Source organism: Tepidicella xavieri (assembly GCF_004363315.1).
GTDB classification, from domain to species: Bacteria; Pseudomonadota; Gammaproteobacteria; order Burkholderiales; family Burkholderiaceae_C; genus Tepidicella; species Tepidicella xavieri.
Genome location: NZ_SNYL01000018.1, coordinates 1 through 47,736, shown reverse-complemented (window position 1 = coordinate 47,736; position 47,736 = coordinate 1). Strand labels below are relative to the sequence as shown.

The 47,736-nt window shown below is 64.0% G+C and carries 50 protein-coding genes; 27 read left to right on the top strand and 23 right to left on the bottom strand.

Features of this window, described 5'->3' with window-relative positions; translation table 11 throughout:
- Positions 1 to 274 (bottom strand): hypothetical protein (locus tag DFR43_RS13735; protein WP_211338657.1); only part of this gene is annotated, 274 nt, incomplete at its 3' end.
- Between DFR43_RS13735 and rimP the strand changes: the two genes are divergently transcribed.
- The 7 genes from rimP (at position 273) to DFR43_RS12210 (ending at position 9,685) form a co-directional block, all read left to right on the top strand.
- Positions 273 to 896 carry a ribosome maturation factor RimP gene (gene rimP / locus DFR43_RS12240; RefSeq protein WP_133599112.1) on the top strand — a complete coding sequence of 208 codons (624 nt, stop codon included), beginning with the start codon at positions 273 to 275 and terminating at the stop codon, positions 894 to 896. The genes DFR43_RS13735 and rimP overlap by 2 nt on opposite strands.
- Before the next feature lies 1 nt (position 897).
- Positions 898 to 2,397 (top strand): transcription termination factor NusA, encoded by a 1,500-nt coding sequence (gene nusA / locus DFR43_RS12235; protein WP_133599110.1) that lies wholly within the window; start codon positions 898 to 900, stop codon positions 2,395 to 2,397.
- Positions 2,398 to 2,426: 29 nt separating this feature from the next.
- Positions 2,427 to 5,288 carry a translation initiation factor IF-2 gene (gene infB, locus DFR43_RS12230; RefSeq protein ID WP_133599108.1) on the top strand — a complete coding sequence of 954 codons (2,862 nt, stop codon included), beginning with the start codon at positions 2,427 to 2,429 and terminating at the stop codon, positions 5,286 to 5,288.
- A 3-nt stretch (positions 5,289 to 5,291) separates the two neighbouring features.
- Complete coding sequence (rbfA, locus tag DFR43_RS12225) at positions 5,292 to 5,660, top strand: 30S ribosome-binding factor RbfA (RefSeq protein WP_133599106.1); 369 nt, start codon at positions 5,292 to 5,294, stop codon at positions 5,658 to 5,660.
- A 5-nt stretch (positions 5,661 to 5,665) separates the two neighbouring features.
- Complete coding sequence (truB, locus tag DFR43_RS12220; RefSeq protein ID WP_133599104.1) at positions 5,666 to 6,619, top strand: tRNA pseudouridine(55) synthase TruB; 954 nt, start codon at positions 5,666 to 5,668, stop codon at positions 6,617 to 6,619.
- Positions 6,616 to 8,445 (top strand): translational GTPase TypA, encoded by a 1,830-nt coding sequence (gene typA, locus DFR43_RS12215; RefSeq protein ID WP_133599102.1) that lies wholly within the window; start codon positions 6,616 to 6,618, stop codon positions 8,443 to 8,445. The genes truB and typA overlap by 4 nt, the downstream gene beginning before the upstream one ends.
- A 94-nt stretch (positions 8,446 to 8,539) precedes the next feature.
- Complete coding sequence (locus DFR43_RS12210; protein ID WP_133599100.1) at positions 8,540 to 9,685, top strand: enoyl-CoA hydratase/isomerase family protein; 1,146 nt, start codon at positions 8,540 to 8,542, stop codon at positions 9,683 to 9,685.
- Between the two features lie 51 nt (positions 9,686 to 9,736).
- Here DFR43_RS12210 and smpB read toward each other — a convergent pair whose 3' ends face one another.
- Complete coding sequence (smpB, locus tag DFR43_RS12205) at positions 9,737 to 10,228, bottom strand: SsrA-binding protein SmpB (RefSeq protein ID WP_133599098.1); 492 nt, start codon at positions 10,226 to 10,228, stop codon at positions 9,737 to 9,739.
- Between the two features lie 77 nt (positions 10,229 to 10,305).
- Between smpB and DFR43_RS12200 the strand changes: the two genes are divergently transcribed.
- A complete protein-coding gene (locus DFR43_RS12200) occupies positions 10,306 to 10,749 on the top strand; it encodes a type II toxin-antitoxin system RatA family toxin (RefSeq protein ID WP_133599096.1) in 444 nt (147 codons plus the stop codon).
- Between the two features lie 2 nt (positions 10,750 to 10,751).
- Positions 10,752 to 11,069 (top strand): RnfH family protein, encoded by a 318-nt coding sequence (locus DFR43_RS12195; protein WP_245988921.1) that lies wholly within the window; start codon positions 10,752 to 10,754, stop codon positions 11,067 to 11,069.
- A 17-nt stretch (positions 11,070 to 11,086) separates the two neighbouring features.
- Here DFR43_RS12195 and DFR43_RS12190 read toward each other — a convergent pair whose 3' ends face one another.
- The gene (locus DFR43_RS12190; RefSeq protein ID WP_133599092.1) at positions 11,087 to 11,506 is read right to left on the bottom strand and encodes a DUF4124 domain-containing protein; all 420 of its coding nucleotides are present in this window, start codon (positions 11,504 to 11,506) and stop codon (positions 11,087 to 11,089) included.
- Positions 11,507 to 11,611: 105 nt separating this feature from the next.
- Between DFR43_RS12190 and guaB the strand changes: the two genes are divergently transcribed.
- The 4 genes from guaB to guaA are packed head-to-tail and all read left to right on the top strand — an operon-like array spanning position 11,612 to position 15,522.
- Positions 11,612 to 13,081 (top strand): IMP dehydrogenase, encoded by a 1,470-nt coding sequence (gene guaB, locus DFR43_RS12185; RefSeq protein WP_133599090.1) that lies wholly within the window; start codon positions 11,612 to 11,614, stop codon positions 13,079 to 13,081.
- A gap of 59 nt (positions 13,082 to 13,140) precedes the next feature.
- Positions 13,141 to 13,404, top strand: coding sequence for a type II toxin-antitoxin system Phd/YefM family antitoxin (locus DFR43_RS12180; RefSeq protein ID WP_133599088.1), 264 nt, complete (start codon positions 13,141 to 13,143; stop codon positions 13,402 to 13,404).
- A gap of 29 nt (positions 13,405 to 13,433) precedes the next feature.
- The gene (locus DFR43_RS12175) at positions 13,434 to 13,850 is read left to right on the top strand and encodes a type II toxin-antitoxin system VapC family toxin (protein WP_133599086.1); all 417 of its coding nucleotides are present in this window, start codon (positions 13,434 to 13,436) and stop codon (positions 13,848 to 13,850) included.
- 55 nt (positions 13,851 to 13,905) lie between these two features.
- The gene (gene guaA / locus DFR43_RS12170; RefSeq protein WP_133599084.1) at positions 13,906 to 15,522 is read left to right on the top strand and encodes a glutamine-hydrolyzing GMP synthase; all 1,617 of its coding nucleotides are present in this window, start codon (positions 13,906 to 13,908) and stop codon (positions 15,520 to 15,522) included.
- Positions 15,523 to 15,563: 41 nt separating this feature from the next.
- Here guaA and DFR43_RS13650 read toward each other — a convergent pair whose 3' ends face one another.
- Positions 15,564 to 15,722: a hypothetical protein gene (locus DFR43_RS13650; RefSeq protein WP_164499748.1), complete on the bottom strand. Its 159-nt coding sequence runs from the start codon at positions 15,720 to 15,722 to the stop codon at positions 15,564 to 15,566.
- A gap of 130 nt (positions 15,723 to 15,852) precedes the next feature.
- Here DFR43_RS13650 and DFR43_RS12165 point away from each other — a divergent pair, with 130 nt between their 5' ends.
- The 4 genes from DFR43_RS12165 to DFR43_RS12150 all read left to right on the top strand — a co-directional run bounded on the left by DFR43_RS12165 (position 15,853) and on the right by DFR43_RS12150 (position 20,008).
- A complete protein-coding gene (locus DFR43_RS12165) occupies positions 15,853 to 16,755 on the top strand; it encodes a LysR family transcriptional regulator (protein ID WP_133599082.1) in 903 nt (300 codons plus the stop codon).
- 95 nt (positions 16,756 to 16,850) lie between these two features.
- Positions 16,851 to 17,939, top strand: coding sequence for a calcium/sodium antiporter (locus DFR43_RS12160; RefSeq protein WP_133599080.1), 1,089 nt, complete (start codon positions 16,851 to 16,853; stop codon positions 17,937 to 17,939).
- 46 nt (positions 17,940 to 17,985) lie between these two features.
- Positions 17,986 to 19,053: a tRNA adenosine(34) deaminase TadA gene (tadA, locus tag DFR43_RS12155; protein WP_133599078.1), complete on the top strand. Its 1,068-nt coding sequence runs from the start codon at positions 17,986 to 17,988 to the stop codon at positions 19,051 to 19,053.
- A gap of 25 nt (positions 19,054 to 19,078) precedes the next feature.
- On the top strand, positions 19,079 to 20,008 hold the full coding sequence (locus DFR43_RS12150; protein WP_133599076.1) for an LD-carboxypeptidase: 930 nt from the start codon (positions 19,079 to 19,081) through the stop codon (positions 20,006 to 20,008).
- Positions 20,009 to 20,028: 20 nt separating this feature from the next.
- On the opposite strand, the gene DFR43_RS12145 is transcribed toward DFR43_RS12150, so the two are convergent.
- Genes DFR43_RS12145 through DFR43_RS12130 form a run of 4 tightly spaced genes read right to left on the bottom strand, consistent with a single transcriptional unit; the run spans position 20,029 to position 23,029 of the window.
- Positions 20,029 to 20,805 carry an ABC transporter ATP-binding protein gene (locus DFR43_RS12145; RefSeq protein WP_133599074.1) on the bottom strand — a complete coding sequence of 259 codons (777 nt, stop codon included), beginning with the start codon at positions 20,803 to 20,805 and terminating at the stop codon, positions 20,029 to 20,031.
- A 7-nt stretch (positions 20,806 to 20,812) separates the two neighbouring features.
- A complete protein-coding gene (locus DFR43_RS12140) occupies positions 20,813 to 21,526 on the bottom strand; it encodes an ABC transporter permease (RefSeq protein ID WP_133599072.1) in 714 nt (237 codons plus the stop codon).
- Entirely contained in the window at positions 21,523 to 22,209 is a 687-nt protein-coding gene (locus tag DFR43_RS12135; RefSeq protein WP_133599070.1) for an ABC transporter permease, read from the bottom strand. Before DFR43_RS12135 ends, DFR43_RS12140 begins: the two co-directional genes overlap by 4 nt.
- A gap of 13 nt (positions 22,210 to 22,222) precedes the next feature.
- The gene (locus DFR43_RS12130; protein ID WP_133599068.1) at positions 22,223 to 23,029 is read right to left on the bottom strand and encodes an ABC transporter substrate-binding protein; all 807 of its coding nucleotides are present in this window, start codon (positions 23,027 to 23,029) and stop codon (positions 22,223 to 22,225) included.
- Positions 23,030 to 23,081: 52 nt separating this feature from the next.
- On the opposite strand from DFR43_RS12130, the gene DFR43_RS13990 reads away from it, so the two are divergent.
- On the top strand, positions 23,082 to 23,480 hold the full coding sequence (locus tag DFR43_RS13990; protein ID WP_425471097.1) for a hypothetical protein: 399 nt from the start codon (positions 23,082 to 23,084) through the stop codon (positions 23,478 to 23,480).
- 111 nt (positions 23,481 to 23,591) lie between these two features.
- Here the strand turns inward: DFR43_RS13990 and DFR43_RS13730 are convergent, their stop codons facing one another.
- The 9 genes from DFR43_RS13730 to mltG all read right to left on the bottom strand — a co-directional run bounded on the left by DFR43_RS13730 (position 23,592) and on the right by mltG (position 30,910).
- Positions 23,592 to 23,870: a hypothetical protein gene (locus tag DFR43_RS13730; RefSeq protein ID WP_211338656.1), complete on the bottom strand. Its 279-nt coding sequence runs from the start codon at positions 23,868 to 23,870 to the stop codon at positions 23,592 to 23,594.
- Between the two features lie 328 nt (positions 23,871 to 24,198).
- Positions 24,199 to 25,710 carry a tripartite tricarboxylate transporter permease gene (locus DFR43_RS12115; protein ID WP_133599064.1) on the bottom strand — a complete coding sequence of 504 codons (1,512 nt, stop codon included), beginning with the start codon at positions 25,708 to 25,710 and terminating at the stop codon, positions 24,199 to 24,201.
- 63 nt (positions 25,711 to 25,773) lie between these two features.
- Entirely contained in the window at positions 25,774 to 26,223 is a 450-nt protein-coding gene (locus tag DFR43_RS12110; RefSeq protein WP_133599062.1) for a tripartite tricarboxylate transporter TctB family protein, read from the bottom strand.
- Positions 26,224 to 26,321: 98 nt separating this feature from the next.
- Positions 26,322 to 27,023, bottom strand: coding sequence for an ankyrin repeat domain-containing protein (locus tag DFR43_RS12105; protein WP_133599060.1), 702 nt, complete (start codon positions 27,021 to 27,023; stop codon positions 26,322 to 26,324).
- A gap of 41 nt (positions 27,024 to 27,064) precedes the next feature.
- The gene (locus tag DFR43_RS12100; RefSeq protein ID WP_133599058.1) at positions 27,065 to 27,874 is read right to left on the bottom strand and encodes a TatD family hydrolase; all 810 of its coding nucleotides are present in this window, start codon (positions 27,872 to 27,874) and stop codon (positions 27,065 to 27,067) included.
- A gap of 9 nt (positions 27,875 to 27,883) precedes the next feature.
- The gene (locus DFR43_RS12095) at positions 27,884 to 28,243 is read right to left on the bottom strand and encodes a PilZ domain-containing protein (protein WP_133599056.1); all 360 of its coding nucleotides are present in this window, start codon (positions 28,241 to 28,243) and stop codon (positions 27,884 to 27,886) included.
- Positions 28,244 to 28,245: 2 nt separating this feature from the next.
- Entirely contained in the window at positions 28,246 to 29,241 is a 996-nt protein-coding gene (locus DFR43_RS12090; RefSeq protein ID WP_133599054.1) for a DNA polymerase III subunit delta', read from the bottom strand.
- Positions 29,238 to 29,897 (bottom strand): dTMP kinase, encoded by a 660-nt coding sequence (gene tmk / locus DFR43_RS12085; RefSeq protein WP_133599052.1) that lies wholly within the window; start codon positions 29,895 to 29,897, stop codon positions 29,238 to 29,240. Before tmk ends, DFR43_RS12090 begins: the two co-directional genes overlap by 4 nt.
- 8 nt (positions 29,898 to 29,905) lie before the next feature.
- Positions 29,906 to 30,910 (bottom strand): endolytic transglycosylase MltG, encoded by a 1,005-nt coding sequence (gene mltG / locus DFR43_RS12080; RefSeq protein ID WP_425471096.1) that lies wholly within the window; start codon positions 30,908 to 30,910, stop codon positions 29,906 to 29,908.
- A 69-nt stretch (positions 30,911 to 30,979) separates the two neighbouring features.
- Between mltG and ygfZ the strand changes: the two genes are divergently transcribed.
- Positions 30,980 to 31,930, top strand: coding sequence for a CAF17-like 4Fe-4S cluster assembly/insertion protein YgfZ (gene ygfZ, locus DFR43_RS12075; RefSeq protein WP_245988920.1), 951 nt, complete (start codon positions 30,980 to 30,982; stop codon positions 31,928 to 31,930).
- 24 nt (positions 31,931 to 31,954) lie between these two features.
- On the top strand, positions 31,955 to 32,842 hold the full coding sequence (locus DFR43_RS12070) for an NRDE family protein (protein WP_164499747.1): 888 nt from the start codon (positions 31,955 to 31,957) through the stop codon (positions 32,840 to 32,842).
- On the opposite strand, the gene DFR43_RS12065 is transcribed toward DFR43_RS12070, so the two are convergent.
- A complete protein-coding gene (locus DFR43_RS12065) occupies positions 32,794 to 33,651 on the bottom strand; it encodes a YbgC/FadM family acyl-CoA thioesterase (protein WP_133599044.1) in 858 nt (285 codons plus the stop codon). The two genes, DFR43_RS12070 and DFR43_RS12065, sit on opposite strands and share 49 nt — an antisense overlap.
- A 27-nt stretch (positions 33,652 to 33,678) precedes the next feature.
- Between DFR43_RS12065 and DFR43_RS12060 the strand changes: the two genes are divergently transcribed.
- Positions 33,679 to 35,682, top strand: coding sequence for a peptidase U32 family protein (locus DFR43_RS12060; protein WP_133599042.1), 2,004 nt, complete (start codon positions 33,679 to 33,681; stop codon positions 35,680 to 35,682).
- A gap of 12 nt (positions 35,683 to 35,694) precedes the next feature.
- Here the strand turns inward: DFR43_RS12060 and DFR43_RS12055 are convergent, their stop codons facing one another.
- On the bottom strand, positions 35,695 to 36,234 hold the full coding sequence (locus DFR43_RS12055; protein ID WP_133599040.1) for a hemerythrin domain-containing protein: 540 nt from the start codon (positions 36,232 to 36,234) through the stop codon (positions 35,695 to 35,697).
- Positions 36,235 to 36,332: 98 nt separating this feature from the next.
- Entirely contained in the window at positions 36,333 to 40,349 is a 4,017-nt protein-coding gene (gene purL / locus DFR43_RS12050; protein WP_133599038.1) for a phosphoribosylformylglycinamidine synthase, read from the bottom strand.
- A gap of 181 nt (positions 40,350 to 40,530) precedes the next feature.
- On the opposite strand from purL, the gene DFR43_RS12045 reads away from it, so the two are divergent.
- From DFR43_RS12045 to DFR43_RS12020, 6 genes are all read left to right on the top strand, one after another.
- Positions 40,531 to 40,998 carry a flavodoxin domain-containing protein gene (locus DFR43_RS12045; RefSeq protein WP_133599036.1) on the top strand — a complete coding sequence of 156 codons (468 nt, stop codon included), beginning with the start codon at positions 40,531 to 40,533 and terminating at the stop codon, positions 40,996 to 40,998.
- Between the two features lie 100 nt (positions 40,999 to 41,098).
- The gene (locus DFR43_RS12040; RefSeq protein ID WP_133599033.1) at positions 41,099 to 42,286 is read left to right on the top strand and encodes an ABC transporter substrate-binding protein; all 1,188 of its coding nucleotides are present in this window, start codon (positions 41,099 to 41,101) and stop codon (positions 42,284 to 42,286) included.
- Positions 42,287 to 42,381: 95 nt separating this feature from the next.
- Positions 42,382 to 43,245, top strand: coding sequence for a branched-chain amino acid ABC transporter permease (locus DFR43_RS12035; protein ID WP_133599031.1), 864 nt, complete (start codon positions 42,382 to 42,384; stop codon positions 43,243 to 43,245).
- A gap of 26 nt (positions 43,246 to 43,271) precedes the next feature.
- Positions 43,272 to 44,348, top strand: a complete 1,077-nt coding sequence (locus DFR43_RS12030; protein WP_133599029.1) for a branched-chain amino acid ABC transporter permease — start codon at positions 43,272 to 43,274, stop codon at positions 44,346 to 44,348.
- The gene (locus DFR43_RS12025; RefSeq protein ID WP_133599027.1) at positions 44,341 to 45,090 is read left to right on the top strand and encodes an ABC transporter ATP-binding protein; all 750 of its coding nucleotides are present in this window, start codon (positions 44,341 to 44,343) and stop codon (positions 45,088 to 45,090) included. The genes DFR43_RS12030 and DFR43_RS12025 overlap by 8 nt, the downstream gene beginning before the upstream one ends.
- Positions 45,087 to 45,815, top strand: a complete 729-nt coding sequence (locus tag DFR43_RS12020; RefSeq protein ID WP_133599025.1) for an ABC transporter ATP-binding protein — start codon at positions 45,087 to 45,089, stop codon at positions 45,813 to 45,815. Before DFR43_RS12025 ends, DFR43_RS12020 begins: the two co-directional genes overlap by 4 nt.
- Before the next feature lie 94 nt (positions 45,816 to 45,909).
- Here the strand turns inward: DFR43_RS12020 and soxX are convergent, their stop codons facing one another.
- From soxX to soxZ, 3 genes are all read right to left on the bottom strand, one after another.
- Positions 45,910 to 46,566, bottom strand: a complete 657-nt coding sequence (soxX, locus tag DFR43_RS12015) for a sulfur oxidation c-type cytochrome SoxX (protein ID WP_133599023.1) — start codon at positions 46,564 to 46,566, stop codon at positions 45,910 to 45,912.
- 18 nt (positions 46,567 to 46,584) lie between these two features.
- Positions 46,585 to 47,391, bottom strand: coding sequence for a sulfur oxidation c-type cytochrome SoxA (gene soxA / locus DFR43_RS12010; RefSeq protein ID WP_133599021.1), 807 nt, complete (start codon positions 47,389 to 47,391; stop codon positions 46,585 to 46,587).
- A gap of 81 nt (positions 47,392 to 47,472) precedes the next feature.
- A partial coding sequence (gene soxZ / locus DFR43_RS12005; RefSeq protein WP_133598067.1) for a thiosulfate oxidation carrier complex protein SoxZ occupies positions 47,473 to 47,736 on the bottom strand: 264 nt, incomplete at its 5' end.

Genomic DNA, 47,736 nt, shown 5'->3' with positions numbered 1-47,736 from the left:
AAGGCCTCGAACTTGCCCCTCGAACGCTCCAAGATATCGCCATCTGAAACATCAGCCGACAACAGCCGCCCCAGCGGGGGTTGTGCAGACCTTTCCTAGCGTAAAGCCGCAGCGGGCGGCAGGCACGAAAAATGCTGTACTTTTTCTGCAAAGCTGTTACAATGCAAGCTTCACGACCAAATGGGCGGGTTTTCACCGGCCCATTTTTTTTGGTCGGGCAAAAAAACCACGCTCTCAGGCGGCCGCCTGTGGGGCGATTTTCCTGGGTGGACATGTCCTGGCAGCAAACACTTGAGCAGACGGTGACCGGCCTCGGTTACGAACTGGTGGACCTGGAGCGGTCTGCCGGCGGGATGCTGCGCGTCACCATTGATTTTCCCTGGAACCCGGCCGCGCCCGAGCAGCGGTTCATCACAGTGGACGACTGTGAGCGCGTGACGCGGCAGTTGCAATTCCTGCTCGAAGTCGAGCAGGTGGATTACAAGCGGCTGGAAGTGGGCTCGCCCGGCATCGACCGGCCGCTGCGCCGGGAGTCCGATTTCGAGCGGTTTGTGGGCGAGGTGGTCGATATCACGCTCAAGCAGCCCATCGGCGATGCAGCCACGGAAGGGATGGCTGCCAACCGCAGGAAATTCCGTGGCGTGCTGGAGCGCGCCGAGAGTGGCGGCTGGCAAATCGTCTGGAGCGATGCGCCCGAGTCCAAGCCTGGGCAGCGCCCGGGCAAGAAGGCCAAGCCCGTGCCCGTCAATGTGCTGGGTTTCAGGTTTGACGAAATCCGCGAAGCCCGGCTGGCACCCATTGTGAACTTCAAAGGCCGCAGCGCTGACGTGGCGCCGGCCGTCCAAGACGACAAGACCTCGACAAAAACGCAGCAGACTGGAAAGGCAGGCGAGTGAAATGAATCGCGAAATGTTGATGTTGATCGATGCGATTTCCCGCGAGAAAAACGTGGAGCGCGACGTGGTGCTCGGCGCCGTGGAATCGGCGCTGGCTTCTGCCACCAAGAAACTGCTCGGTGGCGAGGTGGATGTTCGCGTCTCGATCGACCCTGACACCGGCGCTTATCAGACTTTCCGGCGCTGGCTCGTGGTGCCCGATGAAGCCGGTCTGCAAAACCCCGACGCCGAAGAGTTGTACACCGACGCCGTGGAAGACCATCCCGGCATCGAGGTGGGGCAATACATCGAAAAGCCGATTGAATCCGTGCCCATCGGCCGCATCGGCGCCATGGCCGCCAAGCAGGTGATCTTGCAGCGCATCCGCGACGCCGAGCGCGAAATGCTGCTCAACGACTTCATGAGCCGTGGCGACAAGATTTTCGTGGGCACCGTCAAGCGGGTGGACAAGGGCGATGTCATCGTCGAGAGCGGCCGCGTCGAAGGCCGGCTCAAGCGCAGCGAGATGATCCCCAAAGAAAACTTCCGCACCGGTGACCGGGTACGCGCCATGATCATGACGGTGGATTTGAGCCTGCGTGGGGCGCCGATCCTGCTGTCGCGCGCCGCGCCGGAGTTCATGATCGAGTTGTTCCGCCAAGAGGTGCCCGAGATCGAGCAAGGCTTGCTCGAAATCAAATCGTGCGCGCGCGATCCGGGCAGCCGCGCCAAGATTGCCGTGCTCAGCCACGACAAACGCATCGACCCCATCGGCACCTGCGTGGGGGTGCGTGGGTCGCGCGTCAATGCCGTGACCAACGAACTGGCCGGCGAGCGGGTGGATATCGTGCTGTGGAGCGACGATCCGGCGCAATTCGTCATCGGCGCGCTGGCGCCGGCCAACGTGCAGTCCATCGTGGTGGACGAGGAACGCCACGCCATGGACGTGGTGGTGGACGAGGAAAACCTGGCCATCGCCATCGGCCGCGGCGGCCAGAACGTGCGCTTGGCCTCGGACCTGACGGGCTGGAAGATCAACATCATGACGGCCGACGAGTCGGCTCAGAAGCAGGCCGAAGAGGCCAATGCCATCCGCAGCCTGTTCATGGCCAAGCTGGATGTGGACGAGGAAATCGCCAACATCCTCATCGAAGAAGGCTTCACCAGCCTCGAAGAAGTGGCTTACGTGCCCTTGCAAGAGATGCTGGAGATCGAGGCTTTTGACGAAGACACCGTCAACGAGCTGCGCGCCCGCGCCAAGGACGCGCTGCTGACGATGGAAATCGCCAAGGAGGAGAGCGTCGAGGAGGTGTCGCAGGACCTGCGCGACCTCGAAGGGCTGAACGTGGATCTGATCGCCAAGCTGGCCGATGCCGGCGTCCACACCCTCGACGACCTGGCCGATCTGGCCGTTGACGAACTCACCGAAATCACGGGGCAGACGGCCGAAGAAGCGACGGCCCTGATCATGAAGGCGCGCGAGCACTGGTTCACCGGTGACGATGCGAAGTCGCAGTCCTGATCACGGAGGCCCCACGGAGTCAATCATCTATGTCCAGCAATACCGTCGCAGAATTCGCCGCCGAACTCAACAAACCCACGTCCCTGCTGCTGGAGCAACTGGCCAGTGCGGGTGTGCACAAACGCGCCGGCACCGACCCGATCTCCGAGTCTGACAAGCAGCAGTTGCTCAGCTATCTGAAGGCCAGCCACGGCACGGCCAGCGGCGAGCGCAAGAAAATCACGCTGACCAAGAAATCGACCACCGAGATCAAGCAGGCCGATGCCTCGGGCCGCGCCCGTACCATCCAGGTCGAGGTGCGCAAGAAGCGCACCTTCATCAAGCGTGACGACGAGCCCGCCGCCGTGTCCGAGCCTGCTACCCCCCCGGCGCCGGTAATTGACGACGGGGAACTGGCACGCCGCGAGGAAGAAGCCCGCCGCCAGGCCGAGCTGCTTCGCCGCCAGGAGGAAGAGCTGGCGCAGCGCCGCCGTGAGCGCGAAGAAGCCGAAGCCCGCGCCGCGGCAGAGGCCCAGCGGCTGCGTGAGGAAGCCGAGGCCCGTGCCGCCGCCGAGCGACTGGCCCGCGAGCAGCAAGCCGAGGCGGCCCGCTCGGCCGGCCAGCCGGCGGCTTCGGCGCCGACGCAGGATGCGGCCGCCGAGCAAGCTCAGGCGGCCGAGAAAGCCGCCCAGGCCCGCGCCGAAGAGGAGGCCCAGCGCCGTTTGGCGGCCGAGAAGGCCGAAGAAGAGCGCCGCGCCCGCGAACTCGAAGAGCGCCGCCGCAAAGCGCTGGAAGAGGCCGAAGCGATTCGCGCCATGATGGCTGCGCCCAAAAAGGTGTTGGTGGCCAAGAAGCCGGAAGAGCCCAAGCCTGCCGAAGCCAAGCCCGGCATCAAAGGCACCTTGCACAAACCCGCTACCACGCCGCCCAAGCCTGCGCCTGCTGGCAGCAGCAGCGGCGGCAAGAAAGAGGTCAAGTCCGAGGCCCTGTCCTCCACCTGGAAAGACGAGTCCGGCAAGAAGAAAGAACTCAAGACCCGCGGCGACACCGGGGCTTCCGGGCGCGCAGGCAGCAACTGGCGCGCCGGCCCCAAAGGCGGCAAGCGCGGTGGGCGCGATGAGCGGGAAACCCATTTCGCAGCCCCGACAGAGGCCAAGGTGCTCGAAATCCACGTGCCCGAAACCATCACCGTGGCCGAGCTGGCGCACAAAATGGCGGTCAAGGCGTCGGAGGTCATCAAGGTCCTCATGAAACTTGGGCAGATGGTCACCATCAACCAGTCGCTGGACCAGGACACCGCGATGATCGTGGTGGAGGAACTGGGGCACAAGGCAGTCGCCGCCGCGCTGGACGACCCGGAGGCTTTCACCGAGGAAGAGGTGCTGTCGCAGCAGGGCGAGCCCAAGCCCCGTGCGCCAGTGGTCACCGTCATGGGCCACGTGGACCACGGCAAGACCTCGCTGCTGGATTACATCCGCCGCTCCAAGGTGGCGGCAGGCGAAGCCGGTGGCATCACCCAGCACATCGGGGCCTACCATGTGAATACCCCGCGCGGCATGATCACCTTCCTGGATACGCCCGGTCACGAGGCCTTCACCGCCATGCGTGCCCGTGGCGCCCAGGCCACGGACATCGTCATCCTGGTCTGCGCGGCCGACGACGGCGTCATGCCCCAGACCCGCGAGGCCATCAAGCATGCCAAGGCCGCCGGCGTCCCCATCGTGGTGGCCATGACCAAGGCCGACAAGCCCGAGGCCAACATCGAGAAGGTCAAGGCCGAGTTGGTGGCCGAGGAAGTGGTGCCCGAGGAGTTCGGTGGCGATTCGCCCTTCATTGCCGTCTCGTCCAAGACGGGGATGGGCATCGACGACCTGCTGGAAAACGTGCTCCTGCAAGCCGAAGTGCTGGAGCTCAAAGCCCCGGTGGACGCCAATGCCAAGGGCCTGGTGATCGAAGCGCGTCTGGACAAAGGGCGCGGCGCCGTGGCCACCGTACTGGTGCAGTCGGGCACGCTGAAAGTGGGCGACGTGGTGCTGGCCGGCCAGACATCGGGCCGCGTGCGTGCCATGCTGGACGAAAACGGCCGTCAGGTCAAAGAGGCGGGCCCCTCCATCCCGGTGGAAATTCAAGGTTTGGCCGAAGTGCCGCAGGCGGGCGATGACTTCATGGTGCTGGCCGATGAACGCCGCGCCCGTGAAATCGCCACCTACCGCGCCGGCAAATTCCGCTCTACCAAGCTGGCCAAGCAGCAAGCCGCCAAGCTCGAAAACATGTTTGCCGAGATGCAGGCCGGCGAAGTCAAGACGTTGCCCATCATCATCAAGGCCGACGTGCAGGGCTCGCAGGAGGCGCTGTCGGCGGCCCTGCTCAAGCTCTCTACCGACGAGGTGCGCGTGCAACTGGTCTATGCCGGCGTGGGTGGCATCAGCGAGTCCGACATCAACCTCGCGATCGCCTCCAAAGCCATCGTCATCGGCTTCAACGTGCGGGCCGATGCCAACGCGCGCAAGCTCGCCGAAGCCAACGACGTCGATCTGCACTACTACAACATCATTTACGACGCCGTCGATGAGCTCAAGGCCGCCATGTCGGGCATGCTGGCCCCGGAAAAGCGCGAGGAGGTCATCGGCATGGCCGAAATCCGGCGCGTGTTCGTGGCCTCCAAGATCGGCACGGTGGCCGGCTGCATGGTCACGCAGGGCCGGGTCACCCGCTCGGCGCACTTCCGGCTGCTGCGCGACAACGTGGTCATTTACACCGGCGAGCTCGAATCGCTCAAGCGCGAAAAGGACGATGTGCGCGAGGTCAAGGAAGGCTTCGAGTGCGGCATCAAGCTCAAGAACTACAACGACATTCAGGAAGGCGATATTCTTGAGTTGTTCGAAATCAAGGAAATCGCCCGCACGCTGTAAGCCATGGCCGCCCGCAAGTCTCCGTCCAATCGCAGCTTCAAGGTCGCCGACCAGATCCAGCGCGACCTCACCGAGCTCATTGCCCGCGAGTTGAAGGACCCGCGCGTGGGCATGGTGACGCTGCAAGGCGTGGAAGTCACGCCCGACTATGCCCACGCCAAGGTGTATTTCAGCGTGCTGGTGGGCGATCCGCAGGAAACCGAGGAAGCGCTGAATCAGGCCGCCGGTTTTCTGCGCAATGGCTTGTTCAAGCGCCTGCACATCCACACTGTGCCCACGCTGCACTTCCATTTCGATCGCACCACCGAACGCGCGGCCGATTTGAACGCCTTGATCGCCAAGGCCGTGGCCTCCCGCTCCAAAGACGACTGACCGACATGAACGCGCCACGCACCAGGGTGCAGCGGCGCCCTGTGCATGGGGTGCTGCTCTTGGACAAGCCGCTGGGCTTGTCCAGCAATGAGGCTTTACAGAAAGTCAAATGGCTGCTGCGAGCGGAAAAGGCCGGCCATACCGGCACGCTGGACCCGCTGGCCACCGGCGTGCTGCCGCTGTGTTTCGGCGCGGCGACCAAATTCAGCCAGTTGCATCTGGACGCCGACAAGACCTACGAAACCACGTTGCGCCTGGGGGTGATGACCCGCACCGGCGACGCCGAGGGCGAAGTGATCCAGCGCCAGGCCGTGGCCTGTACGCCCGGCCAGGTCGTCGAAGTGCTGGACCGATTCACCGGCGCCATCGTTCAGGTGCCGCCCATGCACAGCGCCCTGAAGAAAGAGGGCAAGGCGCTGTACGAATATGCCCGTCAAGGCCAAGAAGTGGAGCGCACGCCGCGCACGGTCACCATCCATGCCCTGGAACTGCTGGACATGCACCTGCACGGCGAGGCACCCAGCCTGCGGCTGCGCGTGCACTGCAGCAAGGGCACCTACATCCGAACCCTGGGCGAAGACATTGGCCAAGCCCTGGGTTGTGGCGCGCATCTGGTTGAGCTGCGCCGCGTGGCCACAGGCGGCTTTGCGCTCGACCAATGCGTGACGCTGGCGCACATCGAAGCCTTGCCTGAGGGCGAGCGCTGTGGCCTGCTGCAACCTGTCGAAGCCTTGCTGGCCGGACATCCCCGCGTCACGCTCGACAGCGACAATGCCGCCCGCTTTCTCAGTGGCATGCGCCGCCGTGGCCATTGGTCCGATGCCCCACTGGTGGCCGTCTGGGGCGACCGTCCCCGGGCCTTGCTGGGCACAGGGCAGGTCCGTGGCGGCGAGCTCATTGCCCAACGGTTGCTCAGCCCCGAAGAAATCCGTCAAATCCTGCAAGCCCACTCATCATGACCACACCCATTCGCAACATCGCCATCATCGCCCACGTGGACCACGGCAAAACCACCATGGTCGATCAACTGCTGCGCCAAAGCGGCACCTTTGCCGAGCACGAAAAAGTCGTGGACACGGTGATGGATTCCAACGCCTTGGAGCGTGAACGCGGCATCACCATCCTGGCCAAGAACTGCGCCGTGCGCTGGAAGGACACGCACATCAACATCGTTGACACCCCGGGTCACGCCGATTTCGGTGGCGAAGTGGAACGGGCGCTGTCCATGGTCGATGGTGTGCTCCTGCTCATCGACGCGCAGGAGGGCCCGATGCCGCAGACCCGCTTCGTCACCAAAAAGGCGCTGGCCCTGGGGCTCAAGCCCATCGTCGTGGTCAACAAGGTGGACAAACCCGGGGCCAATTGCGACAAGGTGATCAACGCCGCCTTCGATCTGTTCGACAAACTGGGCGCCACCGACGAGCAGCTGGACTTCCCCGTGGTGTATGCCTCGGGCATCAATGGATGGTCCAGTCTGGAAGAGGGCGAGCCTGGCCAGCAGTGGGGGCCGGATATGTCGGCCTTGTTTGACACCATCCTCAAGCATGTGCCGGCGCACGACGGCGACCCCGCCGCCCCGCTGCAGCTGCAGATTTCCGCGCTGGACTACTCCAGCTTCGTCGGCCGCATCGGCGTGGGACGTGTCAATGCCGGCACCATCAAGCCCGGCATGGAAGTGCTGGTGTGTGAAGGGCCAGATGGCAGACGCACCAAAGGCCGCATCAACCAAGTCCTGACCTTCCAGGGGTTGGATCGCACCCAAACGCCCGAAGCCGGCCCGGGCAACATCGTGCTGATCAATGGCATCGACGAGATCGGGATTGGCGTGACGGTGACCGATCCGGTCAACCCGGCTCCGCTGCCCATGCTCAAGGTCGATGAGCCGACGCTGACCATGAATTTCTGTGTCAACACCAGCCCGCTGGCCGGCCGCGAAGGCAAGTTCGTCACCAGCCGGCAGATCTGGGACCGCCTGCAGAAAGAGCTGCAAAGCAACGTGGCCCTGCGCGTGAAGGAGACCGACGAAGACGGGGTGTTCGAGGTCTCGGGCCGGGGCGAACTGCACCTGACCATCCTGCTGGAGAACATGCGCCGCGAAGGCTATGAGCTGGCCGTCTCCAAGCCGCGCGTGGTGTTCCAGGAGATCGACGGCGTCAAGTGCGAGCCGATGGAACTGGTGACGGCCGACGTGGAGGAGGAACACCAGGGTGGTGTGATGCAGGCCCTGGGCCTGCGCAAAGGCGAGCTGGTCAACATGGAGCCCGACGGCCGCGGCCGTGTGCGGCTGGAATACCGCATCCCCGCCCGCGGGTTGATCGGATTTTCCAACGAATTTCTCAACCTCACCCGGGGTTCTGGCTTGATTTCGTCCATCTTCGATGGCTACGAGCCGCACAAGGGCGACATCGGCGGGCGCAAGAACGGGGTGCTCATCTCCATGGACGATGGCGAGATCTTCACCTATGCCCTGGGCAAGCTGGACGACCGTGGCCGCATGTTCGTCAAGGCCGGTGACCCGGTCTATGAAGGCATGATCGTGGGCATTCACAGCCGGGAAAACGACTTGGTCGTCAATGCCACGCGCACCAAGCAGCTGACCAACTTCCGCGTCAGCGGCAAAGAGGATGCCATCAAAATCACCCCCCCCATCGAGTTGACGCTGGAGTACGCGGTGGATTTCATCGACGACGACGAGTTGGTGGAAATCACCCCGAAGAGCATCCGGCTGCGCAAGCGCTTCCTCAAGGAACACGAGCGCAAGCGGGCGCAACGTGAGGCGGCATGAGCTTGGGGCCCAAGGCAGGGTGCTGCGTGATGACAACGCACGGCGCTGGCCCCACCCTTGGCCGGACTTCAAACGCACAACAGGAGACTACCCGATGAACGATCGCTTTGACCATGCCGACGTGATCGTCGAAGCCAGCCCCAACGGGGTGGGGCTGATCACGCTCAACCGCCCAGGCGCGCTCAATGCGCTGAGCCTGCCCATGATCCGGGCGCTCACCGCAGCCCTGACAGCCTGGAAAGAGGATGAACGCATCCATGCCGTGGCCATTCGTGGCAAGAGCAAGCTGGGCGATTTCGGCGCCTTTTGCGCGGGGGGAGACATCCGGTTTTTCCATCGAGCGGCCCTGGCAGGCGATCCGGCGTTGGAGGATTTCTTCACCGAGGAATATGCGCTGAATCACCTGATCTTCACCTATCCCAAGCCTTACATCGCGTTCATGGACGGGGTGGTCATGGGCGGGGGCATGGGCATCAGCCAAGGGGGGCGCTGCCGCATCGTGACCGAGCGATCCAAAGTCGCGATGCCCGAGACCCATATCGGCCTGTTTCCCGATGTGGGTGGCGGCTACTTCCTCGGGCGCACGCCAGGCCGGGTGGGCGAATATCTGGGGCTGACGGGGCAGGTGATTTCGGGCGCTCAAGCCATGCTGTGGGGGCTGGCCGATGTGTGGGCGCCAGCTGATACCTTGTCCAAAGGCTGGGAGGCGCTACAACGGGTGCAGGCCGGCAACCCGGTCGATTTCTGGGCCGACTGGCAGGCGCAGATGCCAGCGTTGGGATGGAAAACCGGCGAGGCGGCCGCCCTGACGCTGGGCGCGCAGCCGCTGGCGGAGGAATTGGAACACGCCTTCGCAGCCGACACGGTGCCCGAAATCGCCCAGCGATTGCAGGCGGCAGGCACCGATATCGCGTGCCAAACCTTGCACACGCTGCAGCAGCGCAGCCCGCTGATGCTGCATGTCGTGCTGGCGCAGATCCGCCGGGCTCGGGGCATGGCCCTGGCCGATGAACTGCGCATGGAACGCGACATGGTCCGCCATTGCTTCCATCCGCGGCATCTGGGGCGTGGGCCTGCGGCCTCGGAAACGGTGGAGGGCATTCGGGCACTGGCCGTGGACAAAGACCACAGCCCGCGCTGGAATCCACAAACGATAGAATCCGTCACCCCCGAGATGGTCGAGCCGTTCTTCGTCAGTCCGTGGCCGGCGGCCGCGCACCCGTTGCGCGATCTGGGTTGAGCCGGCAGGTGCCGCGATCGGGGCAGGGCCTGGCCTGCCCTTGCCGCGGGCTCAGAGCTGCCGCTGCTTCATCGCCCGCTCCACTTCTCGCTTGCCTTCGCGCTCCTTGATGGTGTCGCGCTTGTCGTGCTCGGCCTTGCCGCGCGCCAGCGCAATCTCACACTTCACCCGCCCATTTTTCCAGTGCAGGTTCAGCGGCACCAGGGTGTAGCCGCGCTGCTCCACCTTGCCGATGAGGCGCTGAATTTCCTGTTTGTGCATCAGCAGTTTGCGGGTGCGCGCGCTGTCGGCGCTCACATGGGTGGAGGCGCTGCGCAGTGGGTGGATGAGGCAGCCAATGAGGAACAACTCGCCGTCGCGGACCACCACATACCCTTCGGTGAGTTGCACCTTGCCGGCGCGCACGGCCTTCACTTCCCAGCCTTGCAGCACCAGGCCGCATTCGTGGCGCTCCTCGATGTGGTAATTGAACGAGGCTTTCTTGTTCTCGGCGATGCGGCTGTCGCGCTGCTGGGCCGCAGGGGCTTTCTTGGTTTGTGACATGTCAAATGAAGGGGGGATGCGGGACCTCTACAATCCCCACAGAGCAGCAAGCATTGTATGTAAGCCCAAAGGCTTCGATGAAGAGCATTCACAAGACCGTTCTCATCTGGCACAGCCCGCACGAGATGTTCGCGCTGGTCACCGATGTGGAGCGTTATCCTGAGTTTCTCCCTTGGTGCAGCCACGGGAAGGTGTTGGAGCGCACGCCCGATGGCATGGTTGCCTCCATCGGCATGTCGATTGGTGGCCTGAAAAAGAGCTTCACCACCCGCAACACCCATGTCGATGACCGGCGCATTCACCTGGAACTGGTGGATGGCCCGTTTTCGCACATGGACGGCACTTGGGAGTTCAAGCCCGTGGGCGATGGGCAGTCACGCGCCTGCCGCATCGACTTCACGCTCAACTATGGCTTTTCCAGCGCCGCGCTGGCAGCGTTGGTGGGACCGGTGTTCGACAAGATTGCCGGCAGCCTGGTGGATGCGTTCGTCAAGCGCGCCGATCAGGTGTACGGGGAATGACCATGCAGGTGACCGTTGCGCACAGCCCCGCGCCCAGGCAGGTGAAGGAAGTGATGCTCGACCTTCCCGAAGGCGCCACGGTGGCCGAGGCTTTGCAGGCCACTGGCTGGCCGGTTCAGACGTGGCAAGGCCTGGACGTGGGCATCTGGGGCCGCAAGGCCCATCTAGACACCCGGCTGCAGCCCCTGGACCGGGTGGAGGTCTATCGCCCCTTGCGGGTCGATCCCAAGGTGGCGCGCCGGGAGCGTTTTGGCCGACAGGGAGCGCGTGCCGCGGGCCTGTTTGCCCGCCGCCGTCCGGGTGGCAAGCCCGGCTACTGAGGCGCTGACGGCGACGCTCAACGGCAGTTGTCTCGGATGATCTGGCGCAGCCGTGCACGCTCGGCGCGTTTCATGGCCTCATCCATCGGGACGGGGCGGCCTTGCTCATCGGGCATGAGCAAGGTGTGCGGGCCCTTGAGCACGGCCAGCGAAGCTTGGGCCCGCTGACAGTTATCGGCACGGATCTCGGCCGGTGTCGTCGGGGCGGGGCGTGTGGGCGTGTCTGCCGGGGGCGTGACGGCCGGCGCGGGTCTTTGCAAGATGTGCTGCGGCGGCACCGACGCGGGGGGAGGCCGGTCGCTGAGGACGCGACGGCCGTTGTCGTCGAGCCAGATCCACATGTCTGCCCTGGCGCAGCCAGCGGCCCAGGCCCAGATCAAGACGGTGGCGATTCGCCACCAGCCCTTGCCGGGGTGGGGTGCCTGTCCCGTTTTCATGCGCTTCTCCCTGTCGTTGTCATCCGAAGGCTCGTTTGAGGCCGCACTGTAAACGAAGAACGGACCCAAGGCGCCTTTACAATAATGTTTTTGGAGCCCTCAGACATGCGCCTACTCGGAAAAGCGCTGACCTTCGACGACGTGTTGTTGGTGCCGGCGTACTCCCAAGTCCTGCCCAAGGACACTTCCCTCGCGACCCAGTTCACACGCGGCATTTCCCTCAACCTGCCCCTGGTTTCCGCGGCCATGGACACGGTCACCGAAGCCCGGCTGGCCATCGCCATCGCCCAGGAAGGGGGCATTGGCATCATCCACAAAAACCTGTCGGCGCAAGAGCAGGCCGCCCATGTGGCCAAGGTCAAGCGCTATGAATCGGGTGTGCTGCGCGATCCGGTCGTCATCGATCCGTCCACCACGGTGCGGCAGGTCATGGCGCTGTCCGACGAACTCGGGGTTTCGGGCTTCCCGGTGATCGAAGGCGGCAAGGTGGTCGGCATCGTGACGGGGCGCGATTTGCGCTTCGAAACCCGCATGGACGCTCCCGTGCGCGAGATCATGACGCCGCGCGAGCGCCTGGTGACGGTGCCAGAAGGCACCACGCCCGAGGCCGCCAAAGCGCTGCTGAACAAGCACAAGCTGGAACGCCTGCTGGTGGTCAATGACGCGTTCGAGCTCAAGGGTCTGATCACCGTCAAGGACATCACCAAGCAGCTCAACTTCCCCAACGCCGCGCGCGACGAAAACGGCCGCTTGCGCGTAGGCGCTGCCGTGGGCGTGGGCGCTGGCACCGAAGAGCGCGTCGAAGCCTTGGTCAAAGCCGGCGTGGACGCCATCGTGGTGGATACGGCGCATGGCCACAGCAAGGGCGTGATCGACCGCGTGCGCTGGGTCAAGCAAAACTACCCGCAGGTGCAGGTCATTGGTGGCAACATCGCCACCGGCGCGGCCGCGCTGGCCTTGGTGGAGGCCGGCGCCGACGGCGTGAAGGTCGGTATCGGGCCGGGCTCCATTTGCACCACCCGCATCGTGGCGGGGGTGGGCGTGCCGCAGATCACCGCCATCGACAACGTGGCCACGGCGCTGCAAGGCACGGGCGTGCCGCTGATTGCCGATGGCGGCATCCGCTACAGCGGTGACATTGCCAAAGCCATCGCGGCTGGCGCCAGCAGCGTCATGATGGGCGGCATGTTTGCCGGCACCGAGGAAGCGCCCGGCGAGGTGATCCTCTACCAAGGCCGCAGCTACAAGAGCTACCGCGGCATGGGCTCCATCGGCGCCATGCAGCAGGGCAGCGCCGACCGCTACTTCCAGGAGTCCAGCACCGGCAACCCGAATGCCGACAAACTGGTGCCCGAGGGCATCGAAGGCCGCGTGCCCTACAAGGGGTCGGTGGTGGCCATCATTTTCCAGATGGCCGGCGGCCTGCGGGCGGCCATGGGGTATTGCGGTTGCGCCACCATCGAAGAGATGCGCAACCGGGCCGAATTCGTCGAGATCACCGCAGCCGGCATCCGCGAAAGCCACGTGCACGACGTGCAGATCACCAAGGAAGCGCCCAACTACCGCGCTGATTGAGCGCTCGCTTTAAAATATGGCCATAATTTTCTTAATTGTGGCCATATTGAGGGTGAATCATGCAAACTGTCACCATTGCTCAAGCCAAGAATCAGCTCTCCAGCTTGGTGCATGCGGCTGAGCGGGGTGAAGAAATCGTGCTCACCCGTCATGGCAAGGCCGTGGTCAAATTGGTGGCGGCCGAAGCGCCGCCGCTTCGCCAATCCGATGCCCAACTGGAAGCCGAGGCGTTGGCCGTGCTGGCCGCTGCTCGGTCCAAAATCGCTCCAATGGCTCGGCCAGAAGATTGGAAGCGCTTTCGGGACGAAGGGCGGCGGTTTTGATGGCCTCTCCCCCTCCCAGACTGCCCGAGGTGGTGATCGACGCCTCAGTCAGTATGACCTGGTTGTTTCAAGATCGGCCGGGCTGTAAGGCCGCTGAGCAGCTTTTTCTGGACGGCTACAAAAGCCGACGCATCTTGCACGCTCCGGTGCTTTGGCTGTGGGAGTCGGCGAATGTGCTTCAAACCTACGCGCGCAAAGGGCACATCATGGCGGCCGATATCCCTGATCTTTTGCGCACTTTCCGCTACCCGAGGATCGTGCTCGACCAGGTGCCCGACATGCACATTCAGCAAAGCACTTTGGACATCGCCATGACAACCGGCTTGAGCTACTACGACGCCTCCTATGTAGAGCTGGCCCGTCGATTGAACGCGCATCTGGCCACGTTTGACCAACCGATGAAAGCCGCCGCCCATCAGCTCGGCGTGACCTGTCTGGACTTGTGAGTGTGTTGACCGGTTATTCGCCCCTGCATTTGACCTGCCCCCATTTATGACCCCTATGTCGCACGATAAGATTCTCATCCTCGATTTCGGCTCCCAGGTCACGCAGTTGATTGCCCGCCGTGTGCGCGAAGCACACGTCTACTGCGAGGTTCACCCCTGCGACGTCAGCAGCGAGTGGGTGCGGCAGTACGCCGCCGACGGGCGGCTCAAGGGCATCATCCTTTCGGGCAGCCACGCCAGCGTCTACGAGGTGGACGACCGCGCCCCCGACGCGGTGTTCGAGCTCGGCGTGCCGGTGCTGGGCATCTGCTACGGCATGCAGACGATGGCGCAGCAACTCGGGGGCAAGGTCGAAGGCTCGCCCCATCGGGAGTTTGGTTACGCCGAGGTGCGTGCCCGCGGCCACACCGCGCTGCTGAAGGACATCGCCGACTTCCACACGCCCGAAGGGCACGGCATGCTGAAAGTGTGGATGAGCCATGGCGATAAAGTCACCGAAATGCCGCCCGGCTTCAAGCTGATGGCCAGCACCGATTCGTGCCCAATCGCCGGCATGGCCGACGAGGCGCGGCGCTTCTACGGCGTGCAGTTCCACCCGGAGGTGACGCACACCGTGCAGGGCCGGGCGATGTTGGAGCGCTTTGTGTTGGAGGTCTGCGGCGCCAAGCCCGACTGGATCATGCGCGACCACATCAAGGAGGCGGTGGCGGCCATCCGCGCCCAGGTCGGCGACGAGGAGGTGTTGCTGGGCCTCTCGGGCGGGGTCGATTCCTCGGTGGCCGCAGCGCTCATCCACCGGGCCATCGGCGATCAGCTCACCTGCGTGTTCGTCGATCATGGCCTGCTGCGCCTGCACGAAGGCGACATGGTGATGGACATGTTCGCCGGCAAGCTGCACGCCCGGGTGATCCGGGTGGACGCGAGCGACCTGTTCCTGCGCGAACTGGCCGGCGTGACCGACCCGGAGCAGAAACGCAAGATCATCGGGCGGCTGTTCGTCGATGTTTTCAAGGCCGAAGCGGAAAAACTCAAGGCCGCGCGCCCCGGCTCCAAGGGCATCCAGTGGCTGGCCCAGGGCACCATCTACCCGGACGTGATCGAATCCGGCGGCGCCAAGAGCAAGAAGGCGGTCACGATCAAGAGCCACCACAACGTTGGCGGCCTGCCCGAGCAGCTGGGCTTGAAGCTCTTGGAGCCGCTGCGCGACCTGTTCAAGGACGAGGTGCGCGAGCTGGGCGTGGCGCTGGGCCTGCCGCACGACATGGTCTACCGCCACCCATTCCCGGGGCCGGGGCTGGGCGTGCGCATCCTTGGCGAAGTCAAGAAAGAATACGCCGACCTGCTGCGCCGGGCCGATGCCATCTTCATCGAGGAGCTGCGCTCCACCATCGAGCCGAACTCCGGCAAAAGCTGGTACGACCTGACCAGCCAGGCGTTCGCGGTGTTCCTGCCGGTCAAGAGCGTGGGCGTGATGGGCGACGGCCGCACCTACGACTACGTGGTCGCGCTGCGCGCAGTGCAGACCAGCGACTTCATGACCGCCGACTGGGCCGAGCTGCCGTATGGCCTGCTCAAGCGCGTCTCCAGCCGCATCATCAACGAGGTGCGCGGCATCAACCGCGTCACCTACGACGTCAGCTCCAAGCCGCCCGCGACGATCGAGTGGGAGTGATCCAGGCTGCCCACCGGTACGCACGGCCCCAGCGCTGGGCGTCAAAAGAAAACGCTCGCCAAGGTGCCGATGAGCAGTAGCGCAGTGACCGTGACCATGGCGAGAAAATCGCGTGGGGTGTCGCCGTTGCGACGCGATCCCCAACTGGCGATGATCATGGTCAAGGACAGGCCGGCGAGGGCGATGGTGTCGGGCTTCATGCAAGGTCCTGAGTGTCTGGTCAAGGGCATGATGTTGCCCGCTCGGGTGCGCCCGCAGCCAGCAGGCTGCCTCGCACGGGTGCTTCGGTTTTTCCGAACGGGTCTTTGATCATCGCTGTAGGGCCGCATCATGTCAGGGTTGAACTACCGGCATCTGTATTACTTTTGGGTAGTGGCCAAGGAAGGAGGCTTTGCCCGCGCGGCGCAGCGGCTGGACATGGCCATCCAGACCATCACTGCCCAGGTCAAAGCGCTGGAACAAACCTTGGGCTACCAGTTGCTCAAGCCCGCGGGTCGAGGGGTGGCGTTGACCGAGGCTGGCCAAGCCGCTTTTGCCAGGGCCGAGACCATCTTTCAGTTGGGCGAGGCCATTCCCGAAGCCGTGGCCCAGGCGGCGGCCGCGCCGGCGGCGCGCTTGGCGGTGGGGGTGTCGGATGGCTTGTCCAAGCTGGCCGTGCACGCGCTGTTGCAGCCCGTGCTGGGCGCGCCGACCTTGAGGCTGACCTGTCACGATGGCGAGGTCGAGCCCCTCATGGCGGAGTTGGCCTTGCATCGGCTGGATCTGGTGCTGGCCTCCCAGCCGCCGGCCCGTTCGGACAGCCAGCGCCTGGTCAGTGACCGCTTGATGGCATGCCCCGTGGATTGGTACGGGCCAGCGCGTTTGCTCAAGGCGCGTCCTCGCGCTCCCTTGGTGGAGCAGTTGGCGCAGTTGCCCGTGCTGTTGCCCACCGCCCACAGTGGCTTGCGCACCCGTATCGAGCGGTGGTTCGAGGCGCATCACATCGTGCCGCATGTGGTGGGTGAATTCGAGGACAGTGGCCTCATGGCGCTGTTCGCCGCCGAAGGCATGGGCGTGTTTCCCTTGGCCGTGTTCGGTGCCGATCGTCTGGCGCCTTCGTGGCGCTTGCGCTGCTTGGGGCGCAGCGCCGGGTTGTACGAGGAAATTCACGCCATTCGTTCGCGGCGTGGCTTGCATCATCCTCTCGTGAAGCAAATTCTGGCAGCGGCTGCCGAAGCCTCGCTTCGGTTTTGACGAAGCCCGACTGCCGCGCGGCCTGCGCAAACCGCATCCCCTTTTGCGGCACAGTAGCGGCAGCGGGCATGTGCCCGGTCGCTGGAAGGCATGACATGTGGCTGGATGGGCTCTGGTTTGTGGTGGGGCTAGGGGCGTTGGTGCTGGGGGCGGATGCCTTGGTGCGCGGGGCCTCCAAGCTGGCGCTGACCTTGGGGATTTCGCCGTTGGTGGTGGGGCTGACCATCGTGGCGTTTGGCACGAGCGCGCCGGAATTGGCAGTCTCGACCAGCGCGGTCTTGGGCGGACAAACCGATATTGCCGTGGGCAATGTGGTCGGCAGCAACATTTTCAACGTGCTGTTCATCCTGGGCCTCAGCGCCTTGATCGTGCCCCTGGTGGTGCATCAGCAATTGATCCGGCAGGAGGTGCCGATCATGCTCGGGGCATCGCTGTTGTTGGCGTTGTTGGGCTTGGATGGGCGTATCGTTTTCTGGGAGGGGGGCTTGCTGTTTGCCTTGTTGTGCGCTTATACCGCCTACCTGGTCATTCAGTCTCGGAGCGCCCAGGCTGTCGCCAGCCCCACAGTGTTCGACGAAGCAGTGCAGCCCCCGAGCACTGGCGCATGGGATGCGCGCCCCTGGGTGCAATGGGCTTTGATCGCGGTGGGCCTGGCCCTGCTGGTCTGGGGGGCAGACCGGCTGGTGGACGCTGCGGTGGCTTTTGCCCGGGCCTGGGGCGTGAGCGATCTGGTCATCGGGTTGACCATCGTGGCCGCTGGCACTTCCATGCCAGAGGTCGCCACCTCCATCGCTGCCGCCCTCAAAGGCGAGCGCGACATCGCCGTGGGCAACGTGGTGGGGAGCAACACGTTCAACATCCTCGGCGTGGTGGGGGTGAGTGGATTGGTCTCTGGGCAGGCCGGCCTGACGTTGGCCGATTCGCTGCGGCATTTCGATATGTGGGTCATGTTGGCCGTGGCCATGGCTTGCCTGCCGATTTTTCTGACAGGCCGCTCCATTGCGCGTTGGGAAGGCGGCGTGTTTCTGGCTTATTACGTGGCCTACGCGACTTACCTGATTCTGGCGGCCCAGCAACACGCGCAGTTGTACGCGTTTTCCGCGGTGATGCTGGGCTTTGTGCTGCCTTTGACCTTGGTCACGCTGGTGGTGCTCTGGCTGCGCGAGCCGGGTGGCCGTGGATGAGCGACACCGCCATGCCTGGTGGCAGGCATGGATAATCGGCTGCGCAATGCAAGCCGATGATGCCTACTACATGGGGCTGGCGATCGATGAGGCCCGCCGCGCGGCGGCCGCAGGCGAGGTGCCTGTGGGCGCCGTGCTGGTGCGTCCCGGCGGCCCGGGGCAGGCGGACGAGATTCTGGCCCGGGCCCACAACCGGCCCATCGGCCTGAACGACCCCAGCGCCCATGCCGAAATGCTGGCATTGCGGGTCGGGGCTGCCGCTCTGGGCAATTACCGCTTGGACGGCTGCGTGCTGTACGTGACCCTGGAGCCTTGCGCCATGTGTGCCCAGGCGGCTTTGCATGCACGGCTGGCCCGGGTGGTGTATGGGGCCGCAGAACCCAAAACCGGTGCCGCCGGATCGGTGATCGACGTGCTCGGCCATCCGGCCCTCAACCACCACACCCAGGTGCTGGGTGGTGTGGAGGAGGCGCGTTGCCGGGCCTTGATGCAGGCTTTTTTTGCCGAGCAACGCCGCAAGGCCAAGGCGCAGGCCGCGCCGTTGCGCGACGACGCCTTGCGCACGCCCGAGGCCGCCTTCGAGCCTGTGTGGCTGGCCTTGCCAGGTTGGCGCGCACACGCACATTCGACATGGGCGGGGCACGCGCTGGCCGGGCTGCGCCTGCACTGGATGGCCCAGCGCCCAGCGCGGACAACATCACCCACGATCCTTTTCCTGCATGGGCCCGATGGCTGGTGGCCGCAATGGGCTGCCGTGGCCGAGCACATGCTGGAGAAAGGGCATCGCGTTCTGTTGCCGGATTTGATCGGCTTTGGCATGAGCGACAAGCCCAAAAAGCCCCGTTGGCACACCCTGGAGCGGCATGCGGCGATCGTGAGCGAATGGCTGCTGAACCTAGAAGGCGAGGAGGTGGCGGGCTATCAGATCTGGACAATGCCCGAACAGGCCACGCTGGCCCAAGCCCTTTGCCAGCGCCTGGGGCTGGATGCCGCGTCATGCGTCATCCAGCAGCCCGCCTTGCCCGAGGGGCTGCCGCCCGATTGGCGCCAGCTGCCGTACCCCGACGATGGCCACCGGGCTGCGCTCAAAGCCTGGCCTTGGCCGACGGCGTGATCGGCACCGACGCCATAATCGGGCCATGGCCCATATCTATCTGTACTCTCCCAGCGGCGCCGTCCGCGACAAGGCGGGCTTCCGCCGCGCCCTCAAACGCTTGCAGGCCCAGGGCCATGACGTGGAAGTGGATCCGGCAGCCTTGGCCAGCCATCAGCGTTTTGCCGGGGATGACGACACCCGGCTGGCCGCCATCGAGCGCGCCGCGGCCAGCGGTGCGCAGGTGCTATTGACCACCCGAGGCGGGTACGGCTTGACCCGCTTGCTGCACCGATTGCCTTATGAGGCCATGGCGCGCTCGGTCGAGCAGGGCGCGGCATGGATTGGCCTGAGCGACTTCACGGCATTGCAACTGGCCGCTCTGGCCCGACAGGGCATGCCCACCTGGGCCGGCCCAGCCTTGATGGAAGACTGGGCGGGCGAGCAGGAGCCCGACGACATCATGCAGGCGTGCTTCGATGATCTGATCACCGGCGTGGGCGAAGGAACGGGCTGGAGGCTGCCTGCGGCAGACTTCAAGGCGCATCCCTGGCTAGCCGGGGAAGCCGGCTGGGCAGCCGAAGGGGCCGTGCTATGGGGCGGCAACCTTTCGGTCCTTTGCGCCCTGCTGGGCACCCCTTATTTCCCTGCCGTGGAGCAGGGCATCCTGTTCTTGGAAGACGTGGCCGAGCATCCCTACCGCATCGAACGGATGCTGACCCAACTCTTGCATGCCGGTGTGCTGGGGCGGCAGCGGGCGATCCTGCTGGGCAGTTTCAATCGATACCAACTCACGCCCCACGATCGCGGGTTCAATCTTCAGCGGGTGATCGATTGGCTGCGTGGCCAAGTGTCCGTCCCGGTATTGACGGGGCTGCCCTTCGGGCACGTGCCCACCAAAGTCATGTTGCCTGTGGGGCGGCCGGTCGATCTGTATGTGCAGGGCCGTGAAGCCTTGATGTTCTGGGGCGACTGAACGGGGCAGGGCACGCGACCCTACTTCAGGCTGCCCGCCAGGAACTGCGCCAGCCGCTCGCTTTTGGGGTTGGCCAACACCTCTCGGGGGGGGCCTTGCTCTTCGATGCGTCCTTGGTGCAGGAAGATCAAGTGGTTGGAGACTTCACGCGCGAACCCCATTTCATGGGTGACCACCACCATGGTGCGGTGCTCCTCCGCGAGCTTTTGCATCACGCGCAGCACCTCGGTCACCAGTTCGGGGTCGAGTGCGCTGGTGGGTTCATCGAACAGCATCACCTCTGGCTCCACCGCCAAGGCCCGAGCGATGGCCACCCGCTGCTGCTGCCCACCGCTCAAGTGGGCAGGATAGCGATCCTCAACGCCCCGGAGTCCGACGCGCTCCAGATATTTGCGAGCCTTCTCCACCGCTTGGTCCTTGGGCACCTTGAGCAAATGCACGGGCGCTTCGATGATGTTTTGCAGCACCGTCATGTGGGCCCAGAGGTTGAAGTTCTGGAACACCATCGCCAGTTTGGTGCGCAGGCGTTGAAGCTGCTGGGGCTGGATGGCCTCCAATTCCCCCTGGCGGCCCGGCTTGAGTTGCAATTCCTCCCCGGCCACCACGATGCGGCCTTGGTAAGGTTTTTCCAACAGGTTGATGCAGCGCAGAAAGGTGCTCTTGCCAGAACCGGAGCTGCCAATGATGCTGATCACATCGCCCGCGCGGGCCGACAGCGAAACGCCCTTGAGCACTTCATGCTCACCGTAGCGCTTGTGGAGGTCGTGAACCTCCAATTTCAAAGGAGAGGAGGGCATGGACGAATCAATGGGTACGGGGCTTGAGGTGAGCCAGGTAACGGTTTTCCAGCCATTTGAAACCGCCCACCAGCATGAAAGTGATGCACAGATAGATGCCTGCCGCGAACAGATAAGCCTCGAACGGCAGGTAGTAGGTTGAGTAGATGCGGCTGGCTGCTGCCGTCAGGTCCAGCATCGCCGGCACGGTGCTCGCCAAACTGGTGCTGTGCAGCATCATCACCACCTCGTTGCTGTAGGGCGGCAGGGTGCGGCGCAGCGCGCTGGGCAGCACGATGCGGCGCTGGATCTGCCAGCGCGACATGCCCATCGCCTGCGCGGCTTCGATCTCGCCCGGGCTGGTCTCGCGAATGGCGCCGGCCAACATTTCAGCGGTGTAGCCAGCGTTGTTCAGTGCAAAGGCCAGCAGTGCGCAGAAGAAGGCATCCTTGAAGTAGGTCCAGGGCCAGACCGTGTCCCAACGGGCCTGAATCCATTCCAACTGCGCCAGACCATAGTAAATCAGGTACACCTGGATCAATAAAGGCGTACCCCGGATGCAGTATGTGTAGGCGCCGGCCACCCAGCGCAGCACGGCGATGCGGCTGGTCAGCATCAATGCCAGCAACAAGGCCATGATCCCCCCCGCTGCCAGCGATCCGAGTAGCAGCCACAGGGTGGTGGCTAGGCCCTCAGCGTATAAAGCCAAGCTTTCCGGGCGCGCCAGGACAGACCAGTTCACAGGCTCACCTTCTTATTGCCCAGGCTGTAGCGGTTGTTCAGCCAGCGCAGGGCCCACAGCGAAATGCTGGTGTAAATGAGAAACAAAGCCGCTGCAAACAGAAAGAACACGAAAGGCTCGCGCGTGGCTGCGCTGGCCTGCTTGGCGCGGTATGTCATCTCATGCAGACCGATCAGGCTGACCAGCGCCGTGGATTTGATCAGCACCAGCCAGTTGTTGGTGAAGCCGGGCAGGGCGTAGCGCACCATCTGCGGCAGGGTGATGCGGAAAAACGTCCGCACCGGCCCCATTCCGAACGCCCAAGCCGCTTCCATTTGCCCTTTCGGAATGGCCATGATGGCGCCCCGGAAGGTTTCGGTCATGTAGGCGCCGTAGATGAATCCGATGGTCAGCACCCCCGCCGTGAACGGGTCGATGCGGATACGACCGGAAAAGCCCAGGGCCGCCGTGAGATGGTTCAAGCCGATGGCGCCGCCATAGAAGACGAGCAGCATCAACACCAGTTCCGGCACACCGCGAATCACCGTCGTATAGACGGTTGCCGTCCATACCAACGGGCGGCGCCCCGAGAGCTTGGCGGCCGAACCCAGCAAGCCCAGTACGATGGCCACGCCCAGCGCGGCCAGCGAGACGCCCACCGTCAGGAGGGCACCCTCAAGGATACGAAAGTAGTATCCCGACAAGCCTCAGCCCCGATCAGTCGCCGTAAACGTCGAAGTCAAAGTACTTCGCGCTGATGGTCTGATAAGTGCCGTTGGCGCGGATGGTCTGAATGGCCTGATTGATCTGCTGCTTGAGCTCGTCCTGCCCCTTGCGCATGGCCACGCCCATGCCAATGCCGAAGTACTTCTCGTCATTGAGCAGCGGGCCGACGAACGTGTAGCCCTGGCCCTCCGGTTTGCTCAAGAAGCCGCCGGTGACTTCCACCATGTCGGCCACCGTACCGTCCAGGCGGCCGGAGCGGATGTCCAGATAGACCTGATCTTGCGCTTCATAGGGAATAACATTGACCCCCAGAGGTCGCAGTTCACCTACAGCATAGCGCTCTTGGGTACTGCCTTTGAGCACACCGATGCGCAGGCCTTTGAGGGATTCGAGCGTTTCGAAAGGCGTGCCTTCCTTGACGACGATGCGGCTGGGCGTGCTGTAGTACTTGTCAGAGAAATCAATCACCTGTTGGCGTTCTTCGGTGATGGACATGGAGCTGATGATCACATCGTATTGCTGGGCCTGCAGGCCAGGGATCATGCTGTCCCACACCTGCTCGACGTACACGCAACGGCGCTGGATTTCGGCGCAGATGGCTTCAGCGATGTCCACATCGAAACCGGCCGGCTTGCCATCGGCGGTCTTGAAGGTAAACGGTTCATAGGTGGGGTCGATGGCCACCCGCAAAACCGGTGTGCTGCTGGCGGCCGCTGCTGCGGGAGCTTCTTCTTTCTTGCCGCAACCCACCAAGGCCACGGTGGCAGCCAGACCGAGGGTCAGGAGGATGTTTTTCATGAAAATTCCTTGAACGGTGAATGAAGTTCGGCCACGAGCGCAGTCTTGCGTCATGGCCGAATGGTGCCGATTCTATCTGCCCAGTGGCAAGCGCGTTGTAAAAGGTGTCTTGGGGTTTCCACTGGGTAGGGGGTATTCAGTGTGTGCTGATATACCGCTGGCGCAGATGCCGATGCACGATCTTTCCAGTGGCGGTTCTAGGCATTTCGACCTCGGCGATGAAATCCACGCTGGTTGGGCATTTGTAGCCCGCCAGACGCTGGCGGCACCACTCCCGCAGCTCGACTTCGTCAACGGATTGACCAGGGTGCAACACCACCACTGCCTTGACCGTTTCCCCCCATTTCTCGTGAGGTACCCCAATGACGGCGACATCTTGTACGGCAGGGTGCTGGCCAAGTACTTCATGATCGAACGCCTACAAGCCGAAAGAGCACTCAAAGTCGCTTAAAGATCATGTCCGGATTAATAATGCAGCCAATCCGATTGGCAATATCATTTAACATAATACACATTGTGGAACGTTCGGCTGGCGAAAATGCCGCCGTCGTGTTCGCCTTTTTCACAAACAGTTTTCGGCAATCGCTTGTTCCACACGGGCCCGTTCGGCATTTCGCATGTTTTGGTCCATCGTCACGCGCTGGCCTTTTTCATTGACCGTCACTAACCGATGGCTGCTGGCCAGGGCGCTGAGTGCCGCTTTGGCTCGTTGGCAGTTTTCTGCCCGAATTTCCGCGTTGCGCTTGTCCACCGCGCGGGCCTCGGCTTCAATTTGCCGGATCAGTGCCTGCTGCTTGGCCTCGTCCTCAGGAGTGGCGCCGGTGGTGGGCGATGCAGGCACCGGAGGCGTTGCGTTAGATGGAACTGTCGGCGCGTTGGCTGACGCAGCGCCTCGTGCAGAAGGTATTGCGGCAGGCCGCTGGAGGATACGATGGTCTGGGACGGATTGTGGAGGTGGCGTGTCGCTGAACACGCGCTGCCCCCGCTCATCGAGCCAACTCCAAGCCCCGGAAGCCTGCACCCAGGCGCTTACGCACAATAAACCAGTACCTATGATTCCAGAAAGCAAACACCGCACAGCGAACTCCTTGTCGATCCAATGCGCGGCTTCAGTGTACACCCGCAGGGTGTGCGTGCCCATGCGGGTCTGACGGACGAGAAGACGAGGATTATTGGTCTTGCAGGCGCTCCCGGCGTTGCAGCGCCCGTTTGAAGGCGGAAAATGCCGTCCATAAGATCAAGGCGGCACCGACGGCCAGGAAGCCTGCGCTGATGGGGCGCTCGATGAAGGTCATCATGTCGCCGCGCGACAGCAGCAAGGCGCGGCGCAGGTTTTCTTCCATCATGGGCCCGAGCACGAAGCCCAGCAGCAGCGGAGCCACTTCAAACTTCAGCACGGCCAGCGCGTAACCGAATACCCCGAGCAAGGCCACCATATAGACATCGAAGGTGTTGTTGTTGACGCTGTACACGCCCAGCGAAATGAACACCAAGATGGCCGGATACAGCACGTTGTAGGGAATGCGGAGGATGGCCACCCAAATGCCGATCAGCGGCAGGTTCAGGATCATCAGCATGATGTTGCCGATCCCAAAGCTCACGATCAGGCCCCAGAACAGGTCGGGCTGCTGGGTCATGAGCAGCGGCCCTGGCTGGATGCCGTGGATGATGAGTGCGCCCAGCATCAGCGCCATGACGGCATCGCCCGGGATGCCGAGCGACAGTGTGGGCACGAAGGCCGTTTGCGCCGCGGCGTTGTTGGCCGACTCCGGGGCGGTGATGCCCTCGATGGCCCCGTTGCCGAACTTGCCCGGGTCTTTGGAAACTTTCTTTTCCACCGCGTAAGACATGAACGAGGCAATGCTGGCGCCCGTCCCCGGCAAGGCACCAAAAAAGCTGCCAATGCCAGTGCCACGCAGCATGGGGAAGATGGACTCCTTCCAGTCTTTGCGCGTCGGGGTCATGGAGCGGAAGGTGATTTTTTCCTGGACTTTGGAGTCTCGGGTGTTGTTGACGGAAGCAATCACTTCCGCGATGCCGAACAGGCCCATGGCGAGCGCCACCAGGTTGATTCCGTCCATCAATTCGGGAATCTGGAAATCGAAGCGGGCCACGCCGGAATTCACGTCGGTCCCGACGGTGCCCAATACCAGACCCAGCACGACCATGGCCAGGCCCTTGAGGGCGGAGCCAGACGCCAACGTGGAAGCGGCAATCAAGCCCAGAAGCATCATGGCGAAGTATTCGGCCGGACCGAACTTCAAGCCCAACTCAGCGATAGAGGGTGAAAACATCACCAGCACCAGGATGCCGAGCATGGAGCCGACGAAAGAGGCGATCGTGGTCATGAACAGGGCCACGCCTGCCCTGCCCTGTTTGGCCATGGGATAGCCGTCCAGGCAGGCCACGGCCGACGACGGGGTGCCGGGCAGGTTCAGCAAGATGGAAGCGGTCGAGCCGCCGTACTGCGCGCCATAGTACACGCCGGCCAGCATCACGATGGCCGCCGTGGGCGGGATGTGGTAGGTCACGGGCAGCAGCAGCGAGATCGTGGCCAGTGCCCCGATGCCCGGCAGCACGCCGATGAGCGTTCCCAGGAAAACGCCGATGAAGCAATACAGCAAGGTGATGGGCTGCAAGGCCGATTGCAGGCCCAGCAGCAGTTCGTTGGCGATGTCCATGTGTGTTCGGGTGGAATGGGGTATGGGGATGGAGGTCGGGGCGTTGCCAAAGCCGCGCCTGCCTCAGGGGCTCCAGGGCCAGACGGGCAGGACCATGCTCAGCCCTTTGATGAACACGACCCAGGTGACGGCGGCCACGCCCACGGCCACGGCGATGCGGCCTTTCCAGGTGATTTGGCGATCGGCCAACGAGGAAACCAGCACCGCCACCACGGTGGCCAATACGATTCCCAGCGGTTTGAGCAGCAGAGCGAACACACCGATGCTCACCGTCACGAGAACGAGCGTTTTGAGCTCGACCTTGACGGGCGAGCCTTCACGCAGCAAGGCGGGAATGGTGATGAAGAGCCCCAGCACGGCCAGCAGCACACCCAGGCTCACCGGGAAGAAGCCTGGCCCCATGCGGTTGAGTTGGCCCATGTCATATTCCTGGTAGGCGTGCCAGGCCACGAAGATGCCGATGGCCATCATCGCCAAGCCGCCGATGACGTCTCGGTAATCTCTATTCCACATGCGGTCTCCTGCTGTGATTGGACTACAGGCTAGGATTGGAACCGCAAATGGCGTGGTCGTGTTTAAGTAATTGCACGTAAGGCCGCTCGGGACGAGGCTTACCAGGTGCCCCTCGGCTGGCGCTGGCGCACGAAGGAGGCGATGAGTTCGGCCATGTCGGTGCGGCCTGCGCGGTGGGCAAAGTCGATCGCGGTCAGACCTTGCTCATTGCGTGCCATCGGATCGGCCCCCTCTTCCAGCAAGATGCGCACCACCATCGGGTGGCCGTAGTGCGCAGCCATCATCAATGGCGTGGTTTTGTTGGGGGATTCGGCGTCGATGAAGGCGTGGTGTTCCAGCAGCAGTCGGGTGATGGCTGGCGCATTCGGGCCTTTGTGGGTGGCGGCATAGTGCAGCGGCGTCCAGCCGGGCTTGTTGACCTGCGCGCGTCGGGCGATGAGTGCTTCGACCAGATCCAACTGGCCCTTGAGCGCGGCGATCATGAGGGCGTTTTCATCTGCGCTGCCGCGGGCATCCACATTCACCTCGGGGCGCTCGATGAGGAAGCGCGCCGCCCGTAGCGATTCGCTCTTGACGGCCAGAAACAGGGGGGGCTCCAGATCCGGGCTGGGGGCGTTGAGGTCAAAACCGGCTTCGGCGAGGCGCTCGAGCGTCCGAACGTCGTCACGCAGGATGGCGGTGAAAAAGCGTTCGTAAGAGCCCTGTTGCGCAGCGCTCGGGAGATGAAAGAGAAGAAATCCTGAAAAAGCAATCAGGTATATGATTTTTTGAAAAGAATTGATGAGGATTTTTTCGGGCATGCCAGCGACTCGAAGCCTGAGAGAGTGATGCAACCTTGTGGCTATGGAGTCGTTTTCCCGAACAAATGTTCAAAGTTGCGCGTCGTGGCGTGGGCGACGGCTTCCACGCTCGTGCCGTGCAGTTCGGCCAACTGTCGCGCCACCCAGGGAACGTAGGCCGGGGTGTTGGTTTTGCCACGGTGCGGCACGGGTGCGAGGTAGGGGCTGTCGGTTTCGATGAGACAGCGGTCCAGCGGCACCATGCGCGCGACATCGCGCAGTTCGGCGGCGTTGCGAAAGGTGATGATCCCGGAAAACGAAATGTAGAACCCCAGATCGAGCGCGGCCCGGGCCACTTCGGCGCTTTCCGTGAAGCAGTGGAAGACGCCGCGGGCTTGGGGCAACCCAGAGGTTGGCGCACTCAGGAAGCCGCCCTCCTCTTTGAGGAGGCTCAGCGTATCGGCAGAGGCGCTGCGGGTGTGGATCACCAGGGGCAGGTTGGTCAGCCGAGCGGCCCGGATGTGCACGCGAAAGCGCTCGCGTTGCCAGGCCATGTCAGCGACCGTGCGCTCGCCCAGGCGGTAGTAGTCCAACCCGGTTTCGCCGATGGCCACGACCCGAGGGTCTTGGGCGCCCTCGCACAGGTCTTCGACGGTAGGCTCTCGAACCCCCTCGTTGTCGGGGTGGACCCCAATCGTGGCCCACAGGTGAGGATGTCGGTGGGCGAGCTCACGCACGGCGGGGAACTCCTCCAGCGTGGTGCAGATGCACAGCGCCCGATCGACCGCGGCGTCCCGCATGGCTTGCAAGATGGCAGGCAGTTCGGCGGAGAGTTCGGGAAACGTGAGGTGGCAGTGAGAATCGACGAACATGAACGGAGTTCAGACGGTCTGCGTTGGCCGGTCGGAGGCCAAGTGAGCGCCCAGGATTTCTTCGATGCGGGCTTTGAGTTGGCGGGATTTCTCGTCTGCCGGAAAGCGAATGCCGATGCCTTGGGTACGGGCGCCGGTGGCGCCAGGCGGCGTGATCCAGGCGACTTTGCCCGCGATCGGGTAGCGTTGCGGATCGTCGGGCAAGGTGAGCAGCACGTACACATCCATGCCCAGTTTGTATTCGCGCGAAGAAGGCACGAAGATGCCCCCTTCCGTGAACAGGGGGATATAGGCCGCATACAAGGCGGCTTTTTCCTTGATCGACAGCTGGATGACGGTAGGGCGCGGGGCGCCCGGTTGTTCGGCCATGCTCATGCTTCGGAGTGTAGCGCGAGGGCGCTGCGCGCGCGCAAGGCCCAGGCTTCCTGTTGCAGGGCGGGGTTGAAGGGGTGCTCCATCGTCCGGGCGGCAGCGATGAGGTCTTTGTACCAGCGGTTGAGTGCCAGCATGGACGGGGGCACAGGCAGGTCTTCGATGGCAAAGTAGCGAGGCCCGGCCCCCGCGCCGACGGCCATGAGGTCGTGGCAGAGCTTGAGCAGCACGTCCATCTGTCGGGTCGCAGGCCAGTCGGCCATGGGGCCGAAGTCGCCCTCGGCCACGCAGCGCGGCAGTTGACGCCAGGTCTGCGCCGTCAGGCCGGCCTCGATCCACGCATGCGCGGCTTCAGGGCTGCCACCAGCGGCTTTCAACAGCACCTCGGGCTCGGCGACAGTGGTGTGCTGGCCGAGCCAGGCCAGTGCCTCGTCGGGCTGCGGCCAGCCCAAGGTGTGGGTCAGGCAGCGGCTGCGGATGGTCGGCAGCACGGCATGCGCGGCCTCGGTGGTGAGCAGGAAACGCACCGCGCCTGGTGGCTCCTCCAGCGTCTTGAGCAAGGTGTTGGCCGATTCGACGTTGAGCCGATCGGCTGGGTGAATGAGCACCACCTTGGTCTCGCCGCGCGAACGGGTGGTCTGGGTGAAGGCAATGGCCTCACGCGTGGGCTCTACCCGGATGAATTTGCCGGGCTTGAGCTCTTTGCGGTCGATCTTGTCTTGGGTTTTGGGGTCCAGGGGCCAGTCCAGCGCCAGCGCCAGGGTCTCGGGCATGAGGACGAACAGATCCGGGTGGGTTCGCACGTCGATGGCGTGGCAACTCGGGCAAAGCCCGCAGGCGCCTGCCTCGCCCGGCTGGTCGCACAGCCAGGTTCGGGCCAGCGCCAAAGCCAGTGGATATTGGCCCAGCCCGGCAGGGCCGGCCAGCAGCAGGGCGTGCCCGCGCTGGTGGCGAAGGCGGTCGTGTTGGCGTTGCAGCCAGGGGGGCAGCTTCATGCGCTCGACCTTTGCAGCACGCCATGGGCCATACAGGCGTCCACCACCTGCTGCCACACGGCGTCGCGCGGCAGGTCGCCGTCGATCCGGGCAAAGCGCTGCGGCGATTGACGCTGCCGTTCGGCATACCCTTCGGCCACCCGGGCGAAGAACGCTTGGGGCATGGCTTCGAATTTGTCGGGTGTTCGGGCCTGGCTGAGCCGCTGCGCCGCCACGGCCGGCGGCACGTCGAACCAAAGCGTGAGATCCGGCTGCCGGACACCACCTTGCAGGGCATCACTGGCCTGGACCCAGTTTTCCAGCGTGTCGAGGATTTGAAGGTCAAAGCCCCGCCCATAGCCCTGATAGGCATAAGTGGCGTCGGTGAAACGGTCGCACAGCACGGTGTGCCCTTGGGCCAGCGCAGGCTCGATGACGCGCCGCAGATGATCCCGCCGGGCTGCGAACATCAGCAGGGCCTCGGTGAGGGCATCCATCGGTTCGTTGAGGAGCAAGGCGCGCAACTGCTCGGCCAGCGGGGTGCCGCCCGGCTCGCGCGTGACCGTGACTTCGCGGCCCTGCTGCCGCAGCATCTGGGCCAGCGCATCGATATGGGACGACTTGCCCGCGCCGTCGATGCCTTCGAAGGTGATGAAAAAGCAACGCTGGGATGACATGAAGGCCTTCAACGGTTCAGGATGTAGCGGCGCACGGCCCGGTTGTGTTCTTCCAGGGTCCGGCTGAATTCGCTGGAGCCGTCGCCACGGGCCACGAAATACATGGCCGGGGTGTCGGCGGGCTGCACCGCCGCCAGCAGCGAGGCCATCCCAGGCATGGCGATGGGCGTGGGCGGCAGCCCGCTGCGGGTGTAGGTGTTGTAAGGGGTGTCGGTATCCAGATGGCGGCGTCGCAGGCGGCCGTCGAAATCCTCACCCAGCCCGTAGATGACGGTGGGGTCCGTCTGCAAACGCATGCCGATGCGCAACCGGTTGATGAAGACCCCGGCCACGAGTTCGCGGTCGCTGGGCAAACCGGTCTCTTTTTCGATGATGCTGGCGAGAATCAGGGCCTCTTCGGGCGAGCGCAACGGCAGATTGGGGTGGCGTTGTTCCCAGGCTTGGGCCAGGCGACGCTCCATCACCTGAGCCGCCTGGCGCAGCACGGAGGAGGCGGTGGCGTATTTCGGGTACACGTAGGTGTCGGGGAAAAAACGGCCTTCCGGGTGCGCGGCCGCCAGCCCCAGCGCCTGCATCAGCTCGGCCGGGCTGGCGTCCGGCAGATCGTATTGCAGATGCTCGGCGGCCCGAAGCGCTTGCAGCACCTGCCGGTAGTTCCAGCCCTCGACAATGGTGACTCGGCGTACCGCCTGCTCGCCCCGCACCAGTTTGTCCAGCAGCGTACGCGGCGTGGTCGAGGCATCGAATTCGTAGGCGCCGGCCTTGATGTTGCGCGCCTCCCCGGAGGCGCGGAACCAGGCAAAAAGCAGCCATTCGGGCCCTTGTACCCCACTGTTGACCAATACCCGGGCAACGCCGCGGGCCGAGGTGCCAGGCGCAATCTTCACGTCCATCACGCCGCTGCTGTCCAGCGGCATGGGCAGCGGCCGATGGAGCCACCACAGCCCCAGCGCCACCACAGCGGCGGCGCTGGCGGTGACGAACCACAGCAGCGATTTCAACAATCGGAACACGGGCTTGGACCTCTGGGACAATACAGCGGTCCGATCATACGTGACCCCAAACCGTTCCCGTCCATGCGCATGCTTACCTCGAACCCATCGCCCTCCTCTATCGATATGTCGGCCCGCTTTGCGGGCGTGGTGCGCCTGGCCCATTGGGGCGTGATCCGCGCCCAGGGCGAGGACGCCGCAGCCTTCTTGCATGGGCAGCTGACCCAAGATTTCGCCTTGCTGGGCATGAACGAAGCCCGGCTGGCGGGCTACTGCAATCCCAAGGGGCGGTTGCTGGCCTCGTTCATCGGCTTCAAGCGTGCAGCCGACGAGGTGCTGCTGACCGGCCCCCAAGATGTGCTGCCCGCCACGCTCAAGCGCCTGAGCCTGTTTGTACTTCGCGCCAAGGTGCGCTTGTCGGATGCGAGCGATGCCTGGGCCCTGTGGGGCGTGGTGGGATCGGACGTGCCCCGTGAGTTGGCGCAGGCAACCTGGAGCGTGTGGCGCTCGGAGGCAGGAGCCATCTGGGTGCGCCTGCCCCCCGCCATGGGCCTGGAGCGGGCCTTGTGCTGCGCGGATGCCCAAGCCCCCTGCCCTGGCGCGACAGACTTGCCGAGGGCGGTGTGGGACTGGCTGGAGGTTCGCAGCGCGGTGGTCATGGTCAGCCAGCCGGTGGTCGAGCATTTCGTGCCGCAGATGCTGAATTACGAGTCGGTTGGCGGCGTGAACTTCAAAAAGGGTTGCTATCCGGGCCAGGAGGTGGTGGCCCGCAGCCAGTTTCGAGGCACGCTCAAGCGCCGCGCCTATCTGCTGCACCTGGATGCCGAGGTCCAGGCCGGCCAAGACGTGTTCCATGCCAGCGATGCCGAGCAGCCGTGCGGCACGGTGGTGCAGGCCGCCCCCCACCCTGACGGCGGTTGGGACGCCATCGTGTCGATGCAGACGGCGGCGGCCGATGGTCAGCCCTTGACGCTGGGCAGCCCCAATGGCCCCGCGCTGACCCTGCTGCCCCTGCCCTATGCGTTGCTGGCCGATGTGTGACGGAGCCAGCCCGACATGTGCCTGATGGCTTTTGCGTGGGGCATGCATCCCGGTTGCGCCCTGTTGCTGGCGGCCAACCGCGACGAATACTGGGACCGACCGACCGATCCGTTGGCCTGCTGGGCCTTGCCCGACGGCACGCCGGTTTGCGCCGGGCGGGATCGGCTCGCCGGAGGCACTTGGCTGGGCATGAACCCGACGGGCCGGGTGGCCATGCTGACCAATGTCCGCGCTGCGCAGCCCCCCTCTGGCGCTCGCAGTCGGGGCGATTTGGTGACTCGCTGGCTACAGGCTCAGGCCCCGGTGCCCGATGTGCATGCCTTTGTCCAGCACCTGGACCCGGCGGCCTATGGCGGGTTCAACATCGTCCTGGGCGACTGTGCGCAAGGGCGCTGGACATGGCTGACCAACCGGCCGGCCGACGTGCCGCAGGGGTGTGAGCCCCTGGATTTGCCGGAAGGCTGGTGGGGAGCGACCTTGACGCCCGGGATCTATGGCTTGTCGAATGCGGCGCTCGATACCCCTTGGCCCAAGACGGTCCGGCTCAAGCAGGCCATGCAGACGGCCTTGCAGCATCTGGATCATTCGGCAGAGGCCGCAACCGCTGCGCTGCCGGCGTGGCAAGCGGTCTTGCTCGATGCGCTGCTCGACCCCCGGCACCCAGACGCCCCTGCGTCCGACACACCGGGGCTGTCCAGCGCCTTTGTCCATCTTCCCGAAGGGCGCTATGGCACGCGCAGCACCTTGCTGGTTCGCTGGCCCACCTCAGCCCTGGGGGCGGTGGAACTGGATGAATGGACCCACCGCCCGGAGGCGGTGCCCAGCGCCGTGGGGCTGGACCGTTGGCCGCTGGCGCACAGCCGTCACAGGCGGATCTCCATGTCCACATGGGGGATGCCCACGTCTTCATAAGTGCCGCCCACGCAGACGTAGCCCAGCCGCCGGTAAAAGCCCTCTGCCGTGCGCTGCGCGCTCAAGCGCAGGGTGTGGTCGCCGCGCTGGCGTGCCAACTGCGTCAGTGCTTCGACGATGGTGCGCCCCACCCCGGTGCCGCGCAGGGCCCGATGCACCGCCATGCGACCGATCTTGCCCACCCCCTCGCCCGCCGACAGCAAGCGACCCGTGGCCACGGGTTGGCCCAACCGGTTGTAGGCCACGGCGTGCAGGCAGGTCTGGTCGGCCGCATCCCACTCCTCCTCTTTGGGAATGCCTTGCTCTTCGATGAACACGGCCGTGCGCACGCGTTGGGCATCCCGGCCCAGGGCGCCCCAATCGCCAGTGTGCACCTGCAGCACCGGCTCGCCCGCTTCGTAACCCTCCATCAACGCACGCAAAGCCGCGGGGATCGGCCGCGAAGTCTGGGTGGCCGGATCGGCAAACACGTAAATCAGTTCTGCGCTGATGAGCAGCGATTCGCCCCGAAATATCGCTCCCGTCATGGTGATCGAGGAATTGCCCAAGCGGCTGCAGCGCATGCCCACGTCGAGCAGATCGTCCATGCGGGCCGAAGCGTGGAATTCGACCGAGGCTTTTTTCACGTAGAGATCCCCGCCCATGCCGTGCATGGATTCTTCGTAAGGCATGGCCAGCGCCCGCCAATACTCGGTCATCGCCACATCGAAGTACATCAGGTAATGGGCATTGAAGACGATTTTTTGCATGTCCACCTCCGCCCATCGGACGCGGAGGCGGTGAAAGAAGCGGAAATCCTGGCGTTTCATAGACAATAGCGGGTTGGCTCGAAAGCCCTGATTATGTTGCCCCACCAGCTTGAACTCTTGTCACCTGCGCGCGATGCCGACATCGGCATCGAAGCCATCAACCATGGCGCGGATGCCGTTTACATTGGCGGCCCGTCATTCGGGGCGCGGGCCCATGCCGACAACACGGTGGCCGACATCGAGCGGCTGGCGCGTCATGCCCATCGATTTCACAGCCGGGTGTTCGTCACGCTCAACACCATTCTGCGCGACGACGAGCTGGAGCCGGCCCGGCGTCTGGCCTGGGCGCTGTATGAGGCCGGCGTCGATGCGCTGATCATTCAGGACATGGGGTTGCTGGAACTGGATCTGCCCCCCATTCAATTGCACGCCAGCACCCAGACCGACATCCGCACCCCCGAAAAAGCCCGCTTTCTCCAAGACGTGGGGCTGTCGCAAATCGTGCTGGCCCGGGAACTGACCCTGCCGCAGATTGCCGCCATCGATGCCGCGCTGGGCCCGCGCGATGCCCCCGGCCGGGCGGTGCTGGAGTTCTTCATCCACGGCGCCCTGTGCGTGGCCTACAGCGGCCAGTGCTACATCAGCCATGCCCGCACCGGGCGCAGCGCCAACCGAGGCGACTGCTCGCAAGCTTGCCGCCTGCCCTATGAAGTCAAAGACAGCCAGGGCCGCATCATTGCGCACGACAAACACGTGCTGTCGATGAAGGACAACAACCAGAGCGCCAACTTGCGGGCCTTGGTCGATGCGGGCATTCGCAGCTTCAAGATCGAGGGACGCTACAAAGACATGGGCTATGTGAAAAACATCACGGCCCATTACCGCCAGTTGTTGGACGACATCCTGCAAGAGCGCCCGGAACTGGCGCGCGGCTCCAGCGGGCGCTGCACCTACACCTTCACGCCCGATCCCAACCAGAACTTCAACCGCGAGTTCACCGATTACTTCGTCAACGGACGACGCATCGACATCGGTGCATTCGACACGCCGAAAAATCCGGGCCAGCCCATCGGCTGGGTCACCCGCCTGGGTGGCGAATGGCTGGAACTGGAAACCCATGAAGCGCACACCACGCTGAGCAACGGCGATGGTCTGTGCTATTACGATTTGCAGCACAACCTGGTGGGCCTGCAAACCAACCGCGTCGAGCGCGTGGGCCCAGGGGCGGAAGGCGGAACGCGGTGGCGGGTGTTTCCGAAAGACCCGATGTCGGGCTTCAAAGACCTGCGTCCGGGCACGACGGTCAACCGCAACCGCAGCATGGAATGGGTGCGCACGCTCGACAAGCCCTCCGCCGATCGGCGCATCGGCGTGTGGGCAACGCTGACCGACGGCTCCGACGGCCTGGAATTGACCCTGACCGACGAAGATGGCCATGTAGGCAGCGCTCAGCTGGCCGGAGCCTGGCCATTGGCCAAGGACCCGATCCAGGCCATGGACAAATGCCGTGAACAGTTGGGCCGCCTGGGCGAGACGATTTTTCAGGCGCACGACATTCAAGTGCAGCTGTCGCAACCGTGGTTTGTGCCAGCCTCCCAGATCAACGCCTTGCGCCGTCACGCGGTGGCCAGCCTGGAAGCCGCCCGTGCCCAGGCGTATCAACGCCCTGCCCGCGCCCAGCCCGTGCATCCGCCCGTGCCCTATCCCGAAGACACCTTGAGCTATCTGGCCAACGTCTTCAACCACAAGGCGCGAGACTTTTACGCCCGACACGGGGTGCGCGTGATCGCCGCGGCGTATGAAGCGCACGAGGAAGAAGGCGAAGTCAGCCTGATGATCACCAAGCACTGCGTGCGCTATTCGCTGAGCCTGTGCCCCAAGCAGGCCAAGGGCGTGACCGGCGTGCAAGGCACGGTCAAAGCCGAGCCGCTGCAGCTCATCAACGGCAAGGAAAAGCTGACGCTGCGCTTCGACTGCAAGCCATGCGAGATGCACGTGGTGGGCAAAATCAAGCGCAGCGTGCTCCGGCAGGCGGCCGAGCAGCCGCTGACCTTTTACCGCCGCCGCCCCGACGCCCAGGCGGCGCACTGACCGCGCGTCGTCTCAGACGTAGGCGTTCAGCGGGCCGCGCGCATGGCGCATGTGCAGCGACATGCCCAGCGCGGCCATGTGGTTGGCGTTGCGGCCCAGAATCTGCTGCGACAGGGGCAGGAACGCCTGCTCCTCGAATTCGGCATGGGCGCGATAGCGTGACACCAGCGCTTCGATGGTGGCCACGTCAATCACGTCGCTGAATTGCCCCTTGGCCACTTTCTTCAATCCGGACTCCAGGCTTTTCCACAACCGTTCCAGTTCGCGGTGCTCGTCGGTGAGGCGGCGGGCCATGGCCTTGACCTGCTCGCGTTCCTCCCCCGCTTCGGCGCTTTCGATCACGGCTGGGAACAATTCGCGCTCTTCGTCCAGATGATGCTCGAAAATGGCTTCACGGAAAAAGTCGAGCGCCTTTTCCGCCACTTCGCGGGCGCGCGCCGCGGGCTGCAGCAACGCCGGCAATTCGCCCAGCATGTCGAGCTTGCGGAAAATGCCGGCGTGGCATTGAGAAAAGTCGTCGATGGGGGCGTCGGCGGTGGCGGGGGTGTTCATCGAATCTCCAGGGCTGGCTTGATGTGAGCCAGCCCAGTGTACGGAACACCCCGCCCGGCTGTGTTGACCTCAGTCAAGCCAGGCGCACATTCCCCCGATCAACCCACCCAGCGGCGGGCGTTGCGCCATAGGCGCATCCAGGGGCTCAAGGCGTCCAGGCCGCCGGTGGCGCCCAGGTCCGTCCAGCTCATTTGCACGTTGCGGAACACCCGTTCGGGGTGAGGCATCATGGCCGTGAAGCGGCCGTCGGCCGTGGTGACCGCCGTCAGGCCGCCGGGGCTGCCGTTGGGGTTGAAGGGGTATGCCTCGGTGGCTTGCCCGTGGTGATCGACAAATCGCATGGCCCCCAGAACCCGGTCGGCGTCGCCGCGCTGCGTGAAATTGGCGTAACCCTCGCCGTGGGCCACCGCGATCGGCAATCGGCTGCCGGCCATGCCCTGGAAGAACAGGCTGGGTGACTCCAGCACCTCCACCAGGGACAGGCGGGCCTCGAAGCGCTCGCTCTGGTTGGTCGTGAAGCGCGGCCAGGCATCGGCCCCGGGAATGATGTCGGCCAGTTCGGCAAACATCTGGCAGCCGTTGCACACCCCCAGGCCAAACGTATCAGGCCGTGCGAAGAAGGCCTGGAATTGTTCGGCCAAGGCCGGATTGAACGTGATGGAGCGCGCCCAGCCGATGCCCGCTCCAAGCGTGTCGCCGTAGCTGAAGCCCCCGCAGGCCACGATGCCTCGGAAGTCGGCCAGGCGGACGCGGCCGCTTTGCAGATCGGTCATGTGGACGTCGTGCGCCTCGAAGCCCGCCAGGTGGAAGGCATAGGCCATTTCCACGTGGGAGTTGACGCCCTGCTCGCGCAGGATGGCCACTTTGGGGCGGGCCAGGTTGAGGAACGGAGCGGCCACGTCCTCTGCCGGATCGAACGTGAGGGCCACGTGCAGGCCCGGATCGTCGGGCCGGCCGGCGGCGGCGTGCTCGGCATCGGCGCAGGCAGGGTTGTCGCGTTGCTGGCAGATTTTCCAGCTCACGCTGTCCCAGACCTGGTGCAGGTCATCGAGGGCGGCGTCGAACACCACCTGGGTGTCGCGCCAGATTTGCAGCCGGCCCTTGCCCGCGTCGATGGACGACGTGGCGGGCCGGGTCTTGCCGATGAAATGGCTGTGCTTGGACAAACCGTGCTGGCGCAGCACCTGCATCACCTCGTTGCGCTCGCTGGTGCGCACTTGCAGCACCACCCCGAGTTCTTCGCTGAACAGGGCTTTGAGCGTGAGCTCTTCGCGCCGGGCGCTGACTTGCGCGGTCCAGTTCTTGGCGTCGCCATGATCGGCGCGGCTGTCGCTGATGCCGTCGCCTTCGGTGATGAGCATGTCCACGTTGAGGGCCACCCCGACATGGCCGGCAAACGCCATCTCGGCCACGGCCGCCAGCAGGCCGCCGTCGCTGCGGTCGTGATAAGCGAGGATGCGTCCCTCTCGCCGCAAGGCGTTGATGGCATCGACCAGGGCGATCAGGTCCCGAGGGCTGTCGAGGTCGGGCACGGCACCGCCGGGCTGGCCTAAGGTTTGCGCCAGAATGGAGCCGCCCATCCGGTGCTGGCCTTTGCCCAGGTCGATGAGCACCAGGGTGGTGTCGGCCTCCCGGGCGTCGAGCTGTGGCGTCAGCGTGCCGCGCACGTCGGGCAGCGTGGCAAAGGCGCTGACGATCAGGCTCACGGGCGAGGTGACCTTGCGCGTCTGCCCGTCGTGTGGCCACTGGGTGCGCATGGACAGGCTGTCTTTGCCCACGGGGATGCCGATGCCCAAGGCTGGGCACAGTTCCATCGCCACGGCTTTGACGGTGGCGTACAGGGCGGCGTCTTCGCCCGGCTCGCCACAAGCGGCCATCCAATTGGCGCTGAGCTTGACCCGGCGCAACTCGATGGGCGCAGCCAGCAAGTTGGTGATGGCCTCGGCCACCGCCATGCGGCCCGAGGCGGGCGCATCCGTGGCCGCCAGCGGTGTGCGCTCGCCCATGCTCATGGCCTCACCCGCAAAGCCCGAAAAATCGGCCAGGGTGACGGCGCAATCGGCCACCGGCACCTGCCAGGGGCCCACCATCTGGTCGCGGTGCGTCAGCCCACCGACGCTGCGGTCGCCGATGGTCACCAGAAACCGCTTGGACGCGACCGTCGGGTGGCTCAGCACGTCGATGACGGCCCGCTGCAAATCTACCCCGGTCAGGTCCATCTCGGGTGTCTGCCGCTCCAGGCTGCGCACATCGCGGTGCATGCGTGGGGGCTTGCCCAGCAGCACGTCCATCGGCATGTCCACTGGCTTTTCGTTGTCGCCGTCTTCCAGCACCAGCTGGCGCTGCTCGGTGGCCACCCCCACCACGGCGAAGGGGCAGCGTTCGCGTTCGCAAAATGCCCGGAACGTGTCCAGCGACTCGGGGGCGATGGCCAGCACGTAGCGTTCCTGGCTTTCGTTGCACCAGATTTCTTTCGGTGCCAGACCGCTTTCCTCCAACGGGATGGCACGCAAGTCGAAACGGGCGCCGCGCCCGGCGTCGTTGGTCAGCTCCGGAAAGGCGTTCGACAGCCCGCCGGCGCCCACGTCGTGGATGGCCAAAATGGGGTTGTCGGCCCCCATGGCCCAGCAGTGGTTGATGACCTCTTGCGCCCGACGCTGGATTTCCGGGTTGCCACGCTGCACAGAGTCGAAATCCAGGTCGGCGGCGTTGACCCCGGTGGCCATGGAGCTGGCGGCGCCGCCGCCCATGCCGATGCGCATGCCCGGCCCGCCCAACTGCACGAGCAAGGTACCGGCCGGGAATTCGATCTTGCGGGTCAGGTTGGCGTCGATTTGCCCCAGCCCCCCGGCAATCATGATGGGTTTGTGGTAGCCGCGCTGCACGGTATCGGCGCTGCTGGCCACGGTTTGTTCGTACTCGCGGAAATAGCCCAGCAGGTTGGGCCGGCCGAATTCGTTGTTGAACGCTGCTCCGCCGAGCGGCCCTTCGATCATGATTTGCAATGGGCTGGCGATGTGTTCGGGCTTGCCACCGGGTTGATCGGACCAGCCCCCCCACAGTCGGGAGACGCTAAAGCCCGTCAGCCCCGCCTTCGGGCGCGAGCCTCGGCCTGTGGCGCCTTCGTCGCGGATTTCACCGCCCGCCCCCGTGGCTGCGCCCGGGAACGGCGAAATGGCCGTCGGGTGATTGTGGGTTTCCACTTTCATCAGCACATGGTGCTGAGCCGCTTCAGCCACATAAGGCGCAGCGCCGCCAGCAGTGGGGCGGGCCACGAAGCGTTCGAGCGCATGCCCCTCCATGATGGAGGCGTTGTCGGCATAGGCCACCACCGTGTGCTGCGGGCTGCTGTGGTGGGTGTGGCGGATCATGGCGAAGAGGCTTTTGTCTTGCGCCACCCCGTCGATGGTGAACTGGGCGTTGAAAATCTTGTGCCGGCAGTGTTCGCTGTTGGCCTGGGCGAACATCATCAACTCCACATCGGTGGGGTTGCGACCGAGGTCGGTGAACGCCTGCACGAGGTAGTCGATTTCGTCATCCGCCAGCGCCAGCCCCCATGCCGTGTTGGCCTGCGCCAAAGCCGTGCGGCCTCCGCCCAGCACGTCCACGTGCGCCATGGGCGTGGGCGCCAGCTCGGTGAACAGCTGCCATGCGTCTTCGCGCCGCGCCATCACGCTTTCGGTCATCCGGTCGTGCAGCAACGCGGCGGCCTGTTGCCACTGGGCGCCATCCAGAGCGCCCCTGCTGCCCAGCAAGCCGGTTTTGAGGGTGAGCCGGTATTCGGTGATGCGCTCCACCCGGCGCACGGCCAGCCCACAGTTGCGGGCGATGTCGGTGGCCTTGGAAGCCCAGGGCGAGACGGTGCCCAAGCGCGGCGTGACTACCACCAGGACCCCGTCATCGCCGCCTGCATAGGGCTCGCCATAAGTCAGCAGCGCCTGCCAGCGGCTGCGCTGCTGCGCATCCAGGGCGTGCTCGGTGGCCACGAGATGGACGAAGCGGGCCGACACGCCTACGATCTTTTCACTGATGCCTTGCAGGCGGGCCAGGAGTTGTTGGGCGCGGAAGTTGCCGAGGGCGTTGCCGCCCTCGATCGGGGTGATGTGCTGGGTCACGGTGTGGCCTGTAGGGAGAAAGACCCTGGATTTTACCGGCTGGCCGCCCCGTAGGATGATGGCGGCAGGCCTCGATCACCGAGCGGCCGCGATGCGTTGGCGATCAGGGTTTGTCCTGAGTTTCCCTCGTGTTTTGTGCAGTATAGTGCATGACTCAAAAGGCAATTTAATGCATAAGTCCATGAAGTTGAAGATTCTGGTCGGCACCACCACCCAGACCGCCGAATGCGTGGCGCAGGCCATCCAGATGGATTGCGCCGATCTGGTCGATGACATCGAAGTGGTGCTGATGGATGGGTTGGGCATCGACGTGTTCGACGAACCGGCCCTGTTTCTGATTTGCTGTGCCACGTATGGCAGCGGCGATGTGCCAGACAACGCGCAGGCCCTCTATGCCAGCCTGCACGAGGCGCCCCGTTATCTGGGGCATGTGCGCTATGGCGTGATGTCGTTGGGCGATCAGGGCAGCTATCCGATGACGTTTGCCATGGGCGGGCGCCGCTTCGATGAAAAGCTCGCCGACCTGGGCGCTCAGCGTCTGGGTGAAGTCTGGACGCACGACGCCAGCAGCGATGTACAGCCCGAGGAATCGGGCGTGCAATGGTGTCGAGCCTGGCTGGCCGAAGTGCTCGCCGATACGGCCAAATAGTTTAACCATCAATTATTTGGCCGACTACCGGGTAAGTCAGGATCACCACGCAAGGGCAAGCCCTCTAACATCCGATCGTTATTCCAACAGGAGACAAGCCATGACCTCTCGCCGCGTCGTTCTCACCCGCACTGCCGCCGTCATCGGCGCCGCCTCCACCGGGCTGTTGCTGCCGCAAATCGTGCGGGCGCAGTCCAATCGGGTGCGTGTGGGCTTCATGCTTCCCTACACGGGCACATTCGCTCAACTCGGCGTGGCCATCGAAAACGGCGTGCGCATGGCGCTGGACGAGCAAGGCGGCAAGCTCGGTGGCCGCGAGGTGGATTTTTTCAAGGTGGACGATGAGTCCAACCCGGCCAAAGGGGTGGAAAATGCCCAGCGGCTGGTCCAGCGCGACCGGGTGGACGTGCTCATCGGCACCGTGCATTCCGGCGTCCAGATGGGCATTCACCGGGTGGCCCGCGAGACGGGCGTGCTCAACCTCATCCCGAATGCGGGCGTCCATGCGGCCACTCGTGGGCAGTGCGCACCCAACGTGTTCCGCACCAGTTTCACCAATTCACAACCGACCCTCGCCTTGGGCAAGCCCATGGTGGACCGGGGCCACAAGCGGGCCGTCTGGATCACCTGGAACTACGCCGCAGGTGACGAGGCGTTTGAAGGCTTCGAGCAGAGCTATACCGCCGCCGGCGGCACGATCGTGCGCAAGCTGGGCCTGCCCTTCCCGAATGTGGAGTTCCAGGCCCTGCTGACCGAGATCGCTTCGCTGCGGCCCGATGCCGTGGCCTGTTTCTTTGCCGGTGCCGGCGCGGCCAAGTTTTTGCGCGATTACGCAGCCGCTGGTCTCAACCGCTCTATCCAGCTTTGGGGGTCTGGCTTCCTGACCGAAGGGGTGCTCGATGCCGCGGGCGACGCGGCCAACGGTGTGCTGACCACCATGCACTACAGCGACTCGCTGGACACGCCGCGCAACAAGAAATTCCGCCTGGAGTACGCCAAGGCTTTCCGCATGCAGCCCGACGTGTACGCCGTCCAGGGCTATGACACCGGCCTGCTGTTGATCCAGGGGGCCAACGCCGTTGGGGGCGACCTGTCGAACAAGCAGGCTCTGTACGCAGCCATGCGTGGCGCCACCATCGACAGCCCACGTGGCAAGTGGACCATGAGCAAGGCCCACAACCCGATTCAGGACATCTACCTGCGCGAAGTCGCGGGCCGGGAAAACAAGGTCATCGGCATTGCCCAGAAAGCCGTGGAAGACCCCGGCACCGGCTGCCGCATGGCCTGAGACCACCCACTGCCCTCTACCCTGCTGTTGCCGATCGCGGCGCCGTGCCCCGCGCGCACGGTGCTGCGCCTGTTCCTGACGGATGAGTTGCCTCCATGGATTTCGCGAACTTCTTGATTCAGCTCCTCAACAGCCTCCAGTACGGGCTGCTGTTGTTCATGCTGGCAGCGGGGCTGACCCTGATCTTCGGGATCATGGGCGTGGTGAATCTGGCTCACGGCAGCTTCTATATGCTGGGAGCTTACATGGCGTGGTCGTTTGCGGCCACCTTTGGCAGCCTGTTCGTGGCCATCGTGGTGGGCACGGCGTTGTCCATCCTGCTGGGTCTGTTGCTGGAGTGGTCGCTGTTTCGCCATTTCTACAAGCGCGACCATCTCGATCAGGTTCTTCTGACATTTGGCCTCATCTACATCTTCGAGGAGGTTCGCTCCTTGCTCTGGGGCGACGACGTGCATGCGGTGCAGATGCCCGAGGTGCTGAACTGGTCCATCCCGCTGACGGACAACCTCTCCTATCCCGCGTACCGACTGTTCATGTCCGGCCTGTGCATTTTGCTGGCCATCGGGCTGTATCTGCTGATTTCCAAAACCCGCCTGGGCATGAAGATCCGTGCAGGCGCCTTCAACCGCGACATGACCGAGGCCATGGGTGTCAACATTCGGCTCATCTACGCGGTGGTGTTTGCGCTTGGCGTCGGGTTGGCCGCCATCGCAGGCATGATTGCCGCCCCCATCTCCAGCGTTTACCCAGGCATGGGTGGCTCGGTGCTCATCATGTGCTTCGTGGTGGTGGTCATCGGGGGCATCGGCTCGGTGCGCGGCGCGCTGATTGCGGCCTTGCTCGTCGGTTTCGTGGACACCTTCGGCAAAGTGCTCATCCCCCAACTGGCCGGCATGCTCGTCTACATGCTCATGGCGGCCGTGCTGCTGTACAAGCCCGAAGGATTGTTCAAGCAATGAATCCGCATTTTCAGGAACCTTGATCGATGTCTGCCGCGAGTTCCCATATCGAGCGCTTGCCCCGGAGCCTGCAATTCACCCTGGCTCTGGGGACCGTGGCGCTGGCACTATACCCCGTGATGGGGCTGGACAGCACGGGCTACTACACCCAGATGCTGACCCAAATGATGATTCTGGCCATCTTTGCCATGAGCCTCGATTTGCTGCAAGGGGTCACCGGCATGGTGTCGCTGGGCCATGCCGCTTTTTTCGGGTTGGCGGGCTACGCCCTTGCCTTCCTCACCCCTGACAGTGGCCCGGTGAGCCTGTGGTGGAGTCTTCCGCTGGCGGCGGCGGGCGCGGGGTTGGCCGCCTTGATCATCGGCTTCTTCGTCGTGCGTACCCACGGCATTTATTTCATCATGGTCACGATGGCGTTTGCCCAGATGATCTTCTACCTGTTTTTCGACAATCGCTCCCTGGGCGGATCGGACGGCATTTATGTGTATTTCAAGCCTAGCACCGCGCTGGGGCCGCTGACGGGCGGGGAAGAACTCTTCAACCTCGACAACCGCATCACCTTCTTCTATTTCACCCTGGCCGTTTTGCTGATCGTGTACGCCTTTTTGCGCCGGCTGCTGTTCTCACCGTTTGGGCGCACGCTGGCCGGCATCCGGGTCAATGAGCACCGCATGCGGGCCATGGGCTATGGCACCATGTGGTACAAGCTCACCGCTTTCACCCTGGCCGGTACCCTGGCCGGCGTGGCCGGCTACCTGTGGGCCGCCCAGACCGGCTTCGTCAACCCCGAGCTGATGGGCTTTCACCTCAGCGCACACGCCATCATGATGGTGATTCTCGGGGGAATGGGCAACTTTGCCGGCGCGATCATCGGTGCCTTTGCCTTTGAGTACTTGTTGCATGTATTCAAAGACATGACCAAGCACTGGCAATTGCTGATGGGGGGCTTCATCGTGCTGATCGTCATCTTCGCGCCCAAGGGCCTGCTGGGGCTTGGACAGGCATTGCACGACCGCTTCCTGGGGGCCTCGACGCCCCCTGTCGAAGGCAACGGCAGCAGCGAGGCGGCCAACGAAACGACACAAGGAGGCGGCCGTGTCTGAAGTTCTGCTCGAAGCCCGTCAGGTGACCAAGCGCTTTGGGGGGCTGGCGGCCGTGCATGAAGTGTCGCTCCAACTCAAGCGCAACCATTTGCATGCGGTGATCGGCCCCAATGGAGCAGGCAAGTCCACCCTGACCAATTTGCTCTCCGGTGATCTGCCGCCCACTTCGGGCTCCATTCACCTGGCCGGGCGCGACATCACCGGGCGCAAGGCCGAGGCCATTTCCCGCTGGGGCCTGGGCCGCAGCTACCAGAAAACCAATATCTTTTTGCCTTTCACGGTGTGGGAGAACGTGCGGCTGGCCGCGCAGTCCCGCACGCCCCATGCCGGCCGGTGGCTCACGCCGGCGGCCAGCCTGGCGGACATCAACGAGCGCGCCGAACGCGCCATGACCCTGGCTGGCCTGGCACATCGGGCCTCCCTGCCGGCGAGCGCCATCAGCCATGGGGAGCAGCGCCAGTTGGAAATCGCCATGACACTGGCCACCGATCCCCAAGTCCTTCTGCTCGATGAGCCGTTGGCGGGCATGGGGCAGGCCGAGGCCGAACGGATGATCGCACTGTTGCAGACCATCAAGAAAGACCACGCCATGATGCTCGTGGAGCACGACATGGACGCTGTGTTCACCCTGGCTGACCAATTGACCGTGATGGTCAACGGACAGGTGATCGCTTCGGGGTCCCCCGCAGAGATTCGGGCCGATGCCGGCGTGCAAGCCGCCTACCTGGGAGAAGAGGCATGAGTGTGGCGCCGCAACCCGAGTGGCTCATCGAGGCGGTGGGTCTGCATACCCACTACGGCGCGAGTCATATTCTGAAAGGCATCGACTTCCGAGTCGGCGCAGGCGAGACCATCGGTCTGATGGGACGCAACGGCATGGGGAAAAGCACCTTGCTCAAGTCGCTCATGGGGTTGGTCAAACCCAGTGGCGGAAAAGTCCACGTCAAAGGCCGGGACATGACAGGCGCCCCCGCCTATCAAGTGGCGCGCCTGGGGGTGGCCTATGTGCCGGAAGGCCGCGGGATTTTTGGCAACCTCAGCGTCCGCGAGAACCTCATCATGGCGGCCCGGCCGGGCGTGAGGGGCCAAACCGATTGGACCTATGAGCGGGTGCTGGAGACATTCCCGCGCTTGGCCGAGCGTATCAACCACGGTGGCCAGCAACTCAGCGGCGGAGAGCAGCAGATGCTGACCATCGGCCGTGCCCTGATGACGAATCCCGACCTGCTCATTCTCGATGAAGCCACTGAGGGGCTGGCCCCGCTGATTGCCCGCGAAATCTGGCGCATTTGTGCCGTGATCCGGGATTCTGGCATCAGCAGCGTGATCGTGGACAAGAACTGGAAGCACGTGACCCAAATCACGGACCGCAATGTGATTCTGGTCAAAGGCCAAGTGGTGTTCGAAGGGACTTCAGAAGCACTGACCGCGCAACCGCGCGTGCTGGAGCAACACCTCGGGGTCTGAGCCCTGCCCTGTCGAGCCCCTTGTCATTGTCAGGGCAAGAAAAAGGGGGGCCTGAGCCCCCCGAACACACTTCACCCTCGACTTCAGAAACGCATCATTTGTTCACCGGCGATTCCGGATCGAGCAGCAGCGCCATGATGTGCTTGATCTGTTGCTCCGTCAGGATGCCTTTGGAGCCCGCTCGCGGCATTTGTGAGCAGGCGTTGTAAGCACGCGCATTCCACAGCTTGCCCCAGGTGTATTCCACGATGGGTTTGGCTGCCGGGCTGTTCGGGTCCGTGACGCCGCGCAGCTTCCCGTAGTTGTACAAGCTCGGCCCCAGATTGCCAAAAGAGATCTCCTCTTTGCTGATCTGATGGCAGTTGTAGCAGTTGCCGCCGTTGACCATGTTGGCCTGGTCGCTCCAGGTCAGCCCGCGGCCACTTTGAGCAATCTGCTCGCCTTGCTTCCAGTCACCCAGGAACTTGCCGTCCGAAGGCCACTTGATGGTCTTCATTTCGGCTTCTTCGATTTTCTTGGCGAGGGCCGGATCCAGTGGCTTGCCGGCCACATCGGCCTGGGCGCAAAGATCGTTGGCCATGTCCGGGCCGATGCGGTCCAGCGTGGCGATGCCCCGCTCCACGAACGAGGCCTTGATCACGGCAGCTGCCATCTGGTCGTAGTCCGCGCTCGATGGGCCGGTCGAACAGCCTTGCAGACCGAGCGCCACCATGGGCGCGGCCACCGCGGCGATAAGGGTTTTCTTCATCATGATGTCCTCGTCTCCCGTTCAGCGCTTGATGGTAGGCACCGCAGAGACGGAGCCTTTGGCATTGACCCCCATGTACACCCCAAGTGCGATGGTCACATCGCTGGCGAAGGTGGGCTCGGGGAAGCGCATCTGGCGGTAGCAGTCGTTGAGACGGTGCTGCATGCTCCACATCTGGCCGTTGGAGACGCGATAGGCAGGCCATGCGGCAAAGCCGACCCCATCACCTGGGTTCTTGGTCAGATTGGGAAGGTCTTGCAAGCGGATGCGTCCGCCGTCGATGGCGTGGCAGGATGCGCAGGAGAAGTCGTGCGTGCCACCGCGTTGGAAAAACACCCGTTTGCCGATTTCGTACATGTCGCGCTCGGCTTGGTGCGCCTGAGGCAGATTGAATTTCATGCCCTTGGATTGAGAGGCGATCCAGGTCGCCAGCGCCACGACATTGGCGGTCTCGCCGCGGCCGAAACCCCGAGCCGTCACTTCTTTCTTGGCATCGATGCCTTGCAGCGTTTCCATGCAGGTCATGAGCCGGCTTTCGAGATCCTGAACACGGCCCGTATCTTTGAAGTAACGGGGCAGTTCGACGAATGCACCTTTGACGACGCCCGGGCCTTTGCCCAGGTCACACTGCTCCAAAGACGCATTCTTGGGGCCGCGCTTTTCGCGCCAGAGTTCTTCGCCCCTCATTTCATACAGTTCGGCCGGATTGCCATCTTGCAGCATCTCGCGGTACTGGGCGATGCCTTCGGCAGCGGAGCTTTGCGCAAGCGCGCTGCCCGCAGCACCCAGTGCCGCCAGAGCTGCCAAGGCTCGGAGCTTGTTGTTCATGTGTGTGATCTCCTCTTTACAAAAAAAGGGCACGGAGCCAACCGTGCCCCACCTGCAAACCCTCTCCTCACCCACGCAGGATCAGGAGATAGTGGCCTCGTCGGTGCGGGATTCACCCTTGTTGTCCACCCACTTGACCACCACCTTGTCGCCCTTGGCCGCGCCCTTGAACTTGAACGCCAAAAACGGGTTCTGCGACACCGCCCCGCTCCACTCGCACTTGAGCACGCTCTTGCCGTTGTGCGTCGCTTCCACGTTCGTGATGTAGTGCGCCGGCACCAGATTGCCCGAGCCGTCGCGCCGCGTCCCCGGCTCCATCACGTGCGACATCAGCACGCGCACCGT

What these genes read in the sequence shown, in the direction of transcription:
- rimP (WP_133599112.1), top strand. Translation starts at nt 273, where the DNA reads ATGTCCTGGCAGCAAACACTTGAGCAGACGGTGACCGGCCTCGGTTAC.
- nusA (WP_133599110.1), top strand. Translation starts at nt 898, where the DNA reads ATGAATCGCGAAATGTTGATGTTGATCGATGCGATTTCCCGCGAGAAA.
- infB (WP_133599108.1), top strand. Translation starts at nt 2,427, where the DNA reads ATGTCCAGCAATACCGTCGCAGAATTCGCCGCCGAACTCAACAAACCC.
- rbfA (WP_133599106.1), top strand. Translation starts at nt 5,292, where the DNA reads ATGGCCGCCCGCAAGTCTCCGTCCAATCGCAGCTTCAAGGTCGCCGAC.
- truB (WP_133599104.1), top strand. Translation starts at nt 5,666, where the DNA reads ATGAACGCGCCACGCACCAGGGTGCAGCGGCGCCCTGTGCATGGGGTG.
- typA (WP_133599102.1), top strand. Translation starts at nt 6,616, where the DNA reads ATGACCACACCCATTCGCAACATCGCCATCATCGCCCACGTGGACCAC.
- DFR43_RS12210 (WP_133599100.1), top strand. Translation starts at nt 8,540, where the DNA reads ATGAACGATCGCTTTGACCATGCCGACGTGATCGTCGAAGCCAGCCCC.
- smpB (WP_133599098.1), bottom strand. Translation starts at nt 10,228, where the DNA reads ATGTCACAAACCAAGAAAGCCCCTGCGGCCCAGCAGCGCGACAGCCGC.
- DFR43_RS12200 (WP_133599096.1), top strand. Translation starts at nt 10,306, where the DNA reads ATGAAGAGCATTCACAAGACCGTTCTCATCTGGCACAGCCCGCACGAG.
- DFR43_RS12195 (WP_245988921.1), top strand. Translation starts at nt 10,752, where the DNA reads ATGCAGGTGACCGTTGCGCACAGCCCCGCGCCCAGGCAGGTGAAGGAA.
- DFR43_RS12190 (WP_133599092.1), bottom strand. Translation starts at nt 11,506, where the DNA reads ATGAAAACGGGACAGGCACCCCACCCCGGCAAGGGCTGGTGGCGAATC.
- guaB (WP_133599090.1), top strand. Translation starts at nt 11,612, where the DNA reads ATGCGCCTACTCGGAAAAGCGCTGACCTTCGACGACGTGTTGTTGGTG.
- DFR43_RS12180 (WP_133599088.1), top strand. Translation starts at nt 13,141, where the DNA reads ATGCAAACTGTCACCATTGCTCAAGCCAAGAATCAGCTCTCCAGCTTG.
- guaA (WP_133599084.1), top strand. Translation starts at nt 13,906, where the DNA reads ATGTCGCACGATAAGATTCTCATCCTCGATTTCGGCTCCCAGGTCACG.
- DFR43_RS13650 (WP_164499748.1), bottom strand. Translation starts at nt 15,722, where the DNA reads ATGAAGCCCGACACCATCGCCCTCGCCGGCCTGTCCTTGACCATGATC.
- DFR43_RS12165 (WP_133599082.1), top strand. Translation starts at nt 15,853, where the DNA reads ATGTCAGGGTTGAACTACCGGCATCTGTATTACTTTTGGGTAGTGGCC.
- DFR43_RS12160 (WP_133599080.1), top strand. Translation starts at nt 16,851, where the DNA reads ATGTGGCTGGATGGGCTCTGGTTTGTGGTGGGGCTAGGGGCGTTGGTG.
- tadA (WP_133599078.1), top strand. Translation starts at nt 17,986, where the DNA reads ATGCAAGCCGATGATGCCTACTACATGGGGCTGGCGATCGATGAGGCC.
- DFR43_RS12150 (WP_133599076.1), top strand. Translation starts at nt 19,079, where the DNA reads ATGGCCCATATCTATCTGTACTCTCCCAGCGGCGCCGTCCGCGACAAG.
- DFR43_RS12145 (WP_133599074.1), bottom strand. Translation starts at nt 20,805, where the DNA reads ATGCCCTCCTCTCCTTTGAAATTGGAGGTTCACGACCTCCACAAGCGC.
- DFR43_RS12130 (WP_133599068.1), bottom strand. Translation starts at nt 23,029, where the DNA reads ATGAAAAACATCCTCCTGACCCTCGGTCTGGCTGCCACCGTGGCCTTG.
- DFR43_RS13990 (WP_425471097.1), top strand. Translation starts at nt 23,082, where the DNA reads ATGGCCGAATGGTGCCGATTCTATCTGCCCAGTGGCAAGCGCGTTGTA.
- DFR43_RS12115 (WP_133599064.1), bottom strand. Translation starts at nt 25,710, where the DNA reads ATGGACATCGCCAACGAACTGCTGCTGGGCCTGCAATCGGCCTTGCAG.
- DFR43_RS12110 (WP_133599062.1), bottom strand. Translation starts at nt 26,223, where the DNA reads ATGTGGAATAGAGATTACCGAGACGTCATCGGCGGCTTGGCGATGATG.
- DFR43_RS12105 (WP_133599060.1), bottom strand. Translation starts at nt 27,023, where the DNA reads ATGCCCGAAAAAATCCTCATCAATTCTTTTCAAAAAATCATATACCTG.
- DFR43_RS12100 (WP_133599058.1), bottom strand. Translation starts at nt 27,874, where the DNA reads ATGTTCGTCGATTCTCACTGCCACCTCACGTTTCCCGAACTCTCCGCC.
- DFR43_RS12095 (WP_133599056.1), bottom strand. Translation starts at nt 28,243, where the DNA reads ATGGCCGAACAACCGGGCGCCCCGCGCCCTACCGTCATCCAGCTGTCG.
- DFR43_RS12090 (WP_133599054.1), bottom strand. Translation starts at nt 29,241, where the DNA reads ATGAAGCTGCCCCCCTGGCTGCAACGCCAACACGACCGCCTTCGCCAC.
- tmk (WP_133599052.1), bottom strand. Translation starts at nt 29,897, where the DNA reads ATGTCATCCCAGCGTTGCTTTTTCATCACCTTCGAAGGCATCGACGGC.
- ygfZ (WP_245988920.1), top strand. Translation starts at nt 30,980, where the DNA reads ATGCTTACCTCGAACCCATCGCCCTCCTCTATCGATATGTCGGCCCGC.
- DFR43_RS12070 (WP_164499747.1), top strand. Translation starts at nt 31,955, where the DNA reads ATGGCTTTTGCGTGGGGCATGCATCCCGGTTGCGCCCTGTTGCTGGCG.
- DFR43_RS12065 (WP_133599044.1), bottom strand. Translation starts at nt 33,651, where the DNA reads ATGAAACGCCAGGATTTCCGCTTCTTTCACCGCCTCCGCGTCCGATGG.
- DFR43_RS12055 (WP_133599040.1), bottom strand. Translation starts at nt 36,234, where the DNA reads ATGAACACCCCCGCCACCGCCGACGCCCCCATCGACGACTTTTCTCAA.
- DFR43_RS12045 (WP_133599036.1), top strand. Translation starts at nt 40,531, where the DNA reads ATGAAGTTGAAGATTCTGGTCGGCACCACCACCCAGACCGCCGAATGC.
- DFR43_RS12040 (WP_133599033.1), top strand. Translation starts at nt 41,099, where the DNA reads ATGACCTCTCGCCGCGTCGTTCTCACCCGCACTGCCGCCGTCATCGGC.
- DFR43_RS12035 (WP_133599031.1), top strand. Translation starts at nt 42,382, where the DNA reads ATGGATTTCGCGAACTTCTTGATTCAGCTCCTCAACAGCCTCCAGTAC.
- DFR43_RS12030 (WP_133599029.1), top strand. Translation starts at nt 43,272, where the DNA reads ATGTCTGCCGCGAGTTCCCATATCGAGCGCTTGCCCCGGAGCCTGCAA.
- DFR43_RS12020 (WP_133599025.1), top strand. Translation starts at nt 45,087, where the DNA reads ATGAGTGTGGCGCCGCAACCCGAGTGGCTCATCGAGGCGGTGGGTCTG.
- soxX (WP_133599023.1), bottom strand. Translation starts at nt 46,566, where the DNA reads ATGATGAAGAAAACCCTTATCGCCGCGGTGGCCGCGCCCATGGTGGCG.
- soxA (WP_133599021.1), bottom strand. Translation starts at nt 47,391, where the DNA reads ATGAACAACAAGCTCCGAGCCTTGGCAGCTCTGGCGGCACTGGGTGCT.